General features: G+C 68.8%; 54 protein-coding genes and 5 pseudogenes (1 of these 59 cut by a window edge). 33 read left to right on the top strand and 26 right to left on the bottom strand.

Annotated features, from left to right (window positions below; genetic code table 11):
- On the top strand, window positions 1-1,397 hold the 3' portion of the coding sequence (locus tag CG740_RS19495) for a chap protein (RefSeq protein WP_100576465.1). It extends 238 nt beyond the left edge of the window; the window shows 1,397 of its 1,635 coding nt (coding positions 239-1,635); its start codon lies beyond the left edge, outside the window; it ends in the stop codon at window positions 1,395-1,397.
- A gap of 614 nt (window positions 1,398-2,011) precedes the next feature.
- Here CG740_RS19495 and CG740_RS19485 read toward each other — a convergent pair.
- Window positions 2,012-2,386 (bottom strand): winged helix-turn-helix transcriptional regulator, encoded by a 375-nt coding sequence (locus tag CG740_RS19485; protein ID WP_100576659.1) that lies wholly within the window; start codon window positions 2,384-2,386, stop codon window positions 2,012-2,014.
- Between the two features lie 97 nt (window positions 2,387-2,483).
- Between CG740_RS19485 and CG740_RS19480 the strand changes: the two genes are divergently transcribed.
- From CG740_RS19480 to CG740_RS19470, 3 genes and pseudogenes are all read left to right on the top strand, one after another.
- The gene (locus CG740_RS19480) at window positions 2,484-3,308 is read left to right on the top strand and encodes a polysaccharide deacetylase family protein (protein WP_100576464.1); all 825 of its coding nucleotides are present in this window, start codon (window positions 2,484-2,486) and stop codon (window positions 3,306-3,308) included.
- Complete coding sequence (locus CG740_RS19475; protein WP_100576463.1) at window positions 3,305-4,231, top strand: NmrA family NAD(P)-binding protein; 927 nt, start codon at window positions 3,305-3,307, stop codon at window positions 4,229-4,231. The genes CG740_RS19480 and CG740_RS19475 overlap by 4 nt, the downstream gene beginning before the upstream one ends.
- Window positions 4,232-4,287: 56 nt before the next feature.
- Window positions 4,288-4,479, top strand: a pseudogene (locus CG740_RS19470) (IS5-like element IS4811 family transposase); the annotation flags it as partial.
- A 147-nt stretch (window positions 4,480-4,626) separates the two neighbouring features.
- Here CG740_RS19470 and CG740_RS19465 read toward each other — a convergent pair.
- Entirely contained in the window at window positions 4,627-5,034 is a 408-nt protein-coding gene (locus CG740_RS19465; protein ID WP_234376372.1) for a hypothetical protein, read from the bottom strand.
- Between the two features lie 271 nt (window positions 5,035-5,305).
- Between CG740_RS19465 and CG740_RS19460 the strand changes: the two genes are divergently transcribed.
- From CG740_RS19460 to CG740_RS19435, 7 genes are all read left to right on the top strand, one after another.
- Complete coding sequence (locus CG740_RS19460) at window positions 5,306-5,587, top strand: hypothetical protein (protein ID WP_100576462.1); 282 nt, start codon at window positions 5,306-5,308, stop codon at window positions 5,585-5,587.
- 34 nt (window positions 5,588-5,621) lie between these two features.
- On the top strand, window positions 5,622-5,759 hold the full coding sequence (locus CG740_RS39720) for a hypothetical protein (RefSeq protein ID WP_159030344.1): 138 nt from the start codon (window positions 5,622-5,624) through the stop codon (window positions 5,757-5,759).
- A complete protein-coding gene (locus tag CG740_RS19455) occupies window positions 5,747-6,598 on the top strand; it encodes a hypothetical protein (protein WP_100576461.1) in 852 nt (283 codons plus the stop codon). The genes CG740_RS39720 and CG740_RS19455 overlap by 13 nt, the downstream gene beginning before the upstream one ends.
- A 662-nt stretch (window positions 6,599-7,260) precedes the next feature.
- Window positions 7,261-7,629: a hypothetical protein gene (locus CG740_RS19450; protein WP_100576460.1), complete on the top strand. Its 369-nt coding sequence runs from the start codon at window positions 7,261-7,263 to the stop codon at window positions 7,627-7,629.
- Between the two features lie 269 nt (window positions 7,630-7,898).
- A complete protein-coding gene (locus tag CG740_RS19445) occupies window positions 7,899-8,786 on the top strand; it encodes a GNAT family N-acetyltransferase (RefSeq protein ID WP_100576459.1) in 888 nt (295 codons plus the stop codon).
- A 351-nt stretch (window positions 8,787-9,137) separates the two neighbouring features.
- Entirely contained in the window at window positions 9,138-9,956 is an 819-nt protein-coding gene (locus CG740_RS19440; protein WP_159030343.1) for an aminoglycoside phosphotransferase, read from the top strand.
- A gap of 520 nt (window positions 9,957-10,476) precedes the next feature.
- Window positions 10,477-10,899, top strand: coding sequence for a hypothetical protein (locus CG740_RS19435; RefSeq protein ID WP_100576657.1), 423 nt, complete (start codon window positions 10,477-10,479; stop codon window positions 10,897-10,899).
- 214 nt (window positions 10,900-11,113) lie between these two features.
- Here the strand turns inward: CG740_RS19435 and CG740_RS41540 are convergent, their stop codons facing one another.
- The 5 genes and pseudogenes from CG740_RS41540 to CG740_RS19415 form a co-directional block, all read right to left on the bottom strand.
- Window positions 11,114-11,266 (bottom strand): cupin domain-containing protein, encoded by a 153-nt coding sequence (locus CG740_RS41540; protein WP_267895411.1) that lies wholly within the window; start codon window positions 11,264-11,266, stop codon window positions 11,114-11,116.
- Between the two features lie 85 nt (window positions 11,267-11,351).
- Window positions 11,352-11,543 (bottom strand): annotated as a pseudogene (locus CG740_RS41535) (cupin domain-containing protein); the annotation flags it as partial.
- Window positions 11,544-11,902: 359 nt separating this feature from the next.
- Window positions 11,903-12,325 (bottom strand): hypothetical protein, encoded by a 423-nt coding sequence (locus CG740_RS19425; RefSeq protein ID WP_100576457.1) that lies wholly within the window; start codon window positions 12,323-12,325, stop codon window positions 11,903-11,905.
- Window positions 12,322-13,038, bottom strand: coding sequence for a class I SAM-dependent methyltransferase (locus CG740_RS19420; RefSeq protein ID WP_199846512.1), 717 nt, complete (start codon window positions 13,036-13,038; stop codon window positions 12,322-12,324). Before CG740_RS19420 ends, CG740_RS19425 begins: the two co-directional genes overlap by 4 nt.
- Before the next feature lie 104 nt (window positions 13,039-13,142).
- Window positions 13,143-13,922, bottom strand: coding sequence for a DUF2071 domain-containing protein (locus tag CG740_RS19415; protein ID WP_199846511.1), 780 nt, complete (start codon window positions 13,920-13,922; stop codon window positions 13,143-13,145).
- A gap of 636 nt (window positions 13,923-14,558) precedes the next feature.
- Here CG740_RS19415 and CG740_RS19410 point away from each other — a divergent pair.
- The 3 genes and pseudogenes from CG740_RS19410 to CG740_RS41755 all read left to right on the top strand — a co-directional run.
- Entirely contained in the window at window positions 14,559-15,320 is a 762-nt protein-coding gene (locus tag CG740_RS19410; protein ID WP_100576655.1) for an isocitrate lyase/PEP mutase family protein, read from the top strand.
- A gap of 848 nt (window positions 15,321-16,168) precedes the next feature.
- The gene (locus tag CG740_RS41910) at window positions 16,169-16,405 is read left to right on the top strand and encodes a chaplin family protein (protein ID WP_159030342.1); all 237 of its coding nucleotides are present in this window, start codon (window positions 16,169-16,171) and stop codon (window positions 16,403-16,405) included.
- Window positions 16,406-16,620: 215 nt separating this feature from the next.
- A pseudogene (locus CG740_RS41755) lies at window positions 16,621-16,907 on the top strand (hypothetical protein); the annotation flags it as partial.
- Here CG740_RS41755 and CG740_RS19395 read toward each other — a convergent pair.
- From CG740_RS19395 to CG740_RS19385, 3 genes and pseudogenes are all read right to left on the bottom strand, one after another.
- A complete protein-coding gene (locus CG740_RS19395) occupies window positions 16,882-17,232 on the bottom strand; it encodes a nuclear transport factor 2 family protein (protein WP_100576454.1) in 351 nt (116 codons plus the stop codon). The pseudogene CG740_RS41755 and the gene CG740_RS19395 overlap by 26 nt on opposite strands.
- Window positions 17,225-17,836 carry a TetR/AcrR family transcriptional regulator gene (locus tag CG740_RS19390; protein WP_100576453.1) on the bottom strand — a complete coding sequence of 204 codons (612 nt, stop codon included), beginning with the start codon at window positions 17,834-17,836 and terminating at the stop codon, window positions 17,225-17,227. The genes CG740_RS19395 and CG740_RS19390 overlap by 8 nt, the downstream gene beginning before the upstream one ends.
- A 65-nt stretch (window positions 17,837-17,901) precedes the next feature.
- Window positions 17,902-18,041 (bottom strand): annotated as a pseudogene (locus CG740_RS19385) (IS982 family transposase); the annotation flags it as partial.
- Between the two features lie 128 nt (window positions 18,042-18,169).
- Between CG740_RS19385 and CG740_RS19380 the strand changes: the two are divergent.
- Together CG740_RS19380 and CG740_RS19370 are read left to right on the top strand one after the other, a co-directional pair.
- Window positions 18,170-19,279 carry a carboxylate-amine ligase gene (locus tag CG740_RS19380; RefSeq protein WP_100576452.1) on the top strand — a complete coding sequence of 370 codons (1,110 nt, stop codon included), beginning with the start codon at window positions 18,170-18,172 and terminating at the stop codon, window positions 19,277-19,279.
- Between the two features lie 694 nt (window positions 19,280-19,973).
- On the top strand, window positions 19,974-21,059 hold the full coding sequence (locus tag CG740_RS19370; protein ID WP_159030341.1) for a PP2C family protein-serine/threonine phosphatase: 1,086 nt from the start codon (window positions 19,974-19,976) through the stop codon (window positions 21,057-21,059).
- Window positions 21,060-21,475: 416 nt separating this feature from the next.
- On the opposite strand, the gene CG740_RS19365 is transcribed toward CG740_RS19370, so the two are convergent.
- From CG740_RS19365 to CG740_RS19355, 3 genes are all read right to left on the bottom strand, one after another.
- The gene (locus CG740_RS19365; protein ID WP_100576449.1) at window positions 21,476-21,823 is read right to left on the bottom strand and encodes an STAS domain-containing protein; all 348 of its coding nucleotides are present in this window, start codon (window positions 21,821-21,823) and stop codon (window positions 21,476-21,478) included.
- Window positions 21,824-22,002: 179 nt separating this feature from the next.
- Window positions 22,003-23,196 (bottom strand): PP2C family protein-serine/threonine phosphatase, encoded by a 1,194-nt coding sequence (locus CG740_RS19360; RefSeq protein WP_100576448.1) that lies wholly within the window; start codon window positions 23,194-23,196, stop codon window positions 22,003-22,005.
- A complete protein-coding gene (locus CG740_RS19355) occupies window positions 23,193-24,851 on the bottom strand; it encodes a sensor histidine kinase (protein WP_100576447.1) in 1,659 nt (552 codons plus the stop codon). Before CG740_RS19355 ends, CG740_RS19360 begins: the two co-directional genes overlap by 4 nt.
- A 108-nt stretch (window positions 24,852-24,959) precedes the next feature.
- On the opposite strand from CG740_RS19355, the gene CG740_RS19350 reads away from it, so the two are divergent.
- The 10 genes from CG740_RS19350 (at window position 24,960) to CG740_RS19305 (ending at window position 36,958) form a co-directional block, all read left to right on the top strand.
- On the top strand, window positions 24,960-25,733 hold the full coding sequence (locus CG740_RS19350) for a response regulator (protein ID WP_100576446.1): 774 nt from the start codon (window positions 24,960-24,962) through the stop codon (window positions 25,731-25,733).
- A 409-nt stretch (window positions 25,734-26,142) separates the two neighbouring features.
- Window positions 26,143-26,934: a PfkB family carbohydrate kinase gene (locus tag CG740_RS19345; RefSeq protein WP_100576445.1), complete on the top strand. Its 792-nt coding sequence runs from the start codon at window positions 26,143-26,145 to the stop codon at window positions 26,932-26,934.
- Window positions 26,935-27,565: 631 nt separating this feature from the next.
- The gene (locus CG740_RS19340; RefSeq protein WP_100576654.1) at window positions 27,566-28,630 is read left to right on the top strand and encodes a HoxN/HupN/NixA family nickel/cobalt transporter; all 1,065 of its coding nucleotides are present in this window, start codon (window positions 27,566-27,568) and stop codon (window positions 28,628-28,630) included.
- A 480-nt stretch (window positions 28,631-29,110) separates the two neighbouring features.
- Entirely contained in the window at window positions 29,111-29,446 is a 336-nt protein-coding gene (locus CG740_RS19335) for an Imm21 family immunity protein (RefSeq protein WP_234376370.1), read from the top strand.
- Window positions 29,447-29,633: 187 nt separating this feature from the next.
- A complete protein-coding gene (locus CG740_RS19330) occupies window positions 29,634-29,939 on the top strand; it encodes a hypothetical protein (protein ID WP_100576444.1) in 306 nt (101 codons plus the stop codon).
- Window positions 29,940-30,496: 557 nt separating this feature from the next.
- Window positions 30,497-31,420 carry an alpha/beta fold hydrolase gene (locus CG740_RS19325; protein ID WP_100576652.1) on the top strand — a complete coding sequence of 308 codons (924 nt, stop codon included), beginning with the start codon at window positions 30,497-30,499 and terminating at the stop codon, window positions 31,418-31,420.
- Window positions 31,421-31,477: 57 nt separating this feature from the next.
- The gene (locus tag CG740_RS19320; protein ID WP_199846510.1) at window positions 31,478-31,630 is read left to right on the top strand and encodes a hypothetical protein; all 153 of its coding nucleotides are present in this window, start codon (window positions 31,478-31,480) and stop codon (window positions 31,628-31,630) included.
- Window positions 31,631-32,200: 570 nt separating this feature from the next.
- Window positions 32,201-33,796 carry a DUF4331 domain-containing protein gene (locus CG740_RS19315; RefSeq protein ID WP_376498529.1) on the top strand — a complete coding sequence of 532 codons (1,596 nt, stop codon included), beginning with the start codon at window positions 32,201-32,203 and terminating at the stop codon, window positions 33,794-33,796.
- Window positions 33,797-33,887: 91 nt separating this feature from the next.
- Window positions 33,888-35,231 carry a tetratricopeptide repeat protein gene (locus tag CG740_RS19310; protein WP_100576443.1) on the top strand — a complete coding sequence of 448 codons (1,344 nt, stop codon included), beginning with the start codon at window positions 33,888-33,890 and terminating at the stop codon, window positions 35,229-35,231.
- Window positions 35,228-36,958 carry a nickel/cobalt transporter gene (locus tag CG740_RS19305; RefSeq protein ID WP_100576442.1) on the top strand — a complete coding sequence of 577 codons (1,731 nt, stop codon included), beginning with the start codon at window positions 35,228-35,230 and terminating at the stop codon, window positions 36,956-36,958. The genes CG740_RS19310 and CG740_RS19305 overlap by 4 nt, the downstream gene beginning before the upstream one ends.
- 73 nt (window positions 36,959-37,031) lie before the next feature.
- Here the strand turns inward: CG740_RS19305 and CG740_RS19300 are convergent, their stop codons facing one another.
- Window positions 37,032-38,003, bottom strand: a complete 972-nt coding sequence (locus CG740_RS19300; RefSeq protein ID WP_100576441.1) for an SDR family NAD(P)-dependent oxidoreductase — start codon at window positions 38,001-38,003, stop codon at window positions 37,032-37,034.
- Between the two features lie 141 nt (window positions 38,004-38,144).
- Between CG740_RS19300 and CG740_RS19295 the strand changes: the two genes are divergently transcribed.
- Window positions 38,145-38,651 (top strand): TetR/AcrR family transcriptional regulator, encoded by a 507-nt coding sequence (locus CG740_RS19295; RefSeq protein WP_100576650.1) that lies wholly within the window; start codon window positions 38,145-38,147, stop codon window positions 38,649-38,651.
- 688 nt (window positions 38,652-39,339) lie between these two features.
- Here CG740_RS19295 and CG740_RS19290 read toward each other — a convergent pair.
- The gene (locus CG740_RS19290; RefSeq protein WP_100576440.1) at window positions 39,340-40,788 is read right to left on the bottom strand and encodes an FAD-dependent monooxygenase; all 1,449 of its coding nucleotides are present in this window, start codon (window positions 40,786-40,788) and stop codon (window positions 39,340-39,342) included.
- Between the two features lie 162 nt (window positions 40,789-40,950).
- On the opposite strand from CG740_RS19290, the gene CG740_RS19285 reads away from it, so the two are divergent.
- From CG740_RS19285 to CG740_RS19265, 4 genes are all read left to right on the top strand, one after another.
- Entirely contained in the window at window positions 40,951-41,586 is a 636-nt protein-coding gene (locus CG740_RS19285) for a TetR/AcrR family transcriptional regulator C-terminal domain-containing protein (RefSeq protein ID WP_100576439.1), read from the top strand.
- Between the two features lie 394 nt (window positions 41,587-41,980).
- The gene (locus CG740_RS19280) at window positions 41,981-42,214 is read left to right on the top strand and encodes an acyl-CoA/acyl-ACP dehydrogenase (protein ID WP_100576438.1); all 234 of its coding nucleotides are present in this window, start codon (window positions 41,981-41,983) and stop codon (window positions 42,212-42,214) included.
- Between the two features lie 862 nt (window positions 42,215-43,076).
- Window positions 43,077-44,486, top strand: a complete 1,410-nt coding sequence (locus CG740_RS19275) for a hypothetical protein (protein WP_159030339.1) — start codon at window positions 43,077-43,079, stop codon at window positions 44,484-44,486.
- Window positions 44,487-45,129: 643 nt separating this feature from the next.
- The gene (locus tag CG740_RS19265; RefSeq protein ID WP_100576436.1) at window positions 45,130-45,546 is read left to right on the top strand and encodes a VOC family protein; all 417 of its coding nucleotides are present in this window, start codon (window positions 45,130-45,132) and stop codon (window positions 45,544-45,546) included.
- Window positions 45,547-45,856: 310 nt separating this feature from the next.
- Here the strand turns inward: CG740_RS19265 and CG740_RS19260 are convergent, their stop codons facing one another.
- Both CG740_RS19260 and CG740_RS41905 read right to left on the bottom strand, forming a co-directional pair.
- Window positions 45,857-47,137 carry a protein-L-isoaspartate O-methyltransferase family protein gene (locus CG740_RS19260; protein WP_100576435.1) on the bottom strand — a complete coding sequence of 427 codons (1,281 nt, stop codon included), beginning with the start codon at window positions 47,135-47,137 and terminating at the stop codon, window positions 45,857-45,859.
- A 239-nt stretch (window positions 47,138-47,376) separates the two neighbouring features.
- Complete coding sequence (locus tag CG740_RS41905) at window positions 47,377-47,487, bottom strand: hypothetical protein (protein WP_442802839.1); 111 nt, start codon at window positions 47,485-47,487, stop codon at window positions 47,377-47,379.
- Between CG740_RS41905 and CG740_RS39715 the strand changes: the two genes are divergently transcribed.
- A complete protein-coding gene (locus CG740_RS39715; protein WP_159030338.1) occupies window positions 47,461-47,604 on the top strand; it encodes a hypothetical protein in 144 nt (47 codons plus the stop codon). The genes CG740_RS41905 and CG740_RS39715 overlap by 27 nt on opposite strands.
- 27 nt (window positions 47,605-47,631) lie before the next feature.
- On the opposite strand, the gene CG740_RS19255 is transcribed toward CG740_RS39715, so the two are convergent.
- From CG740_RS19255 to CG740_RS19225, 7 genes and pseudogenes are all read right to left on the bottom strand, one after another.
- Window positions 47,632-48,060 carry a MarR family winged helix-turn-helix transcriptional regulator gene (locus tag CG740_RS19255; RefSeq protein ID WP_100576434.1) on the bottom strand — a complete coding sequence of 143 codons (429 nt, stop codon included), beginning with the start codon at window positions 48,058-48,060 and terminating at the stop codon, window positions 47,632-47,634.
- The gene (locus tag CG740_RS19250) at window positions 48,060-48,485 is read right to left on the bottom strand and encodes an SRPBCC family protein (protein WP_100576433.1); all 426 of its coding nucleotides are present in this window, start codon (window positions 48,483-48,485) and stop codon (window positions 48,060-48,062) included. Before CG740_RS19250 ends, CG740_RS19255 begins: the two co-directional genes overlap by 1 nt.
- Before the next feature lie 689 nt (window positions 48,486-49,174).
- Window positions 49,175-49,693 (bottom strand): hypothetical protein, encoded by a 519-nt coding sequence (locus tag CG740_RS19245; protein ID WP_100576432.1) that lies wholly within the window; start codon window positions 49,691-49,693, stop codon window positions 49,175-49,177.
- A gap of 359 nt (window positions 49,694-50,052) precedes the next feature.
- Window positions 50,053-50,430: a peptidoglycan-binding domain-containing protein gene (locus CG740_RS19240; RefSeq protein WP_100576431.1), complete on the bottom strand. Its 378-nt coding sequence runs from the start codon at window positions 50,428-50,430 to the stop codon at window positions 50,053-50,055.
- Window positions 50,431-50,571: 141 nt separating this feature from the next.
- Window positions 50,572-51,342, bottom strand: a complete 771-nt coding sequence (locus CG740_RS19235; protein ID WP_324901128.1) for a helix-turn-helix transcriptional regulator — start codon at window positions 51,340-51,342, stop codon at window positions 50,572-50,574.
- Window positions 51,343-51,480: 138 nt separating this feature from the next.
- Window positions 51,481-51,696: pseudogene (locus tag CG740_RS19230) on the bottom strand (lytic transglycosylase domain-containing protein); the annotation flags it as partial.
- A 156-nt stretch (window positions 51,697-51,852) separates the two neighbouring features.
- Complete coding sequence (locus CG740_RS19225) at window positions 51,853-52,389, bottom strand: GNAT family N-acetyltransferase (RefSeq protein WP_100576429.1); 537 nt, start codon at window positions 52,387-52,389, stop codon at window positions 51,853-51,855.
- A 168-nt stretch (window positions 52,390-52,557) separates the two neighbouring features.
- Between CG740_RS19225 and CG740_RS19220 the strand changes: the two genes are divergently transcribed.
- Window positions 52,558-52,911, top strand: a complete 354-nt coding sequence (locus CG740_RS19220; RefSeq protein WP_100576428.1) for a type II toxin-antitoxin system PemK/MazF family toxin — start codon at window positions 52,558-52,560, stop codon at window positions 52,909-52,911.
- 143 nt (window positions 52,912-53,054) lie between these two features.
- Here the strand turns inward: CG740_RS19220 and istB are convergent, their stop codons facing one another.
- Complete coding sequence (gene istB, locus CG740_RS19210; protein ID WP_100576427.1) at window positions 53,055-53,858, bottom strand: IS21-like element helper ATPase IstB; 804 nt, start codon at window positions 53,856-53,858, stop codon at window positions 53,055-53,057.
- The gene (gene istA, locus CG740_RS19205) at window positions 53,855-55,516 is read right to left on the bottom strand and encodes an IS21 family transposase (protein ID WP_100576426.1); all 1,662 of its coding nucleotides are present in this window, start codon (window positions 55,514-55,516) and stop codon (window positions 53,855-53,857) included. The genes istB and istA overlap by 4 nt, the downstream gene beginning before the upstream one ends.
- Window positions 55,517-55,636: the final 120 nt, after the last annotated feature.

The following is a 55,636-nucleotide window of genomic DNA, read 5'->3' as shown; positions in this document are numbered from 1 at the left end:
TCGTCTCGATGGCCTGGCACCTGGACAAGAGCCTGGTCGTCACCGACGGCGGACCCGCCTTCACCAACGCCGACGGCTCTCCCAACACCACCTACGACACTGCCGTAGGTGACTTCTCCAACCTCCAGCCCGGCGATGCAATGGCCTACCCCCACGAGCACATCTTCCTGTTCGCCGGCTGGACCGACAAAGCGGCGGGGGATTTCCTCTACTACGCCGAGTCGAACACCAACGACCCCACCCACGGCCCGAGCAAGGCGAACATCCGCTCCACGTCGATCGAGGGGCACCCCACCTCGGGCTACGTCGCCCTGCGCTACAAGAACGTCTCGAACGCTCCCACCACGCCGCCCGCGTCACCCACGCCGCGCAGCAGCTCCTCCGGCCTGTCGGTGACGCCCGACAGCGGATACGTCACGACCTGGCGCGGCTCCGACGGGAAGCTGTGGATGGGCACCGGCGGCGGTACCTACATGGCCAAGCCCGCCGCGCCGTGGCTGCTCGGCGTCGCCGAGAACTCCAAGCCGTCCATCGCCACCATGACCGACGGCACCTGGACCGCCGCGTGGGCCGGCGACGACGGGAAGCTGTGGATCGGGACCGGTAGTGGCACCAACATGGCCAAGCCCGCCGCGCCGTGGCTGCTCGGTGTCTTCCCCGGCACGAGCCCGTCGATCACCGCCCTGCCCAACGGCGGTTACGAGGTGGCGTGGAAGGGCGGCGACGGCAAGCTGTGGGTGGCCACGGGTAGCGGTACCAATATGGCCCAGCCTGCCGAGCCGTGGCTGCTGGGTGTGGCTGACACCACGAGTCCGTCGTTGGCGGCTCTGCCGGGCGGTGGCTGGGAGGTGGCGTGGAAGGGCGATGACGGGAGGCTGTGGATCGGCACGGGTAGTGGCACGAACATGGCCAAGCCCGCGTCGCCGTGGCTGCTCGGTGTCGGCACCAGCGGCAGTTCCTCCAGCCCTTCGCTGGTGACGATGGCTGACGGCAGTTACGAGGTGGCGTGGAAGGGCGGCGACGGGAGGCTGTGGGTGGCCACCGGTAGCGGCACCAACATGGCCCAGCCTGCCGAGCCGTGGCTGCTGGGTGTGGCTGACACCACGAGTCCGTCGCTGGCGGCTCTGCCGGGCGGTGGCTGGGAGGTGGCGTGGAAGGGCGATGACGGGAGGCTGTGGATCGGCACGGGTAGTGGCACGAACATGGCTAAGCCCGCGTCGCCGTGGCTGCTCGGTGTCGGCACGAACGGCAGTTCCTCCAGTCCCTCGCTGGTGACGATGGCTGACGGCAGTTACGAGGTGGCGTGGAAGGGCGGCGACGGGAGGCTGTGGCTGGCCACGGGTAGCGGTACCAATATGGCCCAGCCTGCCGAGCCGTGGCTGCTCGGCGTGGCATAACCACTGCGCAGAAGATCAGACAGGCAGTGCCCTGCGGCTCCCGGAAAGGGAAAGGGACCCGCAGGGCACTGCCCTTTTTGCGCACCACGGCATCCCGCGCGGCCGAGGCAGTGGCACGGTCTCACCCCACGCCCGGATGCCGGTGGCCACTTGGCTTGGGTCTCCCCACGGACGGCCACCTGTCGGGAAGTCGAGTGAGCGCTCCCTACGGCTCCGGACGGCGGGTGCGCGTCAGGCCGAAGCCGAGCCAGTCCCGTCGCTGGTCGAGATGGCCGTTGGAGCTGACCTCCTGTCCCACACTGGCCGGGTGCCGAAGTCGGGCAGGCCCACCTCGGAGCCGATGGCGGTGGGGTCCACGAGGATCTCGGCACCGGCGGGGCGATGAGTTCGCCCGCCGCGTCCACGCAGGCGGCCGCACCCACGTCGGTGGGAGCCACCTGCGGCATGACCTTCGAGAACATCCGCGAGCTCGGGTCGGGTTCGGGTATCCGATCGCGATCCTGCTTCTGGCCGCGGTCTACGTCAGCCCGTACTTCATCTTCAAGCGGCGGCGGTGGCTGTAGGAACAGGAAGGGGCGGGAGGCACCTCGCGGCCCCGTTGCGCATCGCTTGCTTCAGCCGGCTTTCCCGGGCGGCGCGCAGTCCGTCCCGGACTCCTGGAAGCCCACCACAGCCGCACCGTTCTCGTGCGCCCAGGCCGTCAGCACCTCGATCGGCTGTACCAGCGTCCGGCCCAGGTCGGTCAATACGTACTGAGGCGTGCCGGTCTCGGCATCACGGTCGACCAGGCCGTACCCCTGCAAACGCCGCAGCGTCTGGGTCAGCACCTTCCGCGAGACTCCGCCGATCAGATCGATCAACTCGCCGTGCCTGCACGGTTCGCGGCTGAGGGCGAACAGCACGACCACCGCCCACTTGTCGGCGATGATCTCGATCGCCAGCCGAGCCGGACAGTCGGCGAGGAAGACGCTGCCTGAGTACTCACGCATGCCCCGACGGTAGACCACGGCCAGGAACCCGGAGGTACCCGCGGCCTCCGTAGCGTCCACAGCGTCCACGACGGAAACCATCGATCAAGGGGACCGAATGAGAGCAATGACCGGGTGGCCGGGCGGGCGCAAGGTCGCCGCGCTGGTCACCGTCGCGTTGGAACTGTGGTCGCCCGGCCACTGGCCCGCCTACGCGCCGATGGCCGCGGCGTGGCCGCTGTCCGGCATCGACGACACCCACAGCACCTCCTGGGCGGACTACGGCGTCACCACCGGCATCTGGCGACTGCTCGATGTGCTCGGTGACACGACGGCCACCGTCGGCGTCAGCGGACTGGTCGCCGAGCGGCATCCCGAGACCGTCGTGGCGGTGCACGAGGCGGGTCACGAGACCGCAGCACACTCCTGGGCGCAGGAGGTGGTGCCCGCGCTCCTCGACATCGACGCCGAGCGGACCAACATCCGTCGCTGCACGGACGTTCTCGGGCAGGTCACCGGCGTTCGTCCGACGGGGTGGATGAGCCCGCGTGCCACCGGCTCGGCACACACCGACGACCTGCTCGCCGAGGCCGGCTATCGCTGGACCGGCGACCACGGCGACCACGATCTCCCTCGGATCCTGTCCACCGCACACGGTCCTCTGGTCTCCCTCATGCACAGTGACCACTCCGACGTCCGCGACACCTCGGCCGGGCCGTACGCCTATCGCGACCTGCACCGTGAGCTGCTCGACCAACTGCTCGCCGCCCCCGGCCCCGGCGTCTTCCACCTGACCGTCCACGCCCATGTAGCGGGCCGACCGCTCCTCGCGGGCATGGTCGGCCAGATCCTCGACCACATCCGTGCGTCCGGCGACGTCTGGGTCGCCACCCACGCCCAGCTGGCCGCACACGTCCTGGCACATCAGGGGAGCACCCCATGACCCACATCCTCGTCATCGGCGGTACCGGCGCCATGGGCCGTCATGTGATCAGACGTCTGCTGGCCACCACCGACGCCACCGTCACCGTGCCCAGCCGCCACCCGGAGTCCGCCCACGCCGCCGGGCTCGCCGCTCTCGCGCCCGATCGCGTGCGGCTGGTCCATTCCGGCACCGTGGCCCTCGAAGACCTGGTCGGCCAGGCGGAGTACGTGTTCGCCAACACCGACTTCTTCGCGACGGGCAGTGCCGTGGGCGAGTACCGACAAGGGCTGCACCTGCTGGCGGCTGCGGAGCGTGCCGGTGTGGAGCGTTTCATCTGGTCCTCGTTGGACGGCGCGGTGTTCCTGACGGGGCATCCCGTTCCGCATTTCGACAGCAAAGCCGCCGTCGCCGCCCACATCGGCCTCATGCGGTCGGAGGAAATGCTCCGCAAGGAGACCGACGGCTGGTACACGGACCACGTTTCGGTACTGACCACGGCCCCGTACTTCGAGAACCTGCGGGACCGGCTCGCGCCCCGGCCGGACGGCCGGGGCGGCCTGACCTTCCGCCTCCCGCTCGGCGCCGCCCACTACCCGCTCGTCGCCCTCGACGACATCGCGTGGTTCGCCTGCCACATGTTCGGCCACTGGCAGTCCTGGGGCGCCCGCGACCTCGCGGTGATCGGCGACAGCCTGACCGGGGACGAGATCGCCGCCGCCTTCGCCCGGGTCACGGGCACCTCCAGCGCCTACGTCCCGATGCCGCGCGACGAACTGCAGGCAGCCGTCCCGGACTTCGGCCACGACTACGCTGCGATGTTCCAGTTCTTCGCCGAGCGCGATGTCTACGCCCGGGACCGGGACATCGGCCTCCTGCGCCGTATGCATGCCGGCCTGATGACCTTCGAGGACTGGCTGCGCCACACCGGATGGACGGCCTGAGCACTCGCCCCGCTTTTCCCACCGAACCGGGCGCCCGTGCCAAGGAGTAGGTAAGGCGCACGGTTTGTGGGTTCATGGCCCGCTGGGCCGCCGTCGCCGTCATCGGACAGATCCGCGATCACCTTGCGTGCCGGATCCGGCGAGAGATGGGTATGGAGCCCGGGGCGGTGGCTACCGTGATCGACTCCCAGTCGGTGAAGGCCGCCGAGATCGTTGGCAAGGACTCCCGCGGCTACGACGCGGGCAAAGATCAACGCCCATTGTCTTGAGCCATCGCGATGAGGGCGGGGCTGACCAGGGACAATGCGATGTGGACGGTGTCCTCGACGCGGAGGAATCGAGACCTTTCCGGCAGCGGGAATTACGTCGCCCGGTGTGTTGCTCGCTGCGGACGGTCAGCTGGACGATGTCTCGACTGTCACTCCGACGGAATGGTGTCGGAGCCGGGCGGCTACGAGTTCCATCTCGACGAACGTGCCGACGACGCCGGTCGTCTTCAACTCGTCTGCCAGGACTCGTGCTTGTGCCAGCGACAGGCCGTGTACCTCTCGGAGGGCGCGAAGGACGGGCACTGCACTCGCCTCGGGCGCTGTCAGCCGGAGCCGGGCGGGTCCGTACTCCGCGAGGAGGGCCTGGCGGATCGCCTCCGGAGTCGCGTCGCCGAAGTCCTGCTCGCACCAGGCGACGGTGCAGGACTGGCAAGCCCCCTCGGTTCCCCACCACATGCGCCCGCGTTCGATGGACTGGCCGGTGTCGAGTATCAGCACACCGCCGCAGGCTTCGCACCGTGTGGTGATCTTCACGCCCTGACTTATCACCGTGCTCCTCATCATCGGACCTTGCCCCGGATAGTGCCGTAACAGCGTCCCTTCGTCGACCGCGTACCCTCGCCGACCTCTTGGGTGCTGCGGTCGCGATGCCGGTGCGTCTCTCCTCGGCACGGGTCGATCGCCCTTGCGACGGGAGACGTCGCCGTGGCGCGGATGCCGCAGGTGTCAGCCGTGCGGCGTTCGCCCAACGCCAGGGCGAGGGCCTGCCCGAGCTCGCGGTTGCCAGCTCGACGACGCCGGCCGCATGGACGCCCTCGACATATCCGACCAGCTCGCCGAGCTCCGCGCCCGCGTCGATCACCTTCTCGACCGCATCTCCGCAAACAGCCGCCTCACCGCCGCCGCCGGCCTCGGCACCCTCGGCCCGACAGCCCTGCCCTCCGGCTCCGCTCTCCATTTCGCCCTTGGCCCAATGGACTTGCTCGTCGCCACCATGCGGCTGGCCCGCACCCACAAATACGCGGCTGTGCTCCGCATGGTGCAACGACGCGCAGACTTGCGTCGACGCGCTCACACGCGACGTTGAAGGAACCGCTGCCAGGCGTGGCGACCGTTCGCCGGTGAGCATGAAGATCCTTTCCGGCTGCCAGGACGATCCCAGCGGGCTCGTGTTCCTCACAGTCGTGCGCACCAGCGCGAGAAAATCGACTGGAGACCGTTGGCGCATTGCCGTCATGATCAGCGCATGGCTGGGATGAGGATTGTGGTGTGTCTGCCGGGTTCGATGGCAGGGACCGTAAACGAGGCTGTTGCCGAGGTGATGGCTCCGTTCGAAATCGGCGACGGTCGTGCCGACGAGTTCGATATCTGGGACTACTACCGGATCTGCGGTGGTGCCGAGGGATTCGGCTTCGCCACTCGGGCCGGCTTCGAGTCGGATCCGCGTCTTCTGCACGACCAGCCGCGGTTCGACGGTACGAGTGAGCCGAGTATCCCCGGTATGTGCGCGGGCGGCCCGCGCGGTCTGCTCGACCTCAGCGCGAACCACGCCGAGTCCGTGGCTCTGGCGGGCCGGGCGTGGGATTTGTGGACCGAGCTGTCCAGCCGGTATCCCGCTCCCGAATCGCTTGAAGCTTTCGTGGCGCGCAGTAAGGCGGAGATGGGCGTTCCGCAGTATCTGACCTTCCGGATGGAGGGATATCCGGATCCCTGGACACCGGCATATGAGCGCTACCAGGCACAACCCCTCTGTAGTGCTTACCTTTCGGCCCTGGACGACCTCAAGCGCACGAGCCGCAGCCACCGATACGGCACCAGTTTCCTGGACTGCTTCGATCCCATCCAGAGGGTCGGGGGTCTCACCCGGGAGGCCTTCATCAGTCAACACTCCCGGTATGGGCTGGGCTTCAACAACGTGCTGACCCTGAACGGCTGGTGGTACGGGGACGGCGACCCAGGGCTGCACAGTGCCTGCGAGAGCCGCGCCGTGTGCCCGCACACTCCGGACATCGGATCCGGAAGCAGTGCCGACGTGGACCGCTATCTGCTGGGTCTACCCGACGACACCCTCCTGATCTACCTACGCCTGCACGTGTGACGGTGTGTCCACTCCCGCACAGCAGGGTGAGCTGGGGGCCGGTGGTCTACGGGCCAGCACCACCCGGTGGGCGCGAACCTCACCACTGATATCGGCGGTGTGGGTGCAGCAGACCCCCGCTTTCCCGCGGGTCGGCATTCACCGCAGTGCCTGTGCGTTCAGTTCGCAATGTTCGCAATGAACGCGCTGCTTCGCCGTTTCTGCAGCCATGAACCGGATCAGTTCGAGGCTCTCCGGACGAACGCCCGTACGGGCCGGTGTACATCCTCATGACACGGTCGATGCCCGCAGTGCTCCGAGGCATTGAGCTCCACGACTTCTTCTGATCCGCTCACTCCGAGGGGAGTGGCCCGCCGGCTCGGCAGGCAGGGCGTAGGCGTCTCGTTCCTCGACAGAGTCGTGGCGGCGGGGTTCCGCGAAGTGCAGCAGCCGCACAACATCGCGGGCCTCAATGAGCGTGATCCGCGGTTCACGCGAAGCATCGGAGCAGGTGCCCGTCACAGGGCAGGCGAGGTCATCGACGACCGGTCAACTCCGCTCCTCACGCCTTTCACCGTAGGCTCCTCGGTCAGCGGCAACCAGTCCCAGCGCAGGGAGCAGCCCAGGGGCGTTTCCTGTGGATCACCTGACCAGGCGTGTGCCTGTGTAGGTACGGTGGTGGCATGGCGACGATCCTGCGGCACCCTCGCCCTGGATTCACGTGGGACTGGTGGGCCGTCGACACCGCGGGCTTCCTCATACAGTTCAGCGGCGGGCCCGCCCCCGAGTACCTGCTGGCGCAAGTGAACCGCGTCGACGCCGCAGCCGCGTGGGCGGAGGAGCAGCGTCCCGCATGGTTCAACCCCGACTCTCCGCCGCTCCACGCCTTCAGCTGTAACGGCGAGTTGCCGACCTACACCCGGAACGGTGTCCCGGACTCCCCGCTGCGACTGGCCGACGCACCAGCAGTCATCATGGATGTGGCCATGGTCGAACTGAAGAGGGCGGTGGGAGAAGCCTGGACGATCCACCTTGACGGCGGATGGGTCTAGCCAGCCGGGTTCGGGTCACGTCGTCGACCAGGTGAGGATGGTGGCGAGGTGGAGTGAGGCGAGGTAGACGCAGCTCGCCCGGGCCCGCGAACCACGGCCGCTGATCTCGATCTATCGAGATGGTCCGCCTTTTCCCTGCCGCCGCTCAGCCTCGAAGGACAGGACCGTGCCCTGACGCATTGAAGGCTGACCGTTCTTGCTGAACCCTGAACCCTGAATCTAGGTGCCGCATGTTGCCGTCTACTGGGGGTGCTGCGGGACCATGAAGGATGCGCCCGGATGACTGGCAACTCAGTGACGATGTCGATGACTTCCTTGCGCGAGCCGGAGATTTCCTGCGTTCGCGCCCCGCCCTGCACAACACTCCTCTGACGGACATCGAGAAGCTGCGAACACGCGGGGCGGACGCACGCGGTGCCAAAGCCACCATTTTCGGTCGGCTGGAGTCAGGAGGCGAGATCTGTGCCATCTTCTATCGCACTCCGCGCGGATACCTGAGCGTCACACCCCTTTCTGCTGAGCAGGCCGGAACTCTTGCCGCTCTCCTGGCCGGCTCCGGCTACTCCCCGTCCGGCGTCATCGCGGACCACGACACCGCCGCCGCTTTCGCCAAGACCTGGCAGCGGCACACGGGTGTCGCGCCGCTGCCCTTCTGGCAGACTCACCTGTACCGTCTCGGCAAGCTCACCCCACCACAGCGGCGCCCAGAGGGCCGGGGCCGCGTCGCGGGCGAGCAGGACCATGAACAAGTCGTGCGTTGGTGCCGTGCGTTCTGTGTCGAAGTAGGGGAGAACGCCTCCGTAGGTGCCATCGACGCTGGATCCTGGGACGACACGCGTTTCGCCGATAGGCTCTTCACCTTCTGGGAGAGCCCGGCCGGCATTCCCGTCTCCATGGCGGGCTCGACGTCGATGGTCGGCGGCATGGTCCGGGTGGACCCCGTCTCCACTCCGGCTCATCTCCGGGGTCGCGGTTACGCGGGCGCGGTGACGGTCGAGGTGAGCAGAGCCGCGCTGACCGCAGGCGCGACGGACGTCGTCCTGTTCGCGGACCCGACCAACCCCACCAGTAATGCCCTCTACCAGCGCATCGGATACGTCCACGTCGCTGACTTCACCGGGTATGAATTCCCCTACACCGCACCAGAAGCCAGTTAGAAAGTGGCAGGCGGTCCAACGCGATGCCAGGGCTCGGTCCGACGGCGGTGTTCGCATCACCAAGAACGACCCCGGGCGGTGGGTGTCGGAGCCGGGCTCCTGGACCGGGCCGCCAAGTACCGCCGGCGGAGCAAATGCCGTCGGCGCGCAGGAACTTCACTGATTTGAGAGCTATATGGCGGGGCGCACCGGTAGCGTCCACCTATGAAGGTCTTCGAAGCGCGCAGGCCGTCCCCCCGCCCCTCGACCAATCCTCCGCCGGGGCGCCCGTCAACCGATCCGCCGACGAGGCCGGACAAAAACCCGCCGCTGCCACCGAATGACCCGCAGAATCCTCGCAGGTGAATGGCCGTGCGTGTCGCTCTGCGCTCCTACAGGGAGCTGCCCGAGTCCGTGCGGCGGGCTGTCGCCGACCGTGTGGGGGACAGCAGTTCTGTTGTCGACCTGATCCACGGGACCAGCTCGGGCTTCGCGGCCCTGCTGTCGGCCCCCGACGGCGGCAGCGTGTTCGTCAAGGGACTGCCCGCGGGCCACGAGCGGACGGCCGAGTTGGAAGTCGAGAGCACCGTCGCACCCTTCCTCCCGCTCTTCGCACCACGGCTGCTGTGGCGGACGGCGGCGGGAGGCTGGACGATCCTGGCGTTCGAGGGCATCACCAGCCTGTCACCGTGGGCCGACTTCAGCGCGGACGACAGCCCCCACCTGGAATCCGTCACAGCAGTCCTGCGGGAGCTGAGCACGACGGCCGCGCCCCCCGAGGCTGGGCTGAGGCCGGCGTGGGAGCGCTGGAAGGAGTACTGCGACCCGGCCGACGAGCCACTGCTGACCGGTGACCGGCTCGTGCACGGCGACCCGGCCGCGACGAACTTCTTGCCCGGGCAGAACCGGACATGGCTGATCGACTGGGCCTGGGCGGCACAGGGCCCTGGGTGGTTGGACGCGGTCCTGTGGGGCCAGCGCCTGGTACTGGACGGCCAGCAGACCCCCGAGCAGGCCGCTCGCTGGTGCGAACGTATCCCCGCGTTCACCCGCGCGCCCCGTGAGGCGGTGGTTGTGCTGGCGGAGGCCGACGCCCGGTCCTGGAAGGCTTGGCAGGAGTACGGGACGCCCGGCCTGGAGCGTCACGTGGCAGCGTCCCGAGCCTGGGCCGACCACTGGCAGACACCGTAGGACGCCGTCGTGCGTGCGGTGATGCACTCGGCCCAGGCCCGGGTGGCGACGCTTGCGCTGTTGCGCGAACGCCAGGTCAAAGTGGCTGTCGTTGCGGACTCGGGACCCTTGCCGAGGTCATTGGGCACTCCGGGGAGGGGGCCTCCGAAGGCAGGTCGCCGCGTTGCGGGACACGACAACGGTATTGGGGGAGAGGGGCACTCGGCTTCATTTCAAGCTGCCGGAAGTGGTCTCCGTGACAGGGGCGGGCGGGGCGTGTCCGGAGCGCGCGGCTCGTCGCACGGGTCCCACGGCCCCTGCGAAGAACTGATTTCGCCGCGCAGGGATGGGGGGAGCCGCCGGAGTCCGCCGCGCGATGACGGTACCCGGCCACGGCGGTATGTCGTGAATCCGTAACGGCGCCGTCCGCTCCGCAACGAGCCGCGCGATCGGCCCATCTGACTGATCGACACGGCGCGTTGGGCGCCGAGCGACGGGGCGGGTCCCACCGATCGGCGGAGGCCCGTGAAAGGGGATGTCCATGACCAGGACGAAGCAGACCGGGCTGACTGCACGAGTCGGCCGGGCGACGGTGATCGGCGCGCTGGGTCTGGCCTCGGTGGCGCTGGCCACCGCGCCGGCGTTCGCGAAGGGCAGCGTGGAGATCACCGCGCCCAAGACAGCCCAGGTCGGCAGGACCATCACCGTCACCGCGCACGGCGACGACGACAACGCTGGGTTCCTGCACCAGCTCTGCGTGGAGGAGAACGGCTTCGGCGAGGGGTGGCACCAGGAGACGTGCAGCACCCCGACCGCGGGCGACGCGAAAGTCACCGCCGCGGGTGCGTCGGCGCGCCGCGGCGACCTGCGGTTTCGTGCGGTCCTGTACGGGCTGACCAGCAAGCACGACCCGAAGCCGGTTCACCAGCACACGTCGGCCGTGGTGACGGTGCACGTGCGCTGACCGCCCGACCGACCGACCAGTCTTCCCGCCGACCGCCTGAGTCGCCTGCCGACTGACCCCCGGCCGGCACCGGGCGGGACCGAAACACGGGGGGTGACCGCGCTGTGGTCACCCCCGTGGTGCTTCGACCGGGACCGGGCGAGCCCGACGTCGCCGGTCGCGCCCGGAGCTCAACCCGCGCACGCACCGCTCACGGTGCCCGTGCGCACGGGCCTCACGGCATGTCGAAGTCCTCGACGTCGAAGCCGGGGGCCACGACGCACGACACGAGCACCGGCTCGTCGCCGGCCGGTTCTGCGGACTGCCAGGCGCCGCCCGGCACCAGGAGCTGAGGACGTGCTCCGGATGCGATGTCCGGCCCGAGCACCGTGGCGGACTCCTCCGCGGCGGTGGCCCGCCCCGCCGAGGCGGAGCGTCAGCGGCCCGCCCCGGTGCCACAGCCACAGTTCGTCCGAACGCACCCGGTGCCAGCGGGACATTTCGCCGGGATGCAGTAGGTAGTAGATGCCGGTCGCGAAGGAGCGCGGCCCGGGGTATCCCTCCGGAACGGCGCTGGGTCCGGTCCGCCACGTCTCACGGAACCACCCGCCTTCCGGGTGCGGTTCGAGTCGGAGGAGGGTGACCAGATCGGAGATCTCACTCATGGGCAGACATCCTGGCGCACGGCGTGCTCGCTCACAACGGCGCCGCTCGGGCTCCACGCGATCGCAGCGGATCGGGCCGATCGGGCCGATCGGGTCCGGGTGCGGTCCACTGCCGGACGGGTTGTTGTTCGTGACACCGGTGATCCTGAGTCCGGGCTCGCCACGCCGCACAGCCGTGCGCGGATGTGCGGGGGTGCTGGGCAGCGGAGCGCGGGGTGCGGGAATCGCCGTGACGTAGCGTCGCTGGAGCATGCTGGCACACCCGCAGCGTCGCGGAAATCGTGTCAGAGCCCCGTTTCTGCTCACGCCGGTACGACCGAAGGTGCTCGACTCGCCGGCTGAGCACCTTCGCCAGGTTCCTATAGCACCCGCCACAGGGCGACAGCGAACACCGCGGTCACCCACGTCCACAGGATTGACAACGCGAGGTGGCCCAGGGTCCGGAGCGGGTCACCATGCCAGAGACGGGGCGAGAAGACGGCGAACTGGAAGAGCCAGCGGGTACCCCAGAAGACGGTCTGGCCGACCAGCAGGGCGGTCCCCAGCGGCGTGCCCGCGAGGAGCTCACCGGGCAGGGTGCAAGGCAACAGACCGAGCAACACACAAGTGAGGCCGATGAAGAAGACATGGGCGTAGGAGACCTGACGGGTCAGCAGCGTGGTGCCTGCCAGGTCGGCGGGCCAGCCGATCACCCGGGGCAGCACCGCGTGGAACACGCCGAGGCCCACCAGCGCGGCCCCGACGAGCCGCAATTGGACCTCCACGTCGAAGAGCTGGTTCACGGTCCGGGCCTCCGGAAGGCGAACGCTGTGACCATGACGGCGATCCGCCGTTCCGCCGCCGGGCGCAGACCCGCCTCGGCGGCGTGGCCGAGCCAGGTACCCCGCGGCAGGAAGTGGCACGCGCCCGGGCCGTAGACGGCGGTGTTCGCACAGTCGCGCAGATGCTCGACCAGGACGAGCGAGCCGCCCGGCCGGAGCACTCGGGCCGTCTCGGCGAACAGTGCGGCGCGATCGGTCGCCCGGCGCAGCTCGTGGGCGGCGAACACGACAAGCACCGTGTCCAGCGTGGCGGTTGGGGCGGGCAGCTCCGCCGGCCGGGCGGCCACGGTGCCGGCCACCGGAGGCACCAGGCGGCGGGCACGGCGGATCGAACCCTCTGTCATCAGAGTTGGGTCGTAGATGTCGGCGATGAGCTGCGACGCGTGGGGGTGGCGCGCGGCAACGGGCCGGCTCGTCTCGTCGAGGCCTGCCGAGACCACGAGGTGGCGGCCGGGTCCGTCCGGCAGCAGGTCGTCGAGCCATGTGTAGCCGTGCAGTCCGGAAAGGTCGTAGACGTACCAGGTGGCAGCAGTGCTGCATGCGAGCAGCCAACCTGCGGCGACCGCACCGGCCCGGGCGAGTCGGGCGGCCGGGCGGGGCAGCCGTCGGGCCAGTGCCCAGCCACCGGCCGCGGCGAGTGCGCCGCCCGCGTACAGCGGCCAGTTGTAGCGCATCACCTCGCGCACCCCGGACGGGCGGTGCGGCGGGGGCGGAGGCGCCGTGGGCGCGGGCTTCGGGACAACGCGGGCTGGCCGCGGCCCCGTCGACCGGACCGGGATCACCGCGTGCTCCCGTCCAGGGCACGGCGGCTACCCGGCTCCCAGCCGTAGTCGAGATCGGACACGTGAAAGGCGTTGGCGAGCACGGGCCGGGTGCCGGCCAGCGGGCCGTGGTCGAAGAACGTCAGATGGGGCACTTCGACCGCGACCGGCTTCGGCTCCCAGTGCGGGCGAACGGCCTTGACGACGATCATCGAGCGGGTCTGCGGCTCGTACTCGAAGGTGTAGGGCAGCGGTCCGGCGAACCGGCGCGCGGCCCGGGCATCGGCGAACGGGCTGCCTGGCGGTAGTGGCGCGGGCGGGCCGGCCAGGTTCGCGCGGACGTGCAGGTCGGCCCGGCCGTCGGCGCTGACCACCTTGAACTCCAGGGTCTCGCCGACGGCCCGGCTGCCGATCCGGGCGAGCCGGTAGTGATACCGGGACAGCAGGTTGCCGCCCGCGACCATCAACCGGTGGCCGGTGTCGCTGCGCAGGATTCGTAGGCCGCGCATGGTTCGGCCACCCGGAGTGGGGAACCGCGTGAACACTCGGTAGCCGGTCAGGACGAGGTCGGCGCCGATCCGGGCAGGCAGTCCGGCCGGGCGCAGGCCGCGCGCGTCCACCACGGCGGCCGCGACGAAGCCGTGTTCGGTGCCGTCGGGGGCGGTGTACGTGTCCAGGGCGAGCCCAGGAGGGACCAGCGGCGCGAGCTGCTCAGGCGGCAGGGCGTAGGTAAGGACGAGCGAGTGCGCGAAGTGGGTGCGGATCGGTATCGGGTGACGCTGCAGCAGGTGGCGCACGGTCAGCTCCTCAAAAGCGCGAGAGTTCTGCCGCCACCCGGCACCAGCCGCCCGGTTCGGGACGGCTCGGCAGGGCGCGGCAGGGCATGACGGGGGCGCCCGGCACCAGTGCTCAGGGCTGGCCGCTCCGCTCGCAGCCATCATGGCGCATCTATTTGAACGCGTTCAAGTATGAGGGGTTCGGAGCCGCCATGCGGGTCCGCGGCGGCCCCAGACGCAAGCAACTCTCGCCTCCATGTGAGCTCCTCGGTGCCGGCTCGCCCTGGCTCCACGCCGACACCGCCGACTACATCGGTCGTCGGCCTCGACACCGACTGCCGCTGGGCCGCGGTCACCGACTCCGGTCGCCGTGGCGGCTCGTCCTCTTCCGCACGCCCGCCCTCGATCCCACCGACATCACTGCGGCGCGTGCCACCCTCAGCGCCACAGGCTTCGACCCGTGCACCGTCCGCTACACCCCTCAGGGCGGCACGAACGCCATCACCGCACCCGTCCCTGTCTGCGACCGTTGTTGGCGCGGTGGACACGCGCGTAACGCATGAGGTGGGGTACGTGTCCAACAAGCACAGGCAGATCCACCCCGGGAGGACTCACGAATCGGCGTGGAACCTGGCGATACACGGGTACCTTCCCGGCATGAACTTTCGCACCACCGTTGAGCGCGCTCAGCGCCTGAAGCAACTGCATGCCGAGCATCAGCCCCTCGTGCTGCCGACCGTCTGGGACGTCTGGTCGGCGCGGACGGCCGCGGACGCCGGGTTCTCCGCGCTGACGGTCGGCAGCCATCCGCTCGCCGACTCCCGAGGAGCCGACGACCATGAAGGACAGACGTTCGAGGAGGTACTCGCCGCCGTCAGACCGATCATCGCGGCCGTCGATGTTCCGGTATCGGTGGATCTGGAGGCCGGCTACGGCCAGGAGCCCGCAGACCTCATCGCCGGACTGGTCGAGGTCGGCGGTGTGGGCCTGAACGTCGAGGACACCGTCCACTCGCAGGGCGGCCGGGTGCGCAGTAGCCAGGAGCACGCTGAATACATCGCCGGCCTGCGTGCGGCGGCCGACGACGCGGGGGTCCCCATCTGGGTCAATGGGCGCACCGACCTGTTCTTGCACGCGAAAGACTCCGCAGGTGTTCTCGACGAGGCGATCGAGCGGATGCGAGCCATGGAACAGGCAGGCGCCGACAGCGTCTACCCGGTGCGTATCCAGGACGATGACGACCTGCTCAAGGCGGTCATCGGGGCCGTGGGGGTTCCCGTGAACTCCACCGCGCACCCCGTCAAGCACGATCTGGAGCGCTTCCGCCGTCTCGGCGTCAGCAGGATCACCTACGGCCCGCTGCTGCAGTCCGCCATGACGGACGCGATGAAGGGCATGCTCCGTCCATGGAGGCCCTGACGCGTCTGCCAGGGCCTCCGCCGGAGAGGTTCGGGCCAGCCTGACCGGTGCCGGACTGCTCAGGTATCGGTTCTGTCTCCCACTCAAGAGATGGGAGACAGAACCTGGTTGGGCTGGTCAGGAGGAGGCCGGGTAGGGGATGGGCTTGAGCTGCCGGGCGAGGCGGGCGGTATTGGCGGCGAGGTGCGCATCGACTGGCCCGTCCCCGACCGTCTGCCCTGGGCTGACGCCCGCCGGGCGGAATGACCTGTCCCAAAGAAGAGGGGGCGGAGGCGCTTTCCGTCTCGGCTTCGAAACCGGCCGCAAGGCGCACCCATCCAAACGGTCCCGGGCCGCGAATCCTCAGTGCGGGGCTCTTGGAACCGGTCCCGCGCCTCCACCCGCCGTGGCGCCTTCCCGCGCCACGGCGGGCTCCCTGGGCCCGCCCCTCGTGCAGCCCTCACCGTTCTCGCGCCGCGCCCTCCACGTCCCGCGCTCGTCCGCCGGCGCGGATGTGGTGTGCCTCTTCCACTACTCCGGCGACACGCCCTACCTCCACGAGCGAGCCGCGGAGTTGAACCTGCCTGCCCGACCGCTTCGGGGCCGGCCGACGACGGCGATGCGGCCGGCTGGCGTGAGCGCGGCCGCATCGCCGCGGCCATCACCGACGAGCCCGCTTCGTGGCAATGCCGTTATGTGCAGGGCACGTTATCGATGCCAGCCCCAGACCGGGCAATGCTCCGTACGGGTAGTGGTGATCAGCACGGTGCCGCCCAGCCAGCCACGGGCATGCTCGACGTCGCAGCATCTGAACATCCGCTCCGCGGAATCGACGGGCGGGTCCTCGGCCCACTCTGATCGCTACCGCCGTGGCAGGTAGCGTCCTCGCCGCTGATTCCGCTGTCGCCGGCGGTGTAGGTGACTTCATCTCCCCGGCTTTCGGGACCGACTGCGCCAATCTGCACACCGGTGCTCAGGCGTCGGGCAGCACCACTCGCGGTACCGGAGCAGGCGGCGGCAACCTCCTTGGGCTGCCGATCGGCAGCCCCCTGAACCAGTGCGGTGGTGCCGATGCCCCCTCGACAGAGACATCCAGAACAGGCTGACCGCCGCCCGGAGCCCCGTGGACGCGTTCAACAGCCTGCCATCGGCGTTGAAGCTCCAGGGCGCGGCACAAGACCTCTGACGTGAGGCACGGGATGTAGCCAGGCGTCTGCGCCGGAGCATGGGTGATGGGACGCCCAGATGGCTCAAGATCGGTTCAGGGGTGAGCGTTCCAGTTGGCGAATACCGCCAGGCGAGGAGCTCGGTCACAGCCGCCGCCCGCAAGGGCGAGGCCCTGAGGGCCGGATCGTACCTGTTCAAGTGGCTCCGGTAGCTGATCGAGTCGGCGAGCCAGACACTCAAGAGTCAGCTCGACCTCGAACGCCACGGCGGACGCATCCCGAGCGGCGTGACCGTCCGGGATGCTGCAACGCATCCTCGCACTGACCGTAGCGATCCGGCACAAACACAAGATCGCAGGGCCGGCCGGCCCTGCGATCACTCACCGCCTACGAAAACCGATCCCGAAATCAATCGGCTAGGCCGGGAGGAAGAAGCCGGTGATGTCGGCGAGGCTCCCGTCCTCGTGGTGGCGGGCGGTGCTGATGCCGGTCGACGCGGTCTCGCCCTGCCCGCCGAGCTGGGTCCAGCGGGCGAGGGAGCGGTCGTGGTGCTCCAGCACCTCGTCAATGCGGAACCGGTGGCCGGGGAAGGCTTCGGCGAAGCCGGCCATGTAGGCGGCGAGTTCGGTCAGGCTGGCGACCTCGGTCCCGGGGTCGCGGTAGGTGACCTCGTCCACCGCGACCGCGCCGAGGGCGGCGAGCCGGTCGGCGGGGTCGGCCGACCAGCAGGCGGCGTAGTCGTTCCAAAGCCGCTGGGTGTCACTCATGGTCGTCCTGCTTTCGTGGAGTCCTCAGGGAGCCGATCGACGCCATCGCGCCGTCGGTGACGCTGTGCAGTGTGGTGCGGGGCAGGCCGGCCCGGACGAGCACCAGCAGGCCCTGGTAGAGCGCGAGCAGGTGGGCGGCCGTGGCCCCGACATCGAGGTCCGGCGGCGTGTCGCCGCGGTGCCGGGCGCGGGTCAGTGCGTCGGCGAAACCGCCTTCGATCACTGCCAGGCCGTGGTGCACGCCGACGGCGGCCTGGGGGAGGGTGAAGGACTCGACGGCGGTGTTGGTGAGCAGGCAGCCCGGGTCGGGCTCCGCGCCGGTCTCGATCGTCGAGGTGAAGAACGAGCGAATGCCGGCCAGGGGGTCTGCCAGCTCCATCAGGTGGACCCGGACCCGCCCCTGCACCACCCGCTCGTTGTAGGCATCCAGGGCGGCGCGGAACAGGCCGTCCTTGCTCTGGAAGGTCCGGTACAGGCTCCCCGGGTGCAGTCCGGTGGCCTCCTCGATGTCCCGCAGCGAGGCGCCGGCGTACCCCCTGTGGCGGAACAGCCGCATGGCCGAGGCCAGCACCTCGTCCTGATCCCAGAGCTGCCTGCGCCCCATCCCGACCTCCATAGTTGAACGCTTGCTCACAAAAATAGCACGGGTTGGTGACCGGTCCCGAGGGATCAGTGGTCGTAGGCGGTCAGTGAGCGCAGAACGGGCTGTCCGGTGGTCGTTGATGCCGGATCGCGGTGGTCAGCGCGAGGATGCGCTGCATGGCGCGGGCGACGACACCGCCTGGTGTGCGTCCTCGGAGTTGTTCGAGGCCGACGAGGTCCTGCTTCGCGAGGCCGGTCACAACTCCCGCCCCCTCGAACCGCTCCCGCCACCGGGGGTGTCATCGGATCTGCCTTTTTGCTGGTACGAAGGCCCTGGACCGGGTACCCACTCCCTGTGATCACTGTTGGGGTTGAAGAGGAGTACCTGCTGCTGGACCCGGAGACCGGACACCCGGTTGCCCGGTCGGAACAGGTGCGCCGCGCCGCGGGTCTTGACGATGTCGCGGGCGAGGACGAGGTACAGCCCGAGCTTCTGCAGGCCCAGGTGGAGATCGCCACGCCGGTGTGCCAGGAGCTGACCGAGGTGGCCGGGCATCTGCTGCGGCTGCGCCACGCGCTGAGTGAGGCAGCCGAGGCCTCGGGCTGCCGGCTGGCCGCGACCGCGTCCGCTCCCGTCATGGGCGAGGGGCAGGTACCGGTCACCAGCGGGCGCCGCTACGTGCGGTTGCACGACCAGGGCGGCCGCATCGCGGAGGAACTCCTGGTCAACGGGATGCATGTGCATGTCGGGATGCCGGACCGGGAAACGGGCGTCGCGGTCCTGAACCGCATCCGGGTGTGGCTGCCCACGCTGCTGGCGATGTCGGCGAACTCCCCCTTCTGGAAGGGCCAGGACACGCTGTTCGCGAGCTGGCGCACCCTTGCTTTCACCCGCTGGCCCGTCTGCGGCCCGCCGCCGCGCTTCGACGGCCTCGCCGACTACGAAGAGAGCCTCGACGCACTGGTGGCATCCACCGTCATCGGCGACACGGGCCAGCTGTACTGGCAGGCACGCCTGTCCGAGCACTACCCCACGGTGGAAGTGCGCTGCATGGACGTCCAACTCAGGGTCGACGACGCGGCCATGCTCGCCGGGATCGTGCGAGCCCTGGCAGCCACCGCACTGCGCGAACACAAGGACGACGTCCCCGAACCGACCTGCCGCCCAGAGGTTTTGCAGGCCAGCATGTGGCACGCGGCCCGCCACGGCCTCACCTCCACCCTCCTGGACCCGGGCGGCCGTCCCCATGCCGCGGGTGACGTGCTGTGCCGGCTCGTCGAACACGTCACCCCGGCCCTGGAGGAGCACGGCGACATGCGACACGTCGAACCCCTCGTGCACCGCCTCCTGCGCGAGGGCACAGGCGCCGACCAACAGCGCCACATCGTGGAAGAGGGAGGCATTCCGGCGTTGATCGACTTCATTACTCAGGAGACTGTCCTCGGCGCACCGGAGACGCACTGACCCCGCCGGCCCACCAACCGGGATCCAGTACATCTGCAAGCCGGTACGAACACGGCGGCTGACAGCCGGGCTCCCAAGGCGCTGAGATGTCAGGCGGCCAGGAGCGCGTCGCCCCAGCCCATCACATGCGCCACGATGGTCCCGCCCTTGACCCGGAGCGATCCGTCCCCGGCGGTCCCTGCCACCCCCCTGTGCACAGAGGGGGGTGGCACGGGCAAGGTCAAGCCGTCCTGCGCGGTCCGCTGCGGTACCCCTCTCAGAGAGGGCCGCCTGCTGCGTCGAGGGACGATGTCGGGGTCGGACGTGAACTTCTCCGCCTCGCTAACGACTCGCCAGTGATCAGCAAACATGCCGATGTCCCCGCGCGCCGCGAAAGAGACTGGGAGGAGCCAAGCACCCCCAGGGGGCCGACCCGGCAGGTCGCGAGTACGGACTCTTCCTCTGCGCTGCTGTGGTTTCGGCAACTCCCGCCCAGGGGTCGGGGCATCACTGTCTGCGGAAGAAGTGAGCCATTTGGTGTGCCGGGATGAGTGCGGGGATGTTTCGAGGAGGTCAGATCCGGCCGGTGCGCACGAGTGGTCGCTGCTGGGCAGCGGATGCCCCCGGCGCTCTCGCGGTCGACCGTCAAGAGCGTGTTCAGCGTGTCGCCCGCGCGGGCACCTCGTCTTGAGCACGGCAGCACCAGGATGGGCGGGTGAACTGTCCTGATACAGGCAACCAGCGCTACCGTCTCGTGCGTCTCCTGCCCGTCCTACTGATTGCTTGCGCTGTCGTCGTCGACCTGATTACCCCCAGGGTCCAGCGCTACGACGCCTTGCTGTACGTCGTACCTACCTTGGCCGCCGTCTCCTGGGGGGTATGGCCCACGCTGGGCTTCGGCGTCGCCGCGGCGATGGCCCTCGTGCTGTGCGAGGCCGCATGGGGCGATGTGCTGTCCCGTGGTGTGAGCGGCGCCGTCCTAGTGATGATCATCAGTGGAGTCGCTGCGTGGTGCAGTGCGGTACGCCAGCGTCGTGAGCAGCAGCTGCGGCAGGCCACAGTCGTTGCCGACGTGGCCCAGCGGGCCTTGCAGCACCCGCTGCCGGAACATCTGGGGGCGGTGGACCTGTACCTGCTGTACGAGACCTCAGTGGCCGGCGCTCACCTCGGCGGGGACTTCTACAAGGCGCTGCGGGTGCCCGGCGGCGTGCGGATGATGATCGGCGACGTCCAGGGGAAGGGCCTGGGCGCCGTGGAGAGCGCGGCGGTGTTGCTCGGTTCGTTCCGTGAGAGCGCCTACGGGGAAGACGACCTGCCGGGCGTGGCCCGGAAGTTGGAAGCAAGTATGCGTCACCACGCCTCCCGGGCCGGGATCGTGGACGCTGACCGCTTCGCCACCGTGCTCCTGGCGGAGATTCCCGACGATCAGCCACTCATGCGGCTGCTCAGCTGTGGACACCCGCCGCCGGTCCGCCAAGGCGCGGATGGGCAGGCTGTGTATCTCACCTTCCGCGATCCCTCGCCGCCCGTCCATCTGCCCGTCGAACTGGACCACGACCATGTCGTCGAGGAAGTCGCCTTCCAGGCCGGTGACCGGATCTTGATGTATACCGATGGAGTCAGCGAGACCCGCGACCGACTGGGGGAGTTCTACCCCCTCGCCGAACGCCTCACGGCCTGGAGCTCAGCACCCGACCGTGACATCACGGCCCGTCTTGTCGCCGACCTCACCGCCTACAGCGATCACGGCCTGGATGACGACACCGCCGCTGTCCTCGTCGTACGCCGCCCCCGGACCTGACCGCCAGACTGGGGCAACGACGACACAGCCACCTTCGCAGGCCGGCTCGGCGCTGGGTTAACGGCTCTGAGAGTTTGGCATGGTCCACGTCTCCCCTGTGTGAGGGGATCGCAGCTTTCAACCGGCGCTGCCTTTCGGCCCGCCTAGCCCAGTAGGCGCGGACTTTCCCTCCTTCCCTTCGGTTGGCGGCCTGGTAGAGACCCGTGGTGCATATCCCCGGGTGTGCTGTCCTCGGGGACTGCCCTGCTGGTGGTGAGCGAGCTGCTGACGGACGCCTACAAGTACGCGCCGGGGTCCTGTCTCCTCGAACTGCTGGTGGCCGAAGGCACGGTCTGGGCGAACCGGCGGCCCGCCTCGACTGACCAACCGACCGGCACTGCTTGTGCCGGACGTCGCGATGCCCAATAGGCCGTGAGCTAGGAGGGATCCGAGGTGCAGGCGTCGTCGACGGTCGAGAACAGGTGGAGGACCTGGTCCGCTCCGGTCATCTCAAGCAGGAGGACGACCCGTGGATGCGGAGCGGCGATATGCAGTGTCGTGGCGCGATGGGTGTGCAGCAGCAGGTTGAGGAGTGCGGAATCGGCGAAGGTGACGGCGCTGAGGTCGAGAACGACCACACCGTGCTCGCCGGCGGCCTTGGCCAGGGCCGCGGCCAGGTCGGCCGTCGTGTCGAGGTCGAGCTCACCACGCGCCACGATCACGTGGCAGCCGTTGCGGGCAAACTGCGCCGCGACGGGACCGGGACGGAATTGGCTGTCTGCCATGGGGGCTCCTGGATGCTCCTGGGGAGTGCGGGAGTGCGGGAGTGCGGGAGTGCGGGAGTGCGGGAGTGCGGGAGTGCGGGAGGGGGCATTCGCGGGTCTCGGGCCTGCGTCACGGCCGCCGCGATCATGAGGTGCGTGATGGATCGGATGCTCTGGCCCGGGCCGGGTGATCGTGAGGTTCAGCCCGTACCCCAGTCGAGGCGGAGGACGGCGAGGTCGTCGGAGTGCCGTCCGGCGTTGAGTGCGTGCGTCTCCTTGATGAGACGGTCGACGTGCACGGCCGGGTCGGCCGACGGGAGTTGCTCGATCAGGGCGAGCAGTCCTTCAACACCGAGCCGCCCGTCCACGGTGCCGTTGTGGCCCTCGGTGAGGCCGTCGGTGTAGAGGGTCAGCGCACCGTGGTCGGGCAGGGGTATGGCAGTGGCCGGCCAGTGGCACAGGTCGGGGGCGATGCCCAGGGCGATGCCGTGGGCGGCGCGCACCTCCACCGTTCCCGCCGGTGTGGTGAGGAGCGGCTCGTGGTGGCCGGCCAGGTGCAGGGTGGCGGTGCCGGCCTTCTCGTCGAGGGTGAGCAGGGCGCACGTCGCGAACAGCGGGTGGGTGCCGCGTTCGGCGATCAGGATGCGCTCCATGAGGTGGAGCAGGTCGGGGCCGCGGTGTCCGCCCAGGACGAGGGAGCGCCAGGCGATGCGCAGACAGACGCCCAGCGCCGCGGCGTCGGGTCCGTGGCCGCTGACATCGCCCACGACGGCGCGCAGCAGGCCGTCGTCGCATTCGACGACGTCGAGGAAGTCGCCGCCGAGCAGGGCCAGTTCACGCCCGGGAAGGTAGCGGGAGGTGACGCGCACGGTGGAAGTGTCGAGGATGGGCTGGGGGAGCAGTCCGCGTTCGAGGCGGGCGTTCTCCTCGGCGCGCATGCGCACGGCCTGGGCTTCGGCGCCGGCGCGTTCGGTCTGGCTGCGGTAGACGGCATAGCTCAGGGTGCGGCGCAGCAGGTCTGCCTCGACCGTGCCCTTGACGAGGTAGTCCTGGGCACCGGCCGCCATGGCATCAGGTCCGGCCTGGGACTCGGACAGGCCCGTCAGGACGATCACAGCGGTGTGCGGAGCGAGAGAGCGGACGGCGGTGACCGCTTGGGTCCCGGAGACGTCCGGCAGGTGGAGGTCGAGCAGGATGCAGTCGAAGGGTGCCGCGGTCAGGTCGGCGCGCGAGTCCGCGAGACTGGTGCGGGTGGTGAGCTCGAAGCGAAGGCCCGTGTCGTGGAGGAGCTCTTCGACGAGCAGTGCGTCGCCCTCGTCGTCCTCGATCAGGAGCACCCGGTAGACCGGCCCACCGGGTGCGATGTCGGGAAACGCTGTTGCCGAGACGGTCATGGAGTCGGCTCCGCCACGGAATGGGCGGCGCCCTGCTCCGCACCCGCGGTGCCCTGCGGTCCAACACCGGCTCGGGCGCGTACCAGAGACACCGGAGGCGTGGAAACCGACGGGGGTGCTTCGGCGAGGGTGAAGGTGATGCGGGTGCCGTCCGTGTATCGCGGGTCGACGGCGATGGTGCCGCCGTGGAATTCGACGATCTTCTTGCACATCGCGAGGCCGATGCCGCTGCCGCTGTAGGCGTCCTTGGTGTGCAGCCGCTGGAAGATCACGAAGACCTTTTCGGCGTACTCGGGCGCGATCCCGATGCCGTTGTCAGTGACCGAGAACTGCCACAGCTCGCCCTCGCGGGCGGCCGTGATGTGGATGTGCGGAGTCTGTCCGGGGCGATGGAACTTGATCGCGTTGCCGATCAGGTTCTGCCACAGCATGCCCATCTGTGTGGGATCGGCGACCAGCTTAGGCAGCTCATCACACGTGATCTCGGCGCCGGTCTCCTCGATGCTGACGCTGAGCGAGGACAGCGTGCGCTCCACCACACCGTCCAGCGCGATGCCCTCGTGCGTGTTGTGGACCCGGCCCACGCGGGAGAACTCCAGCAGGTCGTTGATCAGGGTCTGCATGCGGTTGGCGCCGTCGACCGCGAAAGCGATGTACTGGTCGGCCTTCGCGTCCAACTGGCCCGTGTAGCGGCGCTGGAGGAGCTGGGTGAAGCTGGACACCTTGCGCAGCGGCTCCTGCAAATCGTGGGAGGCGACGTAGGCGAACTGCTCCAGCTCGGTGTTGGAGCGTTGCAGGTCGGCGGCCTGTGCGTCCAGGTGCTGCCGTGCCTGCTCGGTGGCTTCCAGTTCCCGCACCAGGCGCAGGCGCATGGAGTCGATCTCCGTGCTCAACTGTCGCAGGTCCGCGGGTCCGGTCGGGGTGATCGGGCGGGTGAAGTCGCCGGCACTGATGTGCCGGGCATCGGCGCCGAGCTGTTCCAGGGGCTTGGTGACGCCGCGGCGCAGTCCCTCGAAGACCAGGCCGGCCAGGGCGACGATGACCAGGGCGATCGCCGCGAAAACCCAGTTGCGCAGGCGCATCGTGTCCGACAGGTCCGTGCGGGCAGTCAGCGCATCGGCACGCAGCCGGTCCTGCTGCCGTGCCATGGCGGACCGCAGTGCGTCGAACTCCGTCCTGCCCTCGTCGGCACGCTCGGTAGCAAGCGGTGAGGCGGCCCCGGCCGGTGAGGCCGCGATCGGCCGGGCAATCCGCGCCTGCCACTTCTCCACCGCGCTCTGCACCCTGCGCAGATCACCCAGTTCGGCGCCGTCGTCGTCCAGCAGCCGCTCCAGGGTGGCGGTGTAAGTCGCCTGCTCGGTGAGTCCCTGCTGGTAGGGCTCCAGGAAGGCGGGCGTACCCGTCAGGCCGTAGCCGCGGATCCCCGTCTCCTGGTTGAGTAGCGCCGACTCCAGCCGGAACGAGGTGCTCAACGCCGGGGCCTTCACATCGACGAGTTCATTGCTGATCGAGGCCGTACGCCCCAGTACCCACGCACCCGTCACTCCCAGAGCGGTCAGGACGGCCAAAGAAATGGCCACGCCCACGCGGAGCCAGCGCCGCGTCGTCCACCCGGACAGCCCCCGCCCCCACGGTTGCCTCTCGTCGCCGGTCATCCTCGTGCCCCTCCGCCTGTGCTGCCTCGAAACAGCGCCGCGCACACTCTAGAGCCTGTCCGACAACCAATGTTGTCGCGGGGTTGTTTGAGGGCCTAAGGTGCAGGCATGCCAGGCAAGAATTCCCCACCTCGGACCTCGCCGCAGGAGTCGGCCGAGTTGACGGACGTGGCGGTCGGCAACCTTGCGCGGCGCATCGCCCAGCACATGCTCCAGGAAACCGGATATCAGGACAGCGGCGCGGCAACACCCGCGTTGACCCTGCTGCACGTCCTGGTCCAGCTCCAGCGCTCCGCCGAACGCCTCCAACGTTCCGCGGCCGAGCAAGCCGCACAGGCCGGTGCCGGATACCCGCAGATCGGCGAGGCGAGCGGCATGACCCGCCAAGGCGCCCGCCGGCGTTGGCCGGAACTCTTCCACCACTCTTCCGAAGCACCCCAGGAGCAACCGATGATGACCGCCCCCGCCCGCGCCTACGACGTCCTGCTCGTCGAAGACGACATCGCCGACGCCATGCTCATCGAGGAAGCCCTCTCCGAGCGGGGGTCCCGCAACCTCGTGCAGACCACCGACGGCGTGGCCGCCCTGGAGTACCTGCGCGACCCCGACAGCGTGCGTCCCGACCTCATCGTGCTCGACCTCAACATGCCCCGCATGAACGGCCGCGAGCTGCTCCGGGTCCTCAAGAACGACGAGAACCTCCAGACGATCCCGGTCGTCGTCCTCACCACATCCTCGGCCCCCGACGACGTCACCGGTGCGTACAGCAGCCACGCCAACGCCTACGTCACCAAGCCCGTCAACCTCCAGGAGTTCGAGCAGGCGGTGCAGAGCATCGACGCCTTCTACCTGGAGACGGCCACCCGCCCGCCGCACAGCTGACACAGCAAGCCGGACCTTCCGGGGTGTCGGCCGGCACGGATAACGGTCGCGTCACGCTCCGCGACGTAAGCACGGACCGCGCGTTGAGGCCGCGCATGGAACCCACGTTGCCCTGGCACCGCCCGTCGCCTACGGCATCGCGCTCCTCCCCGGGGGCCTCTGGGCTCAGTCGGACACCCCAGTACACCCCGGTCTACGACGCTCTGGACCGGCTGTGGCTCCAGGCGGGCCGAGAGGTGTGCCGCGCCCGTACAGCCCAGGCTCCTGGCGGCAGACCGGCGGCTACGATCTCTTCCGCCGGGCCTGAGGGCGCGACGGCCGTAGATGCCCGCGAGCCTGCGTTTACTCGTGCCCTCGGGGGGGGGCAGTACGCGGCCGGCTCTACTGCTGTCACGCCGGGTGGCCAGGGTTGGGCCCCGCTCAGTGCGACAGCTCGCCTGCCAAGTCCAAAGCAGTCGCAGGCCTGGCTTGGCTCTACCCCGCCCACACGGACGTCGCCCGCGAGTGGGCGGCCACTGGGCCGGCGCTGGTCGTGCTCACCCTGGGCGCAGCCGGCGCGCACGCCTACTGGCGTGGAGGGCACGTGGCCGTTCCGGGCCGGCGAGTGGCGGTCGTGGACACAGTGGGCGCCGGAGACGCCTTCATGGCGGGACTGTTGAGCGGACTGATGATGCGGGGGCTCATTGCCGCGGGGCCCGGTCCGGCCCGCGGCGAGCGCGCCCGGCAGGCACTGCAAGGCGCCACTGCCGGAGCGGACCCGGCACCGGATCTGGTCTCCGCCTTCGGCCTGGCGTCCCGCGTGGCGGCGCTCACCTGCATGCGCGAGGGAGCCGCCCCGCCGACCCCTCGTCGAGCTGAAAGCTCGATACGCCACCGCATCAGGAGTTTGGCGTGCGCCATGATCTCGGTCGAGAAGTCGCGTGAGGGTGTGACAGTCAGGCTGCGCGGACCTTCACTCCGGCCGGCGATCCGCACCTCGCCCCGGCAGCGCGAAGGGTGTCCGCACCGGAGCGGCGCCACTCGTCACTTCGCCCCTTCCAGGCCGAGGGCAGATTGCGTGCCTCTCCGGGACCGGAGCGGGGGTGCCGGTGCAAGCAGCGTCTTTGATGCGCGGGGCCACGAGGGGCCACCGGCGCTGGTGGCAGACCGAACCGTAGGGGGCAGTCGGTGGCGCCAGGACCTCGATCGGCGACGGTGTTGATGGTGACTGTGCCGTCGGCGCCGGCCGGCATCACGGCAGGCCGGCTTCTTCCATCGGCGTTGAAGAGAACGGCTTGCCCGGCGCTCCGCCCCCTCTTGGGCGACCACCCGCAGCGATTTCGGCCTTGCCGCCGGAAACAGCGCCCGCTGACTTGTCCGCCGCCTGCCCAGCGGGCAGTGCGGTCAGCGGCGCCACTGACCGGCCAAGGACGCTCGCAACGGCACCGCCGCTGCTACCGCACCTCCACGGTCAGCACCGCGACCGAGTGCCACCCATCGCATCCGGTCGCGGTGGAGCAGCCCGGGGAGCCCGCGGCGCCCCTTCTTCTGCGGAAAGCCCGGCAAGACCCTCGTCCGAACCTACGCGGTGCGATCCGGTGACGAGTGCCGGCATCGAAGGTGCCTGGACGGCGGTGGGCGGCGCGGGGGTCTTTGCCCCTGCCAAGGACAGACCGAGTCTTTGTTGCGGGTTGGTTGTACTTGCATAATTGATGCAACAACGTGGAAGCGCGCATGAACCACGCGCTTGATCCACGAGTAGTAAGGCTTACGTCCCCATGTCCGTCACGCCCGATCACATGGCGCCGGCTTCCGCCGATGCCGACCCGAGGCGGGGCCGCCTCCGCCCGTCGATGACCCGTAAGGAGTGGTCGAGTCTGGGCGGGATGGCCGCGTTCATCCTCGCGCTGCACATCATCGGCTGGTTCACCCTGGTGGCGGTCGTCGCACCGGAGCACTACAGCCTGGGCAGCAAGACGTTCGGCATCGGTATCGGTGTCACCGCCTACACACTCGGCATGCGGCACGCCTTCGACGCGGACCACATCGCGGCCATCGACAACACCACGCGCAAGCTCATGCACGAAGGGCAGCGGCCGCTGTCGGTGGGCTTCTGGTTCTCGCTCGGGCATTCCAGCATCGTCTTCGCCCTGGCCTTCCTGCTCTCCCTCGGGGTCAAGGCACTGGCCGGCCCGGTCCAGAACGACAACTCCACGCTGCACAGCGTCACCGGCTGGATCGGCACCACCGTCTCCGGAACGTTCCTGTACGTCATCGCGATCATCAACCTCGTGATCATGGTGGGGATCTGGAAGGTGTTCCGGCAGATGCGCCAGGGCCACTTCGATGAGGCGGCGCTGGAGGAGCAGCTGAACAACCGCGGCTTCATGAACCGCCTGCTCGGCCGCGTCATGAAGTCGATCACCAAGCCGTGGCAGATGTATCCGCTGGGCCTGCTCTTCGGCCTCGGCTTCGATACCGCCACCGAGATCGCCCTGCTCGTCCTCGCGGGTTCCGGCGCGGCATCCGGACTGCCCTGGTACGCGATCCTGTGCCTACCCGTACTGTTCGCAGCCGGCATGTCGCTGCTCGACACGATCGACGGTTCGTTCATGAACTTCGCCTACGGCTGGGCCTTCTCCAAGCCCGTCCGCAAGGTGTATTACAACCTCACCATCACCGGGCTGTCGGTCGCGGTCGCGCTGATCATCGGGACGGTCGAACTGCTGGGCCTCATCGCCGACAAGGCGGGCCTGCACGGAGCGTTCTGGGACTGGGTTGGCACTCTGGACCTCAACGTCATCGGCTATCTGATCGTCGGCCTGTTCTTCGCCACCTGGGTGGTGGCGCTGCTGGTGTGGAAGTTCGGGCGGATCGAGGAGAAGTGGACTCGGGGGCTGGCTCAGCCGGGGGAGTAGCCCCCGAGCGAATACCGGCACCCTACGGCGAAGGGCTCCCAGGGTGTGGTGTCCCCGGGAGCCCTCTGTCGCGCCTGCCTGCGAGCGATGAGAAGACCATCACGAGCAGGACGGCTGAGTGCCGCAGGCCAGGGTGGGTCAGGGGACGAGGAGCAGGGTGCCCACCTGCTCTTGGCGGCGGCCGTAACGCCGTTCCACGTTCTGCCAGTTGACGACGGCCCGTTTGGCCGCGATGACCCGCGCGTCGCGCTCGCGCTCGTCGGCTGCCCTCGCATCCGCACGAGCCCCAAGCGCAGCGACTCGCGCTCGGCCGGGCGCGTGCGGCCCGGGGAACCGGAGGATGAGAGCACGGTGTAGGGGGTCAGGTAGGTCAGCTGCGGGCTGTGTCGACTTCGAGCGGTTGCCGTCGAGGTTCGAGTGACCAGGCCGGCCCGGCCCTGGCCTTCGCGCGGTGTCAGTGGCGGGCGGCACACTCTGCGCATGGATGCTCCTCCTGACACTGACCGCTGTGACCGCGCCGGACTGGTGTGGTTCCGGTCGATGGGCGGCCCCTTGATCCTCATTCCGGAATCCTCGGTATCCGCGTGGGGTGGATGCACGGAGAGCGGGTCCGTCCTCGGAGATGCCGATGGCCGTGATGACTACGACCGCGCCTGCGAGATGGAGGGCTGGGCCGGTGCGATCGCCGTGGGTGCGGGCGCCGGTTCTGCTCTTGTCCTGGCCGATGAACCTGCAAAGACATGCTTTCTGCCCGAGGAGCTGCTGTTCGTGTGGGTCGGCTTGGTACAGCTCGTCGCCAAGGACAGTCGCCCCTGACGCTTACGGCCCCGCCACCCACCACGCCATGGGTGGGCAGTCGCTCGCTACGGACTGGATCCATCCAGCGACCGTTCCGTGGCGGCTGCCGCCTCGGAAAGCCCCGGTTCATAAGGGCCCTCCCCATTTCTGTGGCCCGTGACGACGGGCTTTGCTCAACCGGGACGCAGCAGTCGATCATTCGCAGATGAGACCCGAAGTCCGTGTGTTCGTCGCCGATGGCCCGCTCCCCGACTGGGACACCGACGACGATGAGGAGATCGACCGCCGAGCCGAGCAGATCGAAGCCATCTCCCGGCCTGTCACGGCTCTGGCCACCTGTTTCGGCCCGGACGACTGCTATGGCGTCGCTTGGTCGCTCGTGCACCTGATTGAGACCGGTCCAGGCCCGGTTCCGCCCGTGACCCGGCCCGGACCAATCTCCAGCCTCTGGCAGCAAACACTCTGGAATCGGTGGGGAACCGGGGATCCCGGCGATGACCGCACGAGCTAGGGCCTGCCGGTCCGGTCAGGGTGTGCGTCGCTCCACCTCGGTGACGCGGAACCGCTAGGACGTCCGCTGGGCCTCCAGCGGACCGCGGTCGATCCGCAGCCCCGCCAGGAATACCGGATAGGTGTAGAGCTTTACGTGCTTCCCTATCGGCGGCGTCAGCTTCCCTACCCAAAGGTTCGAGCCTGGCACCCTCGCAGTGCATGGGACTCTGCGGGTTGCCCCGCGTCCGAGCGCTAGGGGGCGGAGTGCTGGCCGCCTCTAGCGGTCGTCGGTTTCGCGGAGGAAGAGTCGAGGTGGCTTGGGTGTCCTCCCCAGAGCTCGCTCAGACGGCTTCAACTGGCTCCATTTTGAGCAGGGTTGACGGAGGCGGGGGGCGGTGTGATTCGGCTCCGGTTCGGTATGCCGCGCCCACCTTCGAGTGAAGGTACGGCCCCCTTCGGGTGACGGCCACCGCTACTTGTCGACGGGGCGTGTACAAGTGGGGCTTCCGGTGGTCCCGTCTCTCCTCGGAGTTCTCTGTGTCTTCTGCCGTCTCCCCGGTCCACGTCCCCTCGCAGATGCCGGGAGGCGGGGCGTCCGCGGCAGTGGAAGAGCGTCGGCTCTCGTGGGAGGGGTACGCGTACACCGCTCGGATCGTCCGACGGTGTGCCCCGGTCACGGAGCCGCTTCTCGTACTCGGCGGCTCGGATCAGACGCGGTATTCCTGGGTGCGGCATGAGCGGTGGCTCGCGGAGCTGGGAACGGTCGTCACGGTTGATCTGCCGGGCTTCGGAGACGCGGACTTCCTGCCGGCCGAGCACGGCATCGACTTCCTCGCCGAGTGCGCGCACCACATGCTGGGCGAACTGGGGCTCGGGCCGGTGAACTTGTACGCCGGCTGTTACGGCGGCGCGGTCGGCCTCCGGCTTGCCCAGCATCATCCGGAACATCTGCGACGAGTCGCTGTCCAGGGCATGTCGGACCACGTCCCGGGCTGGTTCGCTAAGGCCCTGGTGGGATGGGTGCGGATGCTCCAGGACGGGCGTGTCGAAGACACGGCTGAGGAGTTCGTCCAGTGTTTCGTGCCGCCACCGGGTGATCTCACCGTGCGCAAGCATGCGGCGTTGGCACGTCTGATGCACCAGCAGTTCGTGGCGCAGACCCCGCGGGATGTCGCGGTGACGGTGGAGCGGAACCGGCGGCTGCTGGCCCACGACTGGTACCGGCGGGCCCCCTTGCCCGCCGTGCCGTACCTCGTGTTCACCGGCGAACACGACACGCTCACCACGCCCGACATGGTCCGCGCGGTGGCGGCGGACCTGCCGGGCTCGCACTTCACGACGATCGCCGAGTGCGGGCACCTTGCCCACCTTCAGCGGCCGCGGGACTTCTGTGACCTGCTCGTCCGGTTCTTCCGCGACGAGCCCTTGGAGAAGGCGGAGCTGCCGTACTGCAGCCCATTCGAGAGGAACAGTCCGCTGTCTTTCGCGAGTGTTCAGTAGCAACTCTCGCCCGTATGCCCAGTATTTCGCTCGCCTGGGGCGACAACCGCTCGGCGATTGGCCTTCAGCGCGATTGGCCGGCGGCGCCGAGCCGGTGACTACGACTGGAGCGAGATCGACGACAAGTACCGCGAGGCCGGTATCTTCCCCGTGATCCCCGAGGCCGGTCTACGCGCCACGCTCGGCATCCTTGCCCGCACCGTCGAGTAGCTCCCCCGCTCGCGCCACGTAGCTCAACTCGACTGCCTAGAAAGCGAGTTGCCCGCTGCCCAGCGAAAATCAGGGTGCGCGTGGGGGCAGCAGTCGCCGTGAGTGTCACGACGGGCTCGATATGCCGAAGGCGACTGGGGCCGGATTGGGCCGGCCGGGTCCCTCCTGGGCGGTGCACCCCCTCGCGGTTACTGCAAGCAGGTCGCAATAGGGCTGCGGGTGCACATCTGGGCTAAGGGTGCGAGGGCGTGTCGCCCTCGATTTCCCGAGCCGCCGCAGTGCGGTTGCGTCGTCCTGGCCTGCGGATTAACGGATGTCTCCGGCCCGCGAGCGCCCTGGAGAGGTATGCAGACGGCCCCGGCAGCGTTCCGGGCGTGATTTTGTGCCGCTTGCGCAGTTTGCATGGAGGTCTGTCCCAGCCCCCGACAGTCCCATCAGCTGCCTTTCCTGCGTCCCGGGCGTGCCGATTCACGCATCCAGGATGCAGAACGTCATTCCGCCGCATCCCCTTTCCCCCTGCCTCGTCCTACACGTCGCCGGCCGGGGGAGCTCCCGCTCGGAAGGATCTCCGTGAAGGCAACTCACGGCACGCCGCGATCGCGCCGCGTACTGGACCACTCCCTGCTCGTCCTCGGTGCAAGCGCCTTGGCGACCGGCCTGGGCATCATGACCCTGGCGCCGGGCATCAGTTCGGCCTCAAGTCACCGTGAGGCACCGCTGATCGCCGGTGACCCGCGGGCGGACAACACCGACGTGTACGCGTTCACCAGCCCCGACAAGCCCGACACCGTGACGCTGCTGGCCAACTGGATCCCGTTCGAGGAGCCCAACGGCGGGCCGAACTTCTACGCCTTCGGCGAGGACCTCCGCTACAACATCAAGATCGACAGTGATGGAGACGGTGTCGCCGACACCACCTACACCTGGCGCTTCCACAACAAGGTCCGCGACGCGGCCAACCAGTTCCTCTACAACACCGGGCCCGTCACTTCCCTGACCGACCCGAACCTGAACTTCCGCCAGGTCTACGACCTGGTGGTCTCCCATGGGCAGGACAGCAAGGTCCTGCTCCACGACGCTCCCGCCGCGCCGTCACGGGTGGGCCCGGCTTCCATGCCGAACTACGCGTCCCTGCGCAACCAGGCCATCCGTACGCTGCCTGGCGGCGGAAGGACGTTCGCGGGTCAGTCCGAGGACCCGTTCTTCGCCGACCTGCGGGTCTTCGACCTCCTGTACGGCGGGAACCTCTCCGAGCGCGGCCAGGACACCCTGGCCGGCTACAACGTCAACTCGGTCGCCCTGCAGATCCCCAAGTCGCAGCTCGCGCTCAGGGGCAACAGCTCGCGCAACCCGGTGGTCGGCATCTGGTCGACCACCGACCGCCAGGGTGTGCAGGTCTCCGACTCCCGCTCCCAGCGCGGGGATCGGTGGAAGCAGGTCTCGCGGCTGGGTAATCCGCTGGTCAACGAGGTCGTCGTCCCGCTGAAGTACAAGGACGCCTTCAACACGCTCAACCCGGACCAGGACCGCACGGTGCAGCCCGTCGTGGACAAGGTCCTCGACCCGATCCTGCCCAAGCTGATCCAGAAGGTGTACGGGGTTCCCGCGCCGGCCACCCCGCGCAAGGACCTCTTCGAGATCTACCTCACCGGCATCTGCAAGGCGTGCGGGCCGGTCAAGGCCGATCTCAACGCCCACCGCCTCAACAAGGACGCCAACCTGCGCAGGATCGTGCCGGCCGAGGAACTGCGGCTGAACATGGCCGTGAGCCCGGCCGCGAATCCCAACCGACTGGGCGTCCTGGCAGGCGACCTCGCTGGGTTCCCGAACGGCCGGCGGCTGACGGACGACGTCATCGACATCTCCCTGCAGGCTGTCGAGGGTGCCGCCCAGACCGGGCAGATCGTCCCCGCCCTGGCCGACGGCGACCAGGTCGACGCCAATGAGGTGCCGTTCGGAACTACGTTCCCCTACCTGGCACTTCCCCACACCAAGTCGGTGAACAGCGGGCCGGGCGGATCCGACCGGGCCCAGCAGTCCGCCCTGAAGCACACCGCTGGCGGAGGTGTGACCGGCCAGACGATCGCCACCGGCACCAGTGCCGCCGGCGTGCTTCTGCTGGGTGCCGGCGGCTGGCGCCTGCGCCGCCGCACCACGACCAGCTGACCTCGCCACCCGAGACCAGCAGTCACACGTGTCCGGCCCAGCCCCCGGGGTGCGGGGCCGGACACGTGCACCGCACCAGGGGAGGAAACTCATGCACCCGCACGCCCCCGCGCCTGACGTCCGGCCACGGCGTACCCGGCGAACGGTACGCAGCGCCGTCGCCGCACTGGCTCTGGGCACGGTCATGTTCACCGCCGGTGCCGTGGGCCTCTCGCCCGGCGACGACGGCCAGAAGCCGGCCTCAGGACCGGCCGCTCCACCACCGGCGAGAGGCTCGATCGAGGCTCTGCGCGCGCGAGTGAAGCATCTGCCCGGGGACGCCGGAGCCTGGGCGGCTCTGGGGATGGCCTACGTGCAGCAGGCACGCACCCTGCCCGACCCGGCCGCCTACGCACGCGCAGAGCAGGCACTCGACAGGTCTCTGGCCGTACAGAAGGACGGCAACGCCAATGCGGAGATCGCCATGGGGGCGCTCGCAGCAGCACGCCATGACTTCCCCACGGCACTGACCTGGGCCCGCCGCGCCACGACGACGGCTCCCTACAGCTCGGTCGCCTATGGAGTTCTGGCCGACGCCTACACCCAACTCGGCCGCTACGACGACTCGTACACCGCGGTCCAGCGCATGAACGACCTGCGCCCCGACGCCTCGGCGCTGGCCCGCGCCTCCTACACCTTCGAACTGCGCGGCGACACCGAGCGGGCCCGCGAGCTGATGCAGCGCTCCCTGACGGCCGCGGCCACCACCGGCGAGCAATCCTTCGCCCGAGTGTGCCTGTCCGCGCTGTATTTGCAGGACGGTGACGCCCGAGGAGCCCTGGCGCAGGCCGATCAAGGGCTGCGCACCACACCCGGCGACTCCGCACTCCTCGAAGCCCGCGCCCGAGCCCGCACGGCCCTGGGCGACTCGCCCGGCGCGGTGCGCGACTACGAGGCCGCCATCGCCGTCGTACCACTGCCGCACTACCTGCTGGGCCTCGGCGAACTCCAAGAGTCCCTCGGCCACCGGGCCGAAGCCGACACCCAGTACGCCCTGCTGCGCGCCCAGGACGCCATCCGCCGCACCGGCAACACCCCGGCCGACACCGACGCCATCCTCTTCGAAGCCGACCACGGCAGTCCCGCACGCGCCGCAGACATGGGTGAGGAGTCGTTGCGCACACGGCCGTTCATTGCCGTACACGACGCCTACGCCTGGGCCCTGCACCAGGCCGGGCGCGACGAGCAAGCCCTCACCCAGGCCGACCAAGCCCTGGCCCTCGGCACACACAGCGCGCTGTTCCACTACCACCGCGCCGTCATCCGTCACGCGCTCGGCGACGAAGCCGGGGCCGACGACGACCTCAGAACGGCACTGCGGCTCGACCCCCATTTCCATCCGCTGCACGCACCCGCAGCGCGCGTCCTCCTCCAGCAGATCGACACCACCTCATGAATCCCATGCTCCGCCGCACCACGACGGCGACTGTCACCGTGGCGCTGACCTCGGCCGTCCTGCTGCCGCAGGCCCATGCCGCACTCGCGCACCCCTTGGGCAACTTCACCGTCAACTACCACACGGGCCTCACCCTCCGGGCCGACCGCGTCGATGCGAAGGTGATCGTCGACCGGGCAGAGATCTCCACCCTCCAGGAACGCCCCCGCATCGACCTGGACCACGACGGCGCCACGTCCCCGGCCGAAGCCGACCGCTACAGCAAAGCCGCCTGTACGGCACTCGGCCGCCAGCTCCACGCAGACGTCCGCGAACGCCCCGTCGGCTTCAACCAGACGTCACACGGGCTGACCTACGAGCCCGGGCAGGCGGGCCTCAACACCAGCCGGCTCACCTGCACCTACACGGTGCCCGCGGACCTCTCCCAGGCCGCCGACGTCGCCGTCCGCACCACGTACGACACTCAGCGGATCGGCTGGCGCGAGATGACCGTTCGAGGCCAGGGTCTTGCGATCACCGGCACGGAACTCCCCGCCACCTCACCGACGGACGAGCTGCGGCACTACCCGCCGGATCCCACCACGAGCCCGCTCGACCAGCACACCGCACACCTGCACACCCAACCAGGCGCCACGGCAAGCACACCCGGCGCAGCTGCCCTGCCCGGGGGCAGCTGGGCAACGGGGATTTCCGACGTGGTCACCTCGCGCTTCGACGCGCTGATCGGAGGGCGTCAACTCACCATTCCTGTAGGCCTCTTGGCAGTACTGCTGGCCTTGGTCCTGGGCGCCTCGCACGCGGTGCTACCCGGACACGGCAAGACCATCATGGCCGCCTACCTCGCCGGACGGCGCGGCACCAAACGCGACGCCGTCACCGTCGGCGCGACCGTCACCTTCACCCACACCGCGGGCGTCCTCGTGCTCGGGCTCGCCCTGCCCACTGCCACCCACCTCGCAGGCGAAACGGTCCTGAACTGGCTCGGCGTGGCAAGCGGATTGATCGTCACCGGCATCGGCCTATGGCTACTGACCACCAACCTGCGCGGCCGACCATCCCACGGGCACCACCATGACCATCACCACGGCACAGGCCACCATCACCACCATCATGGGGACGGCCACCGTCATGGGGACGACCATGGGGACAACCACCACCATCACGATGACGAACTCGGCCACGATCACGGCCACAGGCACCACGACAACTACGGGCAGGGGCATCGCGTGGCCCCCGAAGCCCCATTGCGGACCAGAGCCCGCCTGCCACAGCGCCGCCGCCCGGCCGCACCACAGCGCGGAGAACCCGGCACGGTCGCCACGCTCACCAAACCCGAGACATGGCCCTCCGACAGCACGCCGCCCCACCAGCATGGGCCGGCCCGCCGGCAGGGGCGCGGCGGACTCATCGGCATGGGCATCGCAGGCGGCCTGGTCCCCAGCCCCTCAGCCCTCGTCGTCCTCCTCGGCGCCGTCGCCCTGGGGCGCACCGCTTTCGGCGTCTTCCTCGTCATCGCCTACGGCCTCGGCATGGCCGCCACCCTCACCGCGGCCGGACTCCTCCTCGTCCGCCTCCGCGACCACCTGGAAACCCGCACGACCACTCTCTCGAACCGGTCCCAAGCAGTCCTGCGCCACCTCGCCAGGATCGGCCCCGTGATGACGGCAGTGCTCGTCGTCATCGTGGGCGCCGGCCTCACCATCACCGCCCTCACGCCGACGATCTGACGCCGCGTCGACGGCGTGGCGACGACCACCAGCCAGGACGGCGGCGGTACCGCTTGCCGTGGCGCCGAGAGGGTCAGACGCGGAGCAGGTCGGTCGAGACTGTCCAGAGGCGCTTGGCGATGGCGGGGTCGAGCGCCCATTCCTTGACACCGTGCGGGTGCTGCGTGAGGTCGGCGTCGTTCGTCACGGTGTAGGCCTCGTGTGCATCGTCTAGGTAGTGGCCGCCGGAGTGCGCGAACTCCGGGGCGACGGCTGCGACGATGCTGGTGGCAGCGCCCTGCTCGACCGTCTTGTACGTGAAGACTCCTGCGGCTTCGGCCGCGTCGAGCGACTCCTTCTGTTGCGTTGTGAAGTTCCGCTGCAGTCCCGTCGAGACACCGCCGGGGTTCACTGCATTGGCGATGATGCCGTCGGATGCCCAGAGGCGACTTGCCTCGACGGCGAAGAGTGAGTTCGCTGTCTTCGACTGGGCGTAGGCAATCTGCGGATCGTAGCTGCGACGCTCGAAGTGGAGGTCGTCGAAGTCGATGCCGGCACGCATGTGCGCCGTCGAACTGACCGAGACGATCCGCGCTCCGTCGCGGTCGGCCGCACCCAGGGCCAAGGCGTCATGAAGGCCGATGGCGAGGGCGACGTGCCCAAGATGGTTCGTCGCGAATTGCAGCTCCCAGCCTTCACCTGTGCGTTCGAGGCCACCGGTGACCACGCCCGCGTTGTTGATCAGCAGGTGCAGCGGGCCGTCCCACGCGTCAACGAATCGCGTGACGGTGGTCCTGTCGGCAAGGTCCAGCCGGAGGGCTCGGGGTCGTATTCCCCCGGTCGACTTCTCGATCGTCTCAGCGACGGCTTCCCCCGCCGTCGTGTTCCGGACAGCGAGCGTCACCTCTGCCCCGGCAGAGGTCAACGCGCGAGCCGTCTCGATCCCGATTCCGGAGGAAGCTCCCGTCACGATCGCACGGACCCCGGTGAGGTCGATACCTCGCAGGACCTCGTCCGCGGTGCTGGAGGCGTTGAAGGGCGTGGAGATGGGTTCGCGAGGAGTCATCACGGTAACTATACGCACTAGTCTTGATTTGTATAGTACGACTCACGCTCGTATCCTCGGTCCATGAACAGGCTCACCCCCAGCCCCTCGCCGTCGACGGTCGCCGACACCGACCGTCGGACCATGGTTCTGGACTCCGCCATGGTCACGTTCGCGCGATTCGGTTACCGGAAGACCTCGATGGAGGAGGTGGCGCGGGCGGCGGACATCTCCCGGCCCGGGCTGTACTTCCTGTTCTCCTCGAAGGACAGCCTGTTCCGCGCCGCCGTCACCCAGGCATTGGAGCGCGACCTCGCAGCGGTCGAACACGTCCTGGCCGACACTGGCCGCCCCCTTGCGGAGCGCCTCCTCGCTGCGTTCGACCAGTGGGCGGGCCGCTACATCGGCCCGCTGACACGGGATGTGGCGGTGGTCATCGAGGACAACCCCGGCCTCCTGGGGGAGATCGTCGTGACCACGCCGCAACGTTTCGAGCAACTGATCACCAACGCGATCGCCGTGGAGGCAAAAGTGGAGGCAAAACAAGCGGCGGCCGGCCAAGTCGCCCAGACGATGATCAGCGCATCGACGGGCCTCAAGCACCAGGCAGCATCGCGGGACTTCTACCTCGAACGACTGGAGGTCGCCATCGATCTCCTGGTGCGCTGAAGACGCCCACCGAAGCCGCAGGAGAGAGCCCGGCCGAACAGCCAGGTCCGCCCGCCGGGCCAGATCTGGCACCGATTCCCCGCAACCGGACGATCCTCGGGCGCCCGGAACGTACGCCGACCCGGCAGGCTTCCAACCCTGTTCGGCCTACGTCAACACGTGTGCCCAACAGGGAAGATGGCGTACGCGCATCAGCTTTGGGGCGCACAGACGCATGGACGGTCTCGAAAGGAGGCTGAGCAGTCAACGCGGTCGAGTTGATGACATGGCGGCCGGCCCCAACGCGGCCGCGGGAAATCCAAAGAACATCAAGAGTGCCGCGAGTAGCGTGGCGCTGGGCGCCTGGCCCCGAGAGGCCCCGAGCCGCAGGCCGCGGATGCTCCGGCGGAGTCACTCGTGGGCCCTTCTCGCTCGATGGTTTGCAGAGCCTGCCCGTGCGCAGTGCAAGCTCACGATGCGCCATCCGGTGATGGTCGGGGCGGCGAGGCGAGTTGGCGCGGCGTGCAGCGGAATCGGTTTCACAGAGTGGTCCGCGCGGTCCCCCGTCTATGGATACAGCCTTCCCGGCCGGTTGTGCAGCTCGTCCGCGCCTGGCCGGGATCACGGCCGCCTGCAGTCGGAGTCGCAGACATGTCCGGCGGCCGGTCCGGTTCGAGGCAACGGGCCAGGAAGGTCTGGTGCCTCGGTGTCAGCCGGCGTGCATGTGTACGGGTGCGTGGCGGGTGCTTTCCACGTCGCTGGCCCAAGCGACGTGACCGTCCGGGCGGATGAGAGCCGAGCGGACAGCCGACCAGGCGGGGCGTGGGGTGGTGAGCCGCGCGCTGTGGAAGTCGGCGTTCCCTTGGGAGCCTGCGATGACGGCGCTGCCTTCGCCGGTGAGGTCGAGCAGCACGTGGCGTCCGCCTCGAAGAAGCTCGAACAGCCTTCTTCCGCTGCTGAGTTGAAGATCTGGTGCACGCCGCCCGGTCAGGGGGTGAGCGCTCTCATCGGCCGGTGGATAGGCGACGGACAGTCCTGAGAGGCGTTCCGCCAGGGTCAGACTGAAGTCCGGGACGGTGGTGATGAGCTGTCCGAGCAGCGTGCGTAGCGCATGGCCTTCGGCGGAGTATGTCGTCATCAATCCGGCCTGCGCCTGGGTGTGCAGCAGGAGTTCGGCTCCCACGGGGTGGCGTTCCGCGTGGTAGACGTCGAGCAGTGCGTCCGGTGCCGAGCCGTGGAAGACGGCGGCCAGTCGCCAGCCCAGGGCGGTAGCGTCCTGGATTCCGACATTCAGCCCCGGGCCGCCGGCGGGAAAGTGCGTGTGTGCCGAATCGCCGGCCAGTAGCACCCGGCCCTTGCGGTAGTGGGCTGCCTGGCGGGCGGCGTTGCCGAACCGCGAGAGCCAGCGTGGGTCGCGCATGGCGAAGTCGGTGCCCGCGATGCGGACGACCCTGGCGCGTAGTTCGTCGAGGGTCAGCTCGCCGCGATGCTCCGGACGCAGGCTTTCCGGATCGTTGCCCACGATCCGGCTGACGCCGTCCGGGAGCGGGAAGACCATCAGGTTGCCGTGCGGTCCCGAGAACTGCGGTGTGGCGGGCGGCGCGTCGAGGATCACGTCCCCGAGCCAGGCCCACAGGGTCGCGGACGTGCCGGGAAAGTCGATGCCCGCGGCCTGGCGCACCGTGCTGCGGGTGCCGTCGCAGCCCACCGCGTACGCCGCTCGTATCCGTTCGCTGCCGCGCGGGCCCTCGACGGTCACGTCGACGTGGTCCGGTTCCTGCCTGAGGTCGGTGACCCGGTGTTCGCGCAGAACCTCGACGCCGAGGGCCGTCGCGTGCGCGGCGAGCAGCTCCTCGGTGCGGGCCTGGGGGAGTGCGAGCGTGAACGGGAAAGGAGTGTCCAGCGGGGCGAAGTCCATCCGTTCTTGGAGCGCGGCGAAGTGGCCGTTCGGGATGCGTACGCCGTCCGCGAGGAACGGTTCGACCGTGCCCCGGCAGTCCAGCACCTCCAGAGTCCGGGGATGCACGGTCAGGGCCCGTGAGTGCGGGTCGGGATGCCTGCGCGCCTCCAGAACGGTCACCGGTACGTCCCGCAGGCGTAGTTCGGCCGCGAGCCACAGCCCCACGGGCCCCGCCCCGACGATGACGACACGGTCCATCGCGCTCCTCCCGTCCCTTGTGCCTGTCCCGCTCGTGCCACTCGTGAGATCAGCTCGTGCCATCTGACGTGTTCACCCCTCGCGTCACGGCCCCTCCTTCTGAGCGGCCACCAACTCGCCCTTGGTCGGCGACCAATGACTTGCTTCCCGTAAGCTAGGTCAGTGACCAAGGATCAGGCAAGTGGGAACGACGGCGGCCGGACCAAGCTCGGGCCCGAAGCTGTAGTGAGGGCCGCTCTGGGGCTGCTCGACGAGCGGGGGGCGGACGCCGTCTCCGTGCGCGGCACCGCCGACCGGCTCGGTGTCCGCATGAACACGGTGCTGTGGCACGCCAAAACGAAGTCACGGCTGCTGGAACTGATGGCCGATGCGATCGCCGCCGAAGTGCCTCTGGACGGCCTGCCCGACGACTGGGCCGAGCGAGTTCGCGAACTCGCCCACCGCTACCGGGCCGCCCTGCTGGCCCACCGCGACGGTGCAGCCCTGGTGACCGGCACCTACGCCGCCGAACCCGGCACGCTGCGGTTCGCCGACACGATGCTGGAGGCACTGCTCGGTGGCGGCCTGAAGGAGCGGGACGCGGCCTGGGCCCTGTGGACGGTGCTGTATCTGACCCTGGCCCTCACCCAGGAAGAACAGGCATTGCAGAGCCAGACGCAGCACACCCTGTCGGCGGCACTGAGTACGGGCGCGTACCCCTCCCTCCAGCGTGTGGCGCCGTATATGGAGGACATCGACTTCGCGGAACGCTTCGACTTCGGCCTCTCACTCATCCTCGACTCACTCAAGCGCGGGTAGGAGGAGGGAACGTCCCCGCTGGGGGAGGGCTACAGTCGTCCACACCTTCGGACTCTCGGATTAACCAGAGGCCCTGTGATGGGGTGCGCGGCACCCTGCGGCAGCCAACCGGGACCCGCTGTCCCGGATGGCGACGGGTGCGGTTGTTGATGCTGGCGAGCAGCCGGTTCATGAAGTGCCTGTCGACGCGGTGGCCACCAACGCCCCATTGCAGCGCGCGAAGTCCGCTCGGTCCCACTGGACCACCAGGTGGAGAGGCATGCCGACGCGGTCGCGGTCGTGATCCTGGCCGAGCTGGGCGGGCTGGTGGCTGCTTCCGGCGAACTTTTTTTGGGAGGGGGCTACCGAGCCGCCGGGGCCGGGACTGACTGCCTCGCTCCGTGATGACGGCTGGATGACCACTGGGCGCAAGCCCTACTGCTCGGGGGCGCACAGCTGCACCAACGCGCAGGTGACCGTGCTGGCCGACGACGGCCGCCGTCTCTTCGCCGTCAGGACCGGCCTCTACTCCCGCTTGGCGGGTTGCCGGTCGGTCGAGGGGAGCTGGGAGGCACTGGGCATGGCGGCCAGCGACAGCGCCGACGCGATCTTCACCGATGTGCGCGCGATCCCGGCCTGCGATGCGTAGAGGCCTATGTGGAGCGTCCTGGGTTTCAGCACGGTGGCATGTGTTCCCAGGGCTGCCATTCGCAGTGCGAGACAACATAAGTGCACGAGTACGGCTCTGGAGCCTCCCTCTTCGGCCAATCCAAGCTCTACGGGCAGGTGCCGGGCGGCGTGGTCATGTCACTGGATGGTGACAACAGTGTCGTGGGGTGACGACGCCCCTGTTGTCCCGGCGAGCAGTCGGTTCATGCTGATCGAGCAAGGCCGAACGAACTGCGGTGTCCGTGCTCAACTACCGTTTAACAGAGGGGCTTTCATGCTCAATGACCGTTGCGAAGGCGTCCCTGTCTTCGCCATTCCCGGCAGAGGATGTCGGCCACACCTGAGCCCATCGGGCGCGGCCACGCCCAGCTGCGCCTCACCATCCTGAAGCCTGGCAAGGCCGTTATCTTCGATCTGACTCGAAGCCTCGACACCCGCGGCGAGAGCCTCGCGCGGCCCGCGAACGCCCTGATCACGTTTCCCGGCGAGACTCGCACCGTCACGCTCGACTGGTCCGCCGGCGGCGGTATGGAGGGCGCCTGCACCGACGTACAGGTCTCTCCCCCCACACACGCGACTAGCTGGAATCCTGTGGCGCCGGTCCACTCGTCGCCAGCGGCGCACGAGGCAAGTATCCGCAGGAGGCCGGCTCCACGGCCATGATCAGCAAGGCGACGCGTGCAGGGGGGGCCGGTCCGGGCCAGGAACAGGCTTCAGCCAACTAGCCAACTGGCCAACTGGCCAACTGGCCAACGCACAAAGGGTGTTCTCCGGCCACCCATTGACAGTAGCTCAGCGACCAGCAGGGCCGTCATACCCGAAGAAGGCCCTGCGCGAATTGGATGAGTATGTGGACTGCCCTGGAGCCCCCCGCCACCACCGTCGCCCCCGGTGACAGCGCCGCCGTCAGGCTGCGGGTGCGCAATACGGGGGACACCGTCGAGGAGTACCGGCTTACGGTGGTCGGTGACGCGGCCGGGTGGGCGCGTGTCGAGCCGGCCGTGCTGCGGCTCTATCCCGGGGCGGAGGGCACCGCCGACATCACGTTCGCGCCGCCGCGCACCTCGGACGCGATCGCCGGGCCGAGTGTGTTCGGTATCCGGGTCGATCCGCGTGAGCACCCTCATGAGGCCGATGTCGTCGAGGGGCGGCTCACCGTCGGTCCGTTCGCCGAGATGCGTGCCGAGCTGGTGCCGCGCTCGGTGCGGGGCCGGCGTCGGGCGCGCGGCCGGCTCGCCGTCGACAATCTCGGCAACCAGCCGCTGACGGCGTCGTTCTCGACCCGCGACAACGGTGACGCCGCCAACGTCGAGGCGAACCCCACCGCGGTGCAGGTCGATCCCGGCCGGGCCGGTTTCGCCGAGGTGGAGCTGACCGCGGTGAACGTGAGCTGGTTCGGCGGAACGCGTCAACACCCCTTCACGGTGGGGGTGTTGAGGTCCGGTGACGCGGCTCCGCAGGAGCTGCGCGGCACCTACCTCCAGCCGTCCGTGTTCCCGCGCTGGGTCCTCGCGGTCGGTTCGATCCTGCTGGCACTGCTCGTGGTGTTCGTGATGATCTGGCTGCGGCACGACACCGGCGTCAAGTCCCAGGCCGCGGAACAGGCACCCGCGCGGCAGACCCCCCTTCCAAAGAGCTCCCAGAGTGCGCCGTCGCCGCCGCCGCCCACCCCATCGACCCGGCCGGCCCCACCGCCATCAGCCCCGGCGTCCGCGCCGCCCAAGCCGGAAAGCGGCGGCTCCGACAGTGGTGGCGGCGGTCCGGAGAAGCCCCAGTACGACCTGACGAAACCGGTTCGCATTCAGTCCGGACTCGGCATGTACCTGACGACGACGGCGGGTCAGTGGCCTTTCGGGGATCTCTACGTCTATGCGGCGCCCGACAGCCCGGACCAGCCCACATGGGACCAGAAGTGGTACGTCCGGCCGCTGCCGCAGGACGAGTTCGCCCTCACCTCCTCGACCGAACCGAAGCTTGTCGCGGACAGCAAGAGGGAGGGGAACATGGTGCGGATGTGGGAGCCCTCGGGTGGTGAGTCAAGCCTCACGGACGGGCAGATGGCCAGCAGCCAGAAGTGGTCGATCCAGCCCATCGACGGGGCGGCGGATGGTTTTGTCCGCCTGGTCAGCAAGGACAACAAGTGGTGCATGTCCGACCTGACGCCGAACGACACGCAGCACCTCCAGGTGATCGAGGCCCGCCCCTGCGGAGCACTCCCCGCCGACCAACAACGCTGGCGCATAGCCCCATGAACGGAGGCGCATAGCCCCCCTGAGCAGAAAGGGCTCAAGGGCATCGCAGAGGGCACAACGAGGCATCGAGGGCCAGTCCGTCGACTTGTATACAAATCGCGGACTCACCTGTGCCGCCTCTCCAGCGGGTCGGATCTGATCATTCGTAGGATCGGGCAAGGCTGAGGGCTCCGGGCAGGCTGTGGACGTCCCGCCGCTTCGTGGCTCAAAACTGGCCCGTTGCCTTGGTCTGGGCGCAGAAGCGGCCCATCTCTGCCGGGATCTGGCTACCGAAGCGAACGGGATGGTCGAAGTCGAGGATTGCGTGGTCGATCTGCGTACGCCTCACCAGGACTGGTACCTCTGATTCGGAGCGCTCTACGACGTGTATGCAGCCACGGCGACCGCCGTGCGCGACCTCTTCGGGAACGCGCCGCGCCGAGCGGCGTCCCAACGAGCGCCGCGTGGCCCGTCGTCCACGCTCGGCCCTCCGCTCCCACCTGCGCATGTCTGATAACCGGGGCCTTCATGCTGCTCGCCCTCACGCGCTTTCGCTGGGTACCTCTGGGGTGTCACAGGTCCGCACAGCCGTGGGCTGAACATCTCCCGTGGGGTTCGGCGCGGCGTTTCCGCGGCCAGCGGGCGGCGTGACGGAGCATGAGCCATGACCATCAAACCTCGCGGCTACGCCCACGTCCGCCTCACGGTGACGGACATCGACCGATCCCGCGCGTTCTACGACAAGATCCTCGGGCTGCCGGTGGCTGTGCAACTGCCGCCCGACGCCGATGAGAAGACGCGGCAGGATCTTTCCTTCCTCTACGGGGGAGTCCTCTACCAGCTCGGGGATTCCCTGTTCGGGCTGCGCCCCGTTGCCAAGGACCGTTTCGACGAGGACCGCACCGGCCTCGACCATCTCAGCTTCGCGGTCGGCGGCCGTGAGGAGCTGGAATCGGCGGTGCGGGTACTCGATGAAGAGGGTGTCCGGCACGAGGGCATCAAGGACATCGGAGTCGGCTTCATCCTGGAATTCAGGGACCCGGACAACATCGCCCTGGAGCTCTTCGCGCCCGCGCCCTGACACCCGGCCCCACGGACTTTGCCGAGGCATCCGGCCCACCGGGTCCCAGCAGACTCTCCGCACCCTCGCGCGCGTGCCGGGGTGCTCGGCCTAGTCCCGGGTGACGGGGTGCCGGCATGTCGTGCGACGGCCGCAAGACACCAGGTGCCGGAGTCCACGGCGTCCGGCTCCGAGGATTCCCCCGGACGTCGAGTGCCGGTGGTGGCACTCGGGTATTTGCCGGCGCCGAAAGGCTGCTGCACACCCGGGCGACGGGTGTCTCTTCGGGCCAGTCGGGAGCGTCGGGCTCCTTTTCTGGGCCTGAGCGCAGCTAGCGCAGAGTGGTGATGACCGTGTCGGGCCGGTCGAGCCACACGCAGTGAGTACCGTCGGGCGTCACTGTCAGGCCGTGCCGGTCGGCGGTGGGGCGGCCGAGCTGCTCCCAGCGGGCGTACGCGGTCTCCGTCTCGGTCCACAGCGCGCGGGGTCCAGTCTGGGTGACGCTGAACTCGTCGGGGTGGATGCCGTCGTGGTCGACGGTCGCGGTGGAGCCGTCGGCACTGTAGAGGGCGAATCGGATGGGGGCGTGCTGGGCGGTGGTGTCCCACTCGTAGGAGGTGTGGGGGACGGTGAGGCCGAGGTGGAATTGGGTGTCGGGGTCGGCGGTGACGGTCCAGGGTGAGAGCCGGGTCCGGCGCGGGCCCGCGGTCGGCGGGGGGACTGAGGGGGCTGGAGGTCCGGATGTCGTCGCGTCGGTGGTCGCGCCCATGTCCAGTGTCGCGAGGGGCACGTTGGCCGTTGCTGTCGTGCTGGGGACCGGCTCCGTGGCGTTCTGGGCGTTGGGGGTGCGCATGACCATGTAGGAACCGTGGGGGTGGAAGCGGCCCTGCGCCGCCCCGCCGGCAGCTGTGGTGAGGGTGAGCATGCCGTACGCGGTCCAGTCCGAATACCAGGGTGTCACGATGCGTCCTGTGGGGGCGAGTTGGGCCCGCCATGGGTCGGGGATCCTGTCGACGGAGAACGTCGCGAGGATCAAGTCGTACGGGGCGCCGGGCAGCCAACCCTGGGCGGCGTCGCCCAGGACGACGGTCGGTGTGCAGCCGGCGGTCTTCAGGTTCGCGGCTGCCTGGGCCACGAGATCTGGGTCGAGGTCGACGGTCGTCACCGCGGCCTGGCCGAGGAGCGCGCACAGCAGGCCCGCGTTGAAGCCGGTGCCCGCGCCCAGCTCAAGGACGTGCAGCGCGCCCTTACCGTGCTTGTCGGTGTCGCCGGTTCCGGCACGGGGGAGGCGGCGGTCTACGAGGCCGGCCAGGGCTAGCTGGTAGAGGACCATCGACGGCATTGACGCCGATGACGACGGGACACCGTCGGTGAACTGCGTGACGAGAGGCTGGTCGCTGTACACCGCCGACCACCACGCCTCGGGATCGGCCGTGCGGTCGACTGCCAGGTAGCCCCCGTTCCCGTCACGGATCCAGATGCGGTCGGGGAGGAACAGGTGCCGCGGCACCGCGCGCACCGCGTCGGCGAGCACGGGCGGCAGGGTGGTGCCGAGCGGCCCGCCCAGGTGGGCGATCAGACGGGACACGTGATCGGATACCGGGACGGCCATGGCTACTTCTTCGGCGGTGCGGGCGGCGGCGTGGGTGCGGGGGGCGGGATCGGTCGGCCGGGCTGCTGCCCGTCGTCACCGATCGGACTACGGTGCTTCCACTCCATGGCAGACCTCCAAGAGGGCGGCAGAGAGGTTCCACGGTAGGTGCTCAGGACCGTGTCGGGAGTCGCTTTCTGCTGAGCTGTTCCGGCGTCGGTCGGCCTCTGGGCTCTGAGGCCGTAGGTCCGTGAACAGGCTTAGGTAGGCGCCTGGTTGTCCGGGACGCAATGGGTGGGCCGGCGGACGTCGCCCATACGGCGTCCAGAGGCGCTGACAGCGGCGTGGGCGGTCGTGTCGTCGTCGGCGATATCGATGACGAGGAGACCGGGCTCGGACGGGTGTACGAGGTCGAGAGCACCCACGACGCCCGGGGCGAGACCCGGACGGTCGAGGGTTCGGCGCCGCCGTCCGCATCACTCCTTTGAGCGAGCCGCCCTCAGCCTCGAAGTGTTTCAGGTCTCGGGATGGGCCAGGCGGCCGAGCAAGGATACCGCCTCGTCGAGGGGCACCGGTTGGAAGAACTGTGCGTCGGTGCGCTCAGCGGCGGCGATCGCACGTGGGGCCAAGTCGGCACCGGTTTCGGTGACGCGCAGTCGTTTGGCGCGGGTGTCGGCCGGGTCGACTTCCCGTTCGATGAGGCCTTTGTGTTCGAGAGTGCGTAGTACCTGAGAGGTCATCTTGACGTCGGTGCCTGCTTGGCGGGCGAGGGCCTGTTGGTTGGGATGCTCGCCCTGGGTGTTAAGCCACCAGGTGCAGGCGAGGAGCACGAACTGCACGTGGGTGAGACCGAGCGGGGCCAGGGCTGTGGCGATGTCGCGCTGCCAGCGCAGCGTGGTGTGCCAGAGCAGGAATCCGGGGCTGTCGCCGGGGCTGAGGGCCATCAGCGAAGCGCTCGCTCGGCCAGCGAGACCAGCGAGGCCATTGTCTCGGGCCAGTCGGCGGTGATGCCCGGGCCGATCTGCGGGCCGGCCTCGTCGACGCTGGTGCCGGTGATCTCCATCCGGTACACCACGCGGATCCGGTCCTGGTCGATCCGGTCGATCCGGTGGGTGGTGCGCAGCAGCAGGGCGTCGAAGCGCGCCTCGTCGACGAATAGTTCGTCTTCGACCACCTCCGCGATACGCAGTATCACCGGGTCGTCCCCGGGCGGCGTCATCGTGATCTGCGTGCCCGTTGCGAATGGGCCATGCATCTCGATCTTCTCGATCTCGGTGTTCCAGGCGCCCCAGTTCTCGACGTCGGACCAGAGCCGCCAGATCGCTTCGGGGGCGGCGCTGGTCTCGATGCTGTGCTCGTACTCCCACATGGCCGGTCTCCTCGACTAGATTATCTGCCCATAGATTATCTGCGCAGAGACTATCTGTCCAATGGCGCACCGACTCCCTCTCTCGATGCCTCGATCGCTCACCCGAGGCCGGCCCGCGCCGGCGCCGCCGAGGAGGTCCCACCCCACGGATGCGAGCTCCGCCTCCCCTCCAGGCATTCCTCCGGGATCTCTGGCGCGGCACCCGTTGCCACGGCACCCCTGAGGGGTTCGAGAATGGACCACTCACGGCAGTCGGGACGCCGCTCGATTGGAGTGGCAGCGGTAGCGCCAAGGTCAGGGTCGGAGCGTGCCGTAGGCGAGGGTCAAGTGGAGGAGCAGGATCTACTGTGACCTGCTGCCTTTGTTCATGAGGGTGGGTCCTGGCGCAACTTCTATGCTGACGCGGCGCGTTGGGTTCGCCAGGACGTGAACGACGGGAACCGGCACGTCGGCCCGTTGCTCCGATGAAGGCTCGATCGCGTACAGGCCGGCTCGCCAAGATCTGTGCCAGAACCTGTTCTCACTGGTATTGATCAAGAAAGTCGGGTGCTGGTGGCTCCCGAACTGCCGTCCGGGTTCGGCTTCTGCGGTTGAGGGGCGATCAGCGGTGCATGGTGGCGCGGTACATGGCCGTGGCGGGATCGGAGCCTGGGCTCCGATCCCGCCACGGCGTACCGGCGAGGTGTGTGTCAGGCGCTGGCCGCTGCCGTGCAGGACGTGTCGCCGCCGCAGTAGGTGATGTCCCAGTGGGTGCCCTCGTTCGCGTAGACGTTTCCGGCCGAGGAGCGCCAGCGGGTCGCGCCGTCGCTGCGGGTCGCGATGTGGGTGAAGCTGTTGGTGACGTACGAGTCGATGCAGGTGTTCCGGGAAATGTCGGCCTTGTAGCCGTTGTAGTGGCTGTAGGTGCCGGAGGCGTGACCGATTTCGGTTCCGCCGGTGACGTTGATCGCGCAGCTGCTGGCGCTCTTGAGCGTCTTGAGTCCGTCCACGGTCGTCTGGTTGATCTGGTCGTACGAGGTGCAGTGGGCATTGGACCGGGTGGTGCAGCCGCCGGTGGAGGAGTGGGTGACTCCGGCGGCCGACAGCTGGGAGGCCGCCGCGGACTGGCTGAGCTTGGCGACGGCTGCGTCGGCGGTGCCGGCCAGGGCGAGGACGGCGGCCGCGGCCACGGCACCCGAGCTGATGAAGAGTCGTTGACGGACCGGCATATTGCTTCAACCTCCACTGAGTTGAGTCGCTTTGCGTCGCTTGGTGTCGAGCTGCGCTGTGCGTTCAGGGGACGAGCGGGGCGGGTGAGTGGGTCGGGTTGGTGGTCCCCGGGTCCGACGATGGCGTACGCGTACCGGTTCCCGGGAGGGTACGGGCCGAGTCCACCGCGCGTTCGCCCGAGCCCTCCCTGGCCCGCTCCCTCACCGGCCCGCCGCGCGCCACTCCGCGCGGCGGGAACCTTGCGGGTGCTGGGCGAGAGAGGGGCGCGCTATCGGTCAGTCGGGGGGGCTGTCTGCGCGTCGGCGGCCACAGGGCAGCACGTGTCGTCCACACCCCGGTGGCCGCCGTGGGAAACGCGTCAGTGGCGTGTGCTGGGAACGTAGTCGTAGCAGTAAGTGCGGTAGCCGCCTGAATTGTCGAGGATGCTGTTTCCGGTGATCTGCCCGACGATTCCGTCGGCAGGCAGCCCCGACGCCCGCTGGAAATTCTGGACCCAGGTCTTGGTGCCGCTGCCGAACTTGTTGTCCTGAACGAGCGGACGGCCCTGGTTGGTGCGCTCGGCCCAGTTGTTCACCGCGTTCTGTACGCACCACACGCCGTGTGTGTTGCCCGAGCCCACCGAGATGTTGGAGACCCCGGGGGCCGCGCTCGCCGGTGCGGCCAGCGCGCCTGCGGCCAGCCCGGCTGCGGCGGCCACCACGGCCGCGGACCGGATGAGCTTCTGAGGGAGGTTCATGGGATTCCTCTTCTCGTCTTTCCGGAAAGCCGTGCAGCTTTTCCGAAATCATGTGGGACGGGGCAGGAATGGTGTTCCCGCTCTCTGAGATCTATAGTGCCGCGCGACGGAAGCAGTGGATTGTAAGAATGCGACGTGGCGCTACCGGAAATCCTCGGCGCGTGTGAATTCCATGAATTGCCGCGGCGTGCGGCCCGTCATCGATTTGAAGTCCCGATGGAGATGGGCCTGATCGTGGAATCCGGCTCGCGCGGCGGCATCGGCGTGCGAGAGACCGGTGCGGATGAGCCTCAAGGCGTGCCTGAACCGAGTGATCTGAGCGTATGTCTTGGGTGACACCCCCACCTGCTCCTTGAACAACCGTTCCAGATGGCGCGGACTCTGCTGGGATTCGGCGGCGAGTTCTGCCACGGAGCGCCGTCCGCCGCCGTGACGGACAGCCAGTACCGCACGGACGACACCCGGCGAGGCCGGTGGACCGGCCGCGATCCGCTCCGACAGCAACCGGTCGAGCAACATGAACCGGTCGTTCCAGCAGTCCAGTTGCCCCAACGTCATCGTCAGCCGGTCGGTGTCGATCATGGCCGGTTCGAGCAACTCGATGTGCCGATCGACGAGTTCGTGCAGGGAGGAGCCGAGGAGGGAGTAGCCGGCCGTGGGCTTCAGCATCACTTCGATGCCGGTGGCGGGCCCGGCAGACACCGTGATGGCGGCCTTCGTACGGACGCCGGAGAGCAGTGGCGGCGCAGGCGGTGGAGTGGACCCGTCGTGTGCCGGGTGCGGCACAGCGATGACGATGGAGACAAGTCCGGTCGGCAACGTAAGACGACGGGCGGGCCGGCCCGGAAGAGACCTGACCACGCGGTAGCCGACGACGGCGCTGTGCGATGCGGGACGGAGCGCCGGGCGCATCGCATCCGGTGGGCTGATGCGGGGGGACCGGACGGCGGGGTCTGCGGGCATGCCGGAACCTCGAAGGGTGGGGAAGGTGGCGGAGGGGCGACGAGAAGCCCGGACCGCGGTGATCGCGGGCTCCTAGCCGGCACGGGCTCAGTACCAGTGGGGAGAGCGGGACTGCCAGGCGCTCCAGGCGCCGCAGGGGGTCGTGTAGCGATCGCCGATGTAGGTCAGGCCCCAGCTGATCTGGGTGGCCGGATTGCTCTGCCAGTCGGAGCCCGCGTCGGCCATCTTGCTGCCGGGCAGCGCCTGGGGAATGCCGTATGCGCCGCTGCTGGAATTGGTCGCGTAGACCTTCCAGTTGCTCTCGCCTGGCTTCGTAACCGAGAGCCGACACCGTTTGTCACCGAGTTTGGGCAGCGTTTGTCGATCGCAGAGCCGGAAAATGTTGGTGAGAACTGACACCGGCGCGAGATGGGTGAACCCTGTGTCGCGGCGCTGCGCGGCTCTTGCTAAAGGGGCCCGTCACATAGGTAGTGAGAACAGTCGTACTGGCCCTGAGGGCCACCGGGCATCGTCGAGCAGGGGCGTGACCATGGTCCGCAGCGGCATGGTCACGAGGCGGCCTTCGGGTTGTTCGACGAGTACGTCCTTGTCGAGCGGGTGCCATCCGAGGCGCTGGTAGAGCGACACGAGGGGAGGCCGGCAGAAGAGGAGTGCGTGTTGAGGACCCATCGTTCGGGCGTGCTCCAGGGCAGCTGTGACGACGAGGCGAGCCAGGCCCTGACCTTGCATGCTGGGTGAGACGGCCACCCCGCCGACGCCCACTACCTCTGTCTCGGCGTCGCCGATCGCAACAGGCAGTCGCAGCAGGCCGGCGTGTGCCACGAGGCGGTCGTGGTGCCGGATGCCGAAGTGCTTTTCTTTCGGCATCCAGGTCAGACCGGTCCAGGCGACACCGAAGGGATCATCGCTGTTGCCAAGGATCTCCTCCTGGTCCGCCTTCGTGTACTGGGCGAGCCGCACCACAGTCGGTGCCACAGTGGATTGGTTCTCAGACATACCCACATGATGATCTCTCCGCCGACCACTGGCCATAGTGCCGTGACCGCGAAGGATCACCGGGTTCGCTGGCCGCTGCGACCGCTGGACTGGTTGGATTACGGCCGACAATGAGGTGTTCGGTCCGGGGCGTGCAAGGTTCCCCGCGATCCTGCGTCGGGAGGGCACATGCAGCGCGGCGAGGTCTGGTTGGCGGACATTGACGAGCGGCGGCCGGTAGTACTGCTGTCAGGAGACGAAGCGTCCGGGTTCCGAGCGATGCAGGTCGTCGCTCCTGCGGGGACCGAGATCAGCGGTGTGGCCGTCGAGGTGGCAGTGGGGGCGCCCGAGGGGCTGCCTCTCGAGGGTGTCCTTCGAGTGGCGCTGCCACGTCCCGGTCTTGTCCCGTGCACTTGGCTGGTCACGCTGGCCCAGGAAGATCTGACCGAGCAGGTGGGAGTCTTGTCGTCAGCGAAGCTCGGCGAGATCGAGGATGCCCTCCGTGCCGGTGGACTCGAGCAGGCGGCGCACCAGGCTGCTTGATCAGGCAACGAGCGGGGGTCGGCCTCCCCAGCGAAGGCCCTTCTCGCTGCGGAGGCGGGCGCGTTTCTTGCGCTGGGCGGCCAGGACGTCAGGATGGCGGGCATTCTTGTTCCGCACCTGTTCAAGAAGGGCCACGTATGACGTCAGCCTGCGGTGGCTTCCCGTGCAGCGGCCCGGGACTGGGTGAGGGCGAGGCGGTAGGATTCGGTGCCGGTTTGGATGAGGTTGCCGCCGAAGGTGAGCCGGTCGACGATGGCCGCGCAAAGCCGGGGGTCGGTGAACGTTTTGGTCCAGCCGCTAAAACTCTCGTTCGAGGCGATGGCGACGCTGTTCTTCTCCTCGCGCTCAGTCAGAACCTGGAACAGCAGCTCAGCGCCCCTGCGGTCCAGCTCCATATAGCCCAGCTCATCAATGCAGAGAAGATCGACGCGGCCGTAGCGGGCGATGGTCTTGGTCAGCACCTTCTCGTCCGCGGCCTCGACCAGCTCGTTGACGAGTTTGGTGGCGAGTGTGTAGCGGACCCGGTAGCCGGCCATCGCGGCTTCGGTGCCCAGCGCGATCAGCAGGTGCGACTTGCCGGTGCCGGAGTCGCCGATCAGGCAGAGCGGCAGGCCTTTCTTGACCCACTCGCAGGTCGCCAGGGTGTGGATGACCGCCGGGTCCACGCTGGGGTTCGCCTCGAAGTCGAAGGCCCGCAGTGATTTCTCGCGTGGGAACTGGGCGGCCTTGATCCGCCGCTCCGAACGGCGGCGGGCCCTGTCGTCGCATTCGGCCATCAGCAGTTCGGCGAGGAAACCGCGATACGACATCTGGTCACGGGCGGCGGCTTCGGCCAGCTCGGGGAACTGGGCCCGGATGGTCGGCAGCCGCAGCATCCGGCATGCCTGGTCGACAGCAGCATCGGCGGCCTGTTCGGTCAGCCCGCGGTGGCGTTTGAACGTCGTCATGGCCTCTCTCCCTCGACGGTAGAACGGTCCGGCTGCCGTGGTCGCAGCAGTTGGTCGTAGGCCGCGACCGAGGGCAGCGGCCGGTTGTCGGGCGGCAGGTGGGCCAGGCGCCGTTCGGTCAGGAACGTCACACTCGCCCGGTCCGGCTCCGGATCTGCCGCCGCGGCCGGCGCATCGTCGGCCTCGGCGGCCTTGCGGGCTTCCAGTGCGACCGCGTCCGCGGTCAGGGCGCCTGCCCGGAGGGCGGCGGCGAGCCCGGTCACCAGGTACTCGTGATGAAGATGCCGTCCCAGCAGCAGGACCTCGATCAGAGCGCGGGTGCCGTCCCGGTCACCGTGGGCCTTGCAGGCGGCCGCCCACCATGCGTCGTGGACGGGGGTGAACTTGCCTGCGGAACGGGCCTGTTCCAGCGCGGTCGCGCCGGGGAAGGCGCCGGGCTTTCGGACCAGGGCCTCCAAGTAGTGGTCCAGTTCCAGGCGGGCCTGGCCCTTGGCGATGAGCCGCTCGTGCCGGGCGACCTCCTTGCGGCCGTCGTAGACGACGACTTCGGAGGCATGCAGCATCACCCGGACGGTCCGGCCGATCAGTCCCACGGGCACCGAGTAGCGGTTCGTGCGAACACTGACCTGCGCGTATCGGTCCACCCGGAGACTGAACAGCCGCCCGGTTTCGAACGGGTCGTCGGGCAGCGGCTGCAGCAGCGGGCGTTCGACGGCGAAGTACTCGCCGATCGTCCGCGGCCGTGACCGGATGCGGCGGTCATCGTCCTCGGCGTCCCACCGCTCGACCATCGCGTTGAGTTCGGCGAGGGAGTCGACTTCCGGGACGGGGACGAGGTGGTTGCGGCGGAACCAGCCGATCTGGCCTTCCACCCCGCCCTTCTCATGGGCTCCTTCGAGGCCCGGGCGGCAGTACATGCTTTCGATGCCGTAGTGCGAACGAAAAGCGGTCCACCGCTCGTTCTCCACTCGAGCCCGGGACAGGCCCAGCACCCGGGCCACCGCGGCCCGCAGGTTGTCATAGCGCACCTTGCCGCAGGGGACGCCGCCCAGCACGCTGAGAGCGTGGACGTGGCCTTCGAAGAACGCCTCCTGCCCGCACGAGGCGAAGATGCGGTGTACCGCCTTGCCCGAGTACGACAGGCGCATCGAGAACAGGTAGACCTTGACCTGCTCGCCGGCCAGACGGATCGTCACGTCGCCGAAGTCGACCTCTGCTTCCGCTGCCGGCATGTGGGTCTGGGGGATGAACGCGTTCAGCGGCCCGCGTCCCGCCTCGATCCGTATCTGCGGCCGGCGAACAGCGACATAGGCCCGCACCATTGGATAGGTCACCTCCACCGCACCGTGCTCGTCCAGCAGCCGGTCGAAGATCCGCTTGACGGTATGCCGCTGCTTGCGCGGCGCGTCCAGATCCGCCCGGAGCATCTGGTCGATGGTCGGCTTGAAGGCGTCGAGCCGCGTCTTGCGGGGCGGCAGCTGCTTGCGAGGCTCCGGCCAGACGGACTCCATGGCCGCCTTCACCGTCCGGAAGCCCACCCCGTACTTGCGCTGCACGGCCCGGTTCGACATCCCCGCCCGGGCATCGCGGCGTATCGCCGCGTACAGATCGACCTTGGACTTCGGTGGCACCGGCGCCCCCTTTACCACGCAGAGCATCCCCAGCGTCCCACCGCAAGCCCCCAAGTGGTGTCAAAACTCGGCGATATCACTCTCCGCAAACACCGGGCGGTGTCGCCGCCGATCGACAACCGGTGTCAGGACTCACCGATAAAGCCA

It is taken from the genome of Streptomyces sp. CB01201 (assembly GCF_002803085.1).
Lineage (GTDB): Bacteria > Actinomycetota > Actinomycetes > Streptomycetales > Streptomycetaceae > Streptomyces > Streptomyces hundungensis.
Note: the sequence above shows the minus strand (reverse complement) of the source record. Positions and strands in the feature narration are given on the sequence as shown.

Bases quoted from the DNA above. Each gene is read 5' to 3' on its own strand.
- CG740_RS19325 (WP_100576652.1), top strand. From the start codon at position 30,497: ATGCCGGGAGGCGGGGCGTCCGCGGCAGTGGAAGAGCGTCGGCTCTCG.
- CG740_RS19395 (WP_100576454.1), bottom strand. From the start codon at position 17,232: ATGAGTGACACCCAGCGGCTTTGGAACGACTACGCCGCCTGCTGGTCG.
- CG740_RS19260 (WP_100576435.1), bottom strand. From the start codon at position 47,137: ATGGCCGTCCCGGTATCCGATCACGTGTCCCGTCTGATCGCCCACCTG.
- CG740_RS19295 (WP_100576650.1), top strand. From the start codon at position 38,145: ATGGTCACGTTCGCGCGATTCGGTTACCGGAAGACCTCGATGGAGGAG.
- CG740_RS19485 (WP_100576659.1), bottom strand. From the start codon at position 2,386: ATGCGTGAGTACTCAGGCAGCGTCTTCCTCGCCGACTGTCCGGCTCGG.
- CG740_RS19435 (WP_100576657.1), top strand. From the start codon at position 10,477: ATGACCAGGACGAAGCAGACCGGGCTGACTGCACGAGTCGGCCGGGCG.
- CG740_RS19340 (WP_100576654.1), top strand. From the start codon at position 27,566: ATGACCCGTAAGGAGTGGTCGAGTCTGGGCGGGATGGCCGCGTTCATC.
- CG740_RS19310 (WP_100576443.1), top strand. From the start codon at position 33,888: ATGCACCCGCACGCCCCCGCGCCTGACGTCCGGCCACGGCGTACCCGG.
- CG740_RS19245 (WP_100576432.1), bottom strand. From the start codon at position 49,693: ATGCCGGTCCGTCAACGACTCTTCATCAGCTCGGGTGCCGTGGCCGCG.
- CG740_RS19225 (WP_100576429.1), bottom strand. From the start codon at position 52,389: ATGTCTGAGAACCAATCCACTGTGGCACCGACTGTGGTGCGGCTCGCC.
- CG740_RS19240 (WP_100576431.1), bottom strand. From the start codon at position 50,430: ATGAACCTCCCTCAGAAGCTCATCCGGTCCGCGGCCGTGGTGGCCGCC.
- CG740_RS19475 (WP_100576463.1), top strand. From the start codon at position 3,305: ATGACCCACATCCTCGTCATCGGCGGTACCGGCGCCATGGGCCGTCAT.
- istA (WP_100576426.1), bottom strand. From the start codon at position 55,516: ATGCTCTGCGTGGTAAAGGGGGCGCCGGTGCCACCGAAGTCCAAGGTC.
- CG740_RS19305 (WP_100576442.1), top strand. From the start codon at position 35,228: ATGAATCCCATGCTCCGCCGCACCACGACGGCGACTGTCACCGTGGCG.
- CG740_RS19365 (WP_100576449.1), bottom strand. From the start codon at position 21,823: ATGGCAGACAGCCAATTCCGTCCCGGTCCCGTCGCGGCGCAGTTTGCC.
- CG740_RS19300 (WP_100576441.1), bottom strand. From the start codon at position 38,003: ATGACTCCTCGCGAACCCATCTCCACGCCCTTCAACGCCTCCAGCACC.
- CG740_RS19355 (WP_100576447.1), bottom strand. From the start codon at position 24,851: ATGACCGGCGACGAGAGGCAACCGTGGGGGCGGGGGCTGTCCGGGTGG.
- CG740_RS19255 (WP_100576434.1), bottom strand. From the start codon at position 48,060: ATGGCCCTCAGCCCCGGCGACAGCCCCGGATTCCTGCTCTGGCACACC.
- CG740_RS19220 (WP_100576428.1), top strand. From the start codon at position 52,558: ATGCAGCGCGGCGAGGTCTGGTTGGCGGACATTGACGAGCGGCGGCCG.
- CG740_RS19265 (WP_100576436.1), top strand. From the start codon at position 45,130: ATGACCATCAAACCTCGCGGCTACGCCCACGTCCGCCTCACGGTGACG.
- CG740_RS19250 (WP_100576433.1), bottom strand. From the start codon at position 48,485: ATGTGGGAGTACGAGCACAGCATCGAGACCAGCGCCGCCCCCGAAGCG.
- CG740_RS19360 (WP_100576448.1), bottom strand. From the start codon at position 23,196: ATGACCGTCTCGGCAACAGCGTTTCCCGACATCGCACCCGGTGGGCCG.
- CG740_RS19460 (WP_100576462.1), top strand. From the start codon at position 5,306: ATGGACGCCCTCGACATATCCGACCAGCTCGCCGAGCTCCGCGCCCGC.
- CG740_RS19445 (WP_100576459.1), top strand. From the start codon at position 7,899: ATGCGCCCGGATGACTGGCAACTCAGTGACGATGTCGATGACTTCCTT.
- CG740_RS19235 (WP_324901128.1), bottom strand. From the start codon at position 51,342: ATGCGCCCGGCGCTCCGTCCCGCATCGCACAGCGCCGTCGTCGGCTAC.
- CG740_RS19290 (WP_100576440.1), bottom strand. From the start codon at position 40,788: ATGGACCGTGTCGTCATCGTCGGGGCGGGGCCCGTGGGGCTGTGGCTC.
- CG740_RS19390 (WP_100576453.1), bottom strand. From the start codon at position 17,836: ATGGGGCGCAGGCAGCTCTGGGATCAGGACGAGGTGCTGGCCTCGGCC.
- CG740_RS19410 (WP_100576655.1), top strand. From the start codon at position 14,559: ATGAACTTTCGCACCACCGTTGAGCGCGCTCAGCGCCTGAAGCAACTG.
- CG740_RS19450 (WP_100576460.1), top strand. From the start codon at position 7,261: ATGGCGACGATCCTGCGGCACCCTCGCCCTGGATTCACGTGGGACTGG.
- CG740_RS19330 (WP_100576444.1), top strand. From the start codon at position 29,634: ATGAGACCCGAAGTCCGTGTGTTCGTCGCCGATGGCCCGCTCCCCGAC.
- CG740_RS19280 (WP_100576438.1), top strand. From the start codon at position 41,981: ATGACCACTGGGCGCAAGCCCTACTGCTCGGGGGCGCACAGCTGCACC.
- CG740_RS19420 (WP_199846512.1), bottom strand. From the start codon at position 13,038: ATGCGCTACAACTGGCCGCTGTACGCGGGCGGCGCACTCGCCGCGGCC.
- CG740_RS19480 (WP_100576464.1), top strand. From the start codon at position 2,484: ATGAGAGCAATGACCGGGTGGCCGGGCGGGCGCAAGGTCGCCGCGCTG.
- CG740_RS19350 (WP_100576446.1), top strand. From the start codon at position 24,960: ATGCCAGGCAAGAATTCCCCACCTCGGACCTCGCCGCAGGAGTCGGCC.
- CG740_RS19335 (WP_234376370.1), top strand. From the start codon at position 29,111: ATGGATGCTCCTCCTGACACTGACCGCTGTGACCGCGCCGGACTGGTG.
- CG740_RS19455 (WP_100576461.1), top strand. From the start codon at position 5,747: ATGGCTGGGATGAGGATTGTGGTGTGTCTGCCGGGTTCGATGGCAGGG.
- istB (WP_100576427.1), bottom strand. From the start codon at position 53,858: ATGACGACGTTCAAACGCCACCGCGGGCTGACCGAACAGGCCGCCGAT.
- CG740_RS19275 (WP_159030339.1), top strand. From the start codon at position 43,077: ATGAGTATGTGGACTGCCCTGGAGCCCCCCGCCACCACCGTCGCCCCC.